A 55,676-nucleotide genomic window follows, 5' to 3' on the forward strand; every position below is an offset into this window, starting at 1 on the left:
CCTCCGCGGGGGGGGCGGTGGGCGGCGGGGGGGGGGGGGGGGTGGGGGGGGTGTGGGGGGGGGGGGGGGGGGGGGGGGGGGGGGGGGGGGGGGGGGGGTTGGCCCCCCCCCCCCCGCCGGGAGGTGCACGTCAGCGCAGACGGCCGGCGCCCGCCTGGTGGTCGACGATCCCCGGCAGTGCCTTCGGGTTGTCGATCCGGGTGCGCAGGGCCGGGGTCCAGTCCCCGCCCCGCTGGAGGATCTCGTCGGGGACCTGGGCGTTGTGCACGGCGACCAGGTCGGTGAGCCTGCCGTTGACGTAGTTGTGGGACTCGGTGACCGGCGAGTCCTTCCACTTTTTGAGGATCTGGCCCGCGCCGACCCCGGGCGCGAGTGTGAACGCGTTGTGCTCGGCGACGAGTTGGGACTCCATGCCGATGCCGAGGCTGTAGCCGTAGCCGGCGTTGGCCACGAAGTGGTTGTTGTAGGAGTCGACCTGTCCGAAGCGGACGCGCGGGGCCCGCTCGACGAGGTTGCTGAACAGGTTGTGGTGCAGGGTCACCTTCAGGTGGCCCCGGTCGATCGCGGCGGTGGACGCGCTGTCGCTGTTGCCGATGAGGATGGTCTTGTCGTGGTCCTCGAAGACGTTCCAGGAGACCGTCACGTAGTCGGCGCCCTTGACGATGTCCAGCTCGCCGTCGTGCTGCTCGAAGATCCGGCCGTAGTAGTACGGCAGGGTGCTGTTGGGGTGCTCGCCGTCGGTGAAGGTGTTGTGGTCCATCCAGACATGGGTGGAGCCGGTGATCACCGCGCTGTCGTACTCGGAGTTCCAGTTGCCGTCGGCGGTGTCGGTGGGGTCCCACTGCGGGAAGCAGTCCAGCGGGCTCTCCAGGGTGACGTTGCGGACGATGACGTTGTCCACGTTCTTGATCTGGAGGCTGGCGCCCTTGAAGCCCGCGTCCCTGCCAACGCCGACGATGGTGGTGTTGGCGGGGATGTTCGCCTTGATGTACTTGTCCTGGAGCGCGGCGGAGGCGCGGCGCAGGCCCTCGGGGCTGTCGTCGGGCTCGCCGTCCAGGTTCCGGTCGCGGCCCCACGTCTCAGGCGCGTAGGTCTCCAGGTAGGTGCCGAAGTCGTAGCCGGGCACCTCGAAGGCGGAGCAGCTCGGGCCGTCGGCGTCGATCATGCCCTTGACCTTGATGATCTTCGGCGCGCTGCCGCCGGCGGCGAGCGCGGCCTTGAAGCCGTCCCAGGTGGTGACGGTGTAGGTGTGGGCGGCGTCGGCCTTGGCGCCGCCGGTGGTGCCGGCACCGTGGGAGCCCCAGCCGTCCTTGGCCGCGAGCACCTGACGGGCGGTGTCGGGGGTGTGGGGCCCGGGAGCCGCGGCGGCGGTGCCGGTGATGGCGAGCACCAGGGCGGTGCAGCCCACGGCCGCGATGATGACACGCTCATGACATTTCTGTGTGCGCACTGTACGGATCCTCTTTCCACGGAGAGCGGGACAGGAAGGGGCGCGGGGAACCGCGCACCCAGCCACGGACGGCCCGCGGCCCGGAACCGGCCTCAAGCCCCCGGACCGTCCGCCTTGGTTTCGTCGGCCGGTGTCAGCCCTGGTTCTGCTTCCACTCGGCCTGCGCCTTGTTCAGCTGGTCGGCCAGCGTGTCCAGGAACTGCTTGGCGCTCAGCTTGCCGAGCAGCACCTTCTGGAAGTTCGCCTCGTTGTCGGCCTTGGAGATGGTGTTCCAGTCGGGCAGGTAGTACGGCAACTGGACGATCTTCGTGTCGGCCCCATTCAGCGCCTCGGCCGCCAGCTTCGTCGGCTCGGCCTGCTGGATCCAGGCGTCCGCGGCGGCGTCGACGTTGGTGGGCACCTGCCCGGCGGACTCGTTGAACTTGGAGTTCTCCGCGGCCGAGGCGGCGAACTCGATGAACTTCCAGGCGGCCGCCTTGTTCTTGCTCGCCTTGAACAGGCCGATGCCGTCGACCGGGTTGGACACCTGCACCCGGGTGCCGTCGCCCAGCGTGGGGTTCGGGATGCCGCGGAACGTGTCCTTGCCGAGGGCCTTCAGGTGGTCCTGGTACGAGCCCAGGTTGTGGCTCAGCATGCCGATGGTGCCGCTGTCCCACTGGGCGACCATCTTGGTGAAGTCGTTGTTGACGTCGGCGGACGGGGTGTCCTTCTTGTACAGCGCGACGTACTTGTCCAGCGCCGCCACGTTCTTCGGGTCGTTGACGGTCGTCTTGTCGCCGTCCCAGAAGGAGGTGATGCCGGTCTGTCCGTACACCGCGTCCAGGGCCGGCGCGATGGAACCCTCGCCGCCGCGGATGGTGAAGCCGAACTCGTTCTTGCCCTTGTTCGTGAGCTTGCCCGCGGCCTCGTAGAACTTGTCCCAGGTCGTCGGCGCGTCCAGGCCGGCCTTCTTGAACAGGTCGGTGCGGTACCACAGCGTGCCGTTGTTCACCGAGGTCGGCACGTGGTACAGGGTGTCGCCGCCGCCCGCCGCCTTGCTGACGCCGAGCACGTTCTCGCTGAGCTTGCCGTTCAGCTCGCTCTTCGCCAGCCTGCCGTCCAGCGGCTCCAGCGCCCCCTGGGCGGCGATCTCGGCGAGCATCGCGGTCCCCACGCCGCCGACGTCCGGCAGACCGCCGCCCTGGATGGCGGTGTCGTACTTGGACTGGGCGCTCGCGGCCGGGATTCCGACGTAGTTGACCTTGATGTCCGGGTACTTCTTCTCGAAGTCCGCGATGATCTGCTTCCAGACGTCGGTGCGCACACCGCCGTTGTTGTCCCAGAAGGTGATCTCGCCCTTGCCGGAGCCCTCGGAACCCTTGCTCTTCCCGGAGCCGCTGCCGTCGTCACCGCACGCGGTGGCGGTCAGCGCGAGCGCGGAACCCAGGACGACGGCCACGGCGGCGCGCCTGCTTCTACGGATGTTGATCTTCATTGATCGGCTCTCTTCTTCTGGATCCAACTCGGAGGTGGAGCTTGGGGCTTGGGGTCGGGGACTCGGGGACGCTTTCCGGTAAGCGCTTGCTGGAGGGGTGTGCGACGGCGGCTCCCGACCGAGGCGACGACGGAGCGGGTTACTGCACGGTGGGGGCGGGAGGGTTCCCGACGAGCGGTTTCCTCATGACAGGGCCGCCTCGCGGGCCAGCTCCCCGGCCTCGTCCCGGCCGAGCCGGCCGTCGGCGACGACGGTGACGATCCGGCGCACGACGGTCTCGCCCGGCTCGATGGCGAGCCGCCGCTCGGCCGCCAGCGACGAGCCCACGCCCGGGTACTCCGCGGCCCGCACGAACCAGGCGTCCCGGCGGGTGGCGTCGGTGGCCCCGGCGAACACCAGCGTCCAGGTGCCGCCGACGAGCGCCAGCCAGTCGGCGCGGGTGCCGTGGGCCTCCGCCTCGCCGTCCCGGTCGGCGGTGAGGACGAGCGGGGGCCGCTCCTCCTTGCGGGCCCGCCAGAAGAAGCCGCCGTACGCCGCGCCGGGGCGTCCGTTGGTGGCGGGGCTGCCGATCGACAGCGCCCGAGGGGTGACATTGGTGAGGGCGAAGGTGAAGTCCAGGGCCCAGGCCGTGGCGTTGAGTCCGGTGGCCGCGACGGTACGGCGCTCGCGCAGCAGTTCACTGCCCGCCGCCACCCAGCGCAGCTCCTCCTCGAACCGGTCGGCCTCGCGCAGGGGGAAGCCGGTGTGCCGCTGGGCGCCGTGGTTGTCCAGCTCGGTCGGGCCCCGGTCGCGTACGAAGGTGCGCCCGCCCCAGAAGTTGTGCCCCTCGACGTCGGGAACGGCGACACCGACGCCGAGGTGATGGAGGTGGTCGGCGGGGCCGAGTTCGGTGACCGCGGTGCCGGCCAGGGTGGTGACGGGGTGCAGATAGGGGCGCGGGGAGCGCCGGTCGGGCAGTTCGGGCCGGGTGACGTAGCGGGCGACCGGGCGGCCCGCCACGCGCAGGACCGGGGAGTCCGTCATCCGACGGTCACCTCCTTCGGCGACGCCCAGTCGACGTCCAGCTCGGAGTACAGGGAGAGGGTGTCGGCGACGGCCGCGACGAGCCCGTCGACACCGGGGACGATCCGGCGGTCCTCGTCGGCCAGGCGCCGCCAGAGGCCGGCCGGCAGCGCGCCGGGGTCGGGGGCCGTGCGGATCGCCTCGACGACCCGCATGAAGGCGCCCGTGGACGCGGGCGGAACCAGCAGTCCGGCCCCGCTGGTCAGATGGCCGACCAGGTTCTCCAGCAGGTCGGTGCGGCCGTACTCGAACTCCTCCGGGCCGTGGCCTGCCCGCTGGAGCAGCACCCGGTCCTGCTTGTACCAGAAGGTGATCCGGCCGCTGCTGCCGTGCACCATGACGTACGGGTCGCCGGGGCGCTCGGCGCACAGGGTCGCCGCGACGGCGGCCGGGCCGTGCGGGGTCGTGACGCGGACGCAGCTGGTGTCGTCGGCCTCGATGGCGTTGGCCCGCCACAGCTCGGTCTCGATGCCGGTGACGTCCTCGGCGCGGGTGGCGCCGAGCAGGGCGAGCGCGGTGGACACGGCGTGCGCGAGGGGGTTGGTGAGCACCCCGTCGACCACGTCGGCGCCGTTCAGACGGCGCCTGCCCGCCCAGGGCGCCCGTCGGTAGTAGGCCTCGTCGCGTGCCCAGGCGCCCGCCGCGCCGACCCCGGTGACCGTCCCGATCATGCCCTTCGCGACCAGCTCCCGGATCGCGGGCATCGCGTGCGAGCCCAGTGCCTGGAAGCCGATCTGGCAGGCGACACCGGCCTCGGCGACCCCGTCGGCCATCCGGCGGAACTCCGCGTACGAGGGGGCGGGCGGCTTCTCCAGCAGGAGGTGGACGCCCCGCGCGGCGGCGGTGAGCGCCAGGTCGGTGTGGGTCGGGATGGGCGTGCAGACCACCGCGATCCGCGCGCCGGTGGCGTCCAGCAGGGCGCCGAAGTCGGCGGACTGCGCCGGTGTGCCGAGACCGCCGGGGATCTCGTCCTCGGCCAGCGGGGTCAGCTCGCAGATGCCCACGAGCCGTACGAGGCCCTTGTCCTGGAGCCGGCGGATGTTGTCCAGGTGCCAGCGGCCGTGACCGCGGGCACCGGCGAGCACGACCGGCAGCGGCGTGGTGGCGTCCGTCGATGCGGAGGGCGCCGTCGATGCGGAGGGCGCCGTCGATGCGGAGGGCGCCGTCGATGCGGAGGTCGCCGTCGGTGGCGTGGTGGCCGTCATCCCTTCACCGCCCCCGCGCTGAAGCCGGTGATCAGCCACTTCTGGATGAAGGCGAACACGATCACCACGGGTACGGCGGCGACGATGCCGCCCGCGGCCAGCGCGCCCAGGTCCACGCTGTCCGCGCTCATCAGGGTGTTGAGGCCGACCGGGATGGTCTGCTTGCTCTGGTCGGAGAGGAACATCAGCGCGAACAGGAAGTGGTTCCAGGCGTGCACGAAGGCGAAGGAGCCGACGGCGATCAGCCCGGGCCGCAGCAGCGGCAGGACGACGATCCGGAAGGCGGAGAAGCGGTTGCAGCCGTCCACCCAGGCGGCCTCCTCCAGGGACGGGGGCACGTTCTTGATGAAGCCGCTGATCAGGATCATCGACAGCGGCAGCTGGAAGACGGTCTCGGCGACGACGACGCTGCCCAGCGAGTTGATCATCGACAGCTTGGCGAAGATCTGGAAGAGCGGGACCAGCAGCAGCGCGCCGGGCACGAACTGCGAGCAGAGCAGGGCGAGCATGAAACCGCGCTTGAGCCGGAAGTCGAACCGCGCGAGCGCGTAACCGCCGGCCAGGGCGACGACCGTGGTGAGGACCAGGGTCGCGACACCGACGAGCACGCTGTTCTGGAAGTAGAGGCCGAAGCTCCGCTCGGTCCACACCTTCTCGAAGTGCTCGAAGGTCATCGGCCAGGGCACGAGCGAGGTGGAGCCGGCCGGGCGCAGCGCGAACAGCAGGATCCAGTAGAAGGGGATCAGGGTGAAGAGCAGATACACGGACAGCGGCAGATAGATGTGCCAGCGCGGGACCTCGTCCCAGGCGCGGCGCCTGCCGCGGGGCCGGGCCGGCTCGGACACCGCGCGCTCGGGCGCGGGCGCGATCTCGGTGATCACTTCTCACCTCCGAACTTGCTCAGCCGCAGATAGACGATCGAGCAGAAGAGCAGGATGACGAACGCCACCGTGGTCAGGGCGGAGGCGTAGCCGAAGTTGTGGGCGTCGACGCTGGTGTTGGCGATGTAGAGCGGCAGGGTGGTCGTCTCGCCGGCCGGTCCGCCGCCCGTGAGGGTGTAGAGCAGGTCGACGTTGTTGAACTCCCACACCGCGCGCAGCAGCGTGGACAGGACGATGGCGTCCTTCAGATGGGGCAGGGTGATGTGCCAGAACTGCTTGAGCCGGCTCGCCCCGTCGACCTCGGCGGCCTCGTACAGGTCGTGCGAGACGGACTGGAGGTCGGCGAGGATGAGGATGGCGAAGAAGGGCACCCCGCGCCACAGGTCGGCGACCACCGCCGCCGGGAACACGGTGGAGGTGTCCGACAGCCAGCTGGTGCCGTAGGAGCCGATGCCCATGTCGGCGAGGTAACGGGTGATGCCGGTCTGGGAGTTGTAGAGCAGCACCCAGATCGCGGAGGTGAGCACGCCGGAGACGGCCCACGGGGAGAACACCAGGGCCCGGCCGAGCGCACGGCCCACGAAGGTCTGGTTGACGATCAGGGCGAGGGCGAGTCCGAAGAGCAGTTGCAGCCCGACCTCGACGACCACCCACTTGGCGCTGAAGATCAGCGTGTCCCAGAACTGAGGGTCCTGGGTGAAGGCGTGGACGAAGTTGTCGAAGCCCGCGTATCCGTTCCGCCACGGCTTGGTGGGGTTGTAGTTCTGCAGGCTGTAGTAGAAGACGCTGAGCACCGGGTAGGCGATGAAGCCCAGCATGAGCAGGGCGGCCGGGGCGATCAGCAGGTACGGAAGCCTGCGCGGCGTGGCGGAGGCACGGCGCCGCCGGGGTGGCGCGGGCGGTTTCGCCACGGCTGCGGCTTGGGCCATGACTGTTCTCCTCGCAGTGGGGCAGTGCGGCGGTCCATAGGAAGCGCTTGCTACGTACACGTGGGTGAAGCGCTTCGGCGGAGAGGGCGGGTGGGGTGGTTGGTTCCGGGGGGCCCGGTTCCGGTCGGGGCCGGCTATCCGGCGTACGGGTCCGGCACCTTCCCGGGCCGGGCCAGGAACTCGAAGTCGCAGCCGGTGTCGGCCTGGGTGATCTGTTCGGAGTACAGGGCGCCGTAGCCGCGCTCGTAACGCACGGGCGGCGGCGTCCACTCGGCCCTGCGGCGCTCCAACTCCTCGTCGTCCACGTGGAGTCGGAGAGTGCGATCCTCGACATCGAGGGTGATCGGGTCGCCCGTGCGCACCAGCGCCAGCGGTCCGCCGACATGGCTCTCGGGAGCGACGTGCAGCACGCAGGCGCCGTAACTCGTGCCGCTCATGCGGGCGTCGGAGATCCGGACCATGTCCCGCACGCCCTGCTTGAGCAGGTGATCGGGGATGGGCAGCATGCCGTACTCGGGCATTCCGGGTCCGCCCTTGGGGCCGGAGCCGCGCAGCACGAGCACGCTGTCGGCGGTGATGCCGAGCGAGGGATCGTTGATGGTGCGCTGCATGGTCCGGTAGTCGTCGAAGACGACGGCGGGCCCGGTGTGCTTGAGCAGGTGCGGCTCGGCGGCGATGTGCTTGATGACGGCGCCGTCCGGGCAGAGGTTGCCGCGCAGCACCGCGACTCCGCCCTCGTCCGCGACCGGGTTGCCGCGGGGCCGGATCACGTCGTCGTCGTGCACCTGCGCGTCGGCGATCTGCTCGCGCAGGGTGTCGTACGACACCGTCGGCCGGTCCAGGTGGAGCAGGTCCGGGATGCGGGAGAGGAAGCCGGGCAGGCCGCCGGCGAAGTGGAAGTCCTCCATGAGGTACTTCTGTCCGCCGGGGCGGACGTTGGCGAGGACCGGGACGGTGCGGGCGACGCGGTCGAAGTCGTCGAGGGTGAGCCGGACGCCCGCGCGGCCCGCCATGGCGATCAGATGGATCACGGCGTTGGTGGAGCCGCCGAGCCCGAGGACGGTGGTGACCGCGTCCTCGAACGCCTCGCGGGTCAGGATCTCGCTCACCTTGCGGTCCTTGCGGACCAGTTCGACGATGGCCATGCCCGCCCTGGCCGCCATCCGGTCGTGCCCGGAGTCCACCGCCGGGATGCTGGAGGCGCCGGGGACGGTCACGCCGAGGGCCTCGGCGGCCGCGGTCAGCGTGGAGGCCGTGCCCATGGTCATGCAGTGGCCGGGCGAGCGGGCCAGGCCGCTCTCCAGCTCGGCCATCTCGCAGTCGCCGATCAGGCCGGCCCGCTTGTCGTCCCAGTACTTCCACATGTCGGTGCCGGAGCCGAGGACCTCACCCCGCCAGTGACCGGGCAGCATGGGCCCGGCGGGCACGAAGACGGTGGGCAGGTCGACGCTCGCGGCGCCCATCAGGAGGGCGGGGGTGGACTTGTCGCAGCCGCCCATCAGGACGGCGCCGTCGACCGGGTAGGAGCGCAGCAGTTCCTCGGTCTCCATGGCGAGCATGTTGCGGTAGAGCATCGGGGTCGGCTTCTGGAAGGTCTCGCTGAGCGTGGAGACCGGGAACTCCAGCGGGAAGCCGCCCGCCTGCCACACCCCGCGCTTGACCGCCTGGGCGCGGTCCCGCAGGTGGACGTGGCAGGGGTTGATGTCGGACCAGGTGTTGAGGATCGCGACGACCGGCTTGCCCAGGTGCTCCTCGGGCAGGTAGCCGAGCTGGCGGGTGCGGGCGCGGTGGCTGAAGGAGCGCAGGCCGTCGGTGCCGTACCACTGGTGACTGCGCAGGTCCTCCGGGCGCCTGTCGCCCGGCCGGGCACTCATATCGACCACCCGGCGGCGATGGCGGCGACCTCGGCGCGTTCGCTCTCCGGCAGCGGCTTGCTCGGCGGGCGCACGTCCCGGCGGCACAGGCCGAGCGCGGCGAGGGCCTCCTTGACGACGGTGACGTTGTTCGCCGACCCGTTGGCCGCGCGCAGTTCCTCGAAGCGGCGGATCCGCTCCCAGACCTTCATCGCGGCCGGGTAGTCGCCGGCCCTGAGCGCCTGGAGCATGCTGACGGAGACGGCCGGGGCGACGTTGACCAGGCCGGACGTGAAGCCGGTGGCGCCGGCGGAGAAGTAGGAGGGGGCGTAGGGCTCGGCGAGGCCGGCGACCCACACGAACCTGTCCAGGCCCGCGTCCCGGGCGAAGGCGCCGAAGCGGGTGGCGTCCGGTACGGCGTACTTGACGCCGATGACGTTCGGGCAGGCGTCGGCGAGTTCGGCCAGGCGGGTGCCGGGCAGCTCGGCGTTGCGGATGTAGGGGACGACGCCCAGCTCGGGCACGGCCTCGGCGATCGCGCGGTGGTAGTCGACCCAGCCGCCCTGGGAGACGTAGGGGTGCACGGGCTGGTGGACCATGACCATCTGCGCGCCCAGCTCGTGGGCCTGCCGGGCGGAGGCGACCGCGGTGGGCACGTCGTGGCCGACGCCGACCAGGATGTTCGCCCGGCCCCCGGCCTCCTCGACGGTCATCTCGGTGACCTGCTGCCGCTCCTCGGGGGTGAGGGCGTAGAACTCCCCGGTGTTGCCGTTGGGCGTGAGGGTCGTGATGCCGCCGTCGAGCAGACGACGCAGCAGGGCCCGGTAGGTGGCGCTGTCGACGCCGCCGTCCTCGGTGAACGGGGTCACCGGGATCGCCACCACGTCGGCCAGGGCCGCCCGCTGGGTCTCGAACGCCGTTGTCATGCCTGACCGTCCTCTCCCTGGGCCTTCGACTCCGCGGAGGGGAAGGCCCGTTGCACGAACGACGCGATGTGGGCGTGGAGGGCGCGGGCCGCGCCGTCGGCGTCGCCCTCCAGGGCGAGCCGCAGGATCTCCCGGTGCTCGGTGGCCTCCCGGTCCCAGGAGGGATCGGCGGACCAGGCGACGGCGGAGACGAGGGCGGCCTGGTCGCGGACCTCGTCGAGCATCCGGCCGAGCAGCGGGTTGCCGCAGGGCAGGTAGAGGGCGCGGTGGAACTCGCGGTTGGCGAGGGAGCGTTCGGCGGTGTCGGCGGCCTCGGCGGCCTGCTTCAGCGCGTCGCGGGCGGCGTCCAGGGAGGCGCCGCGGCGCACCGAGCGCCTCAGCGCCTCCGGCTCAAGCAGCAGCCGCACGTCGTAGACCTCGCGTGCCATGTCCGCGTCCACTTCGCGCACCGTGACGCCCTTGTACTGGTTCATCACGACCAGTCCGGTGCCGGCCAGGGTCTTCAGCGCCTCACGCACCGGGGTCTTGGACACCCCGAACTGAGCGGCGAGTTCGGTCTCGACCAGGGCCTGACCAGGCGTCAGCCGCCCGGTGAGGATGCGGTGTTTGATCGCCTCCAGCACGACCTGCGTGCGGGAGGGGATCGGCGTGGGCACAGAGGTCATGCGCGCCTCTCGGATCTCGTCGATCACATCACGGCTCGGATCGCGAGTTCTGATCTCGCGTATCGCGTCTCATATATGACGTACGAAGTACGACGCGATGAAGGTAAGAGGGGCCCGGGGTTTCGTCAATGCCTCCGGCACAGGAATTTCGCGCCGGGGAACGACAGGTGCGGGGCGGGAGAATTCGGCGGCGGGTGGGGGGTGGTGAGGCACGCCGGGTGTTCGCCTTCGCGATGAGGTTCGGTGGGGGCGTCGACGGCCGGCGGTCGACCGCGGACCGCTGAGGACCGTGCGCGCAGTCCGTGGTCCTGCCTCCGCGCAGTGGGTGACGACGCACGTGACAGGGCTGTCTCGCGCGGCAATCGGGCGCCGGGCGGCATGAAGAAGCCCCGCGGCCGCTGGGTGCGGTCGCGGGGCGTGGGGGTCGGGATCACGGTGCCCGAAAGCGTATGCCGCCGCAACTCCGGGGAGGCCGACACGTGTTCGGGCCGGTTCCTGCCGACCCCCGGCCGCTCAGGGCTTCCAGCCGGGATCGCGGCCGCTCAGGCCCACGACCCGGTCGGGCAGCGGAGCGTCCTCGGGAACGGGGACGACGGGTCCGAACGGGCCGTTGCCCCGGTTCGGGTCGTCGGCCGCCGCGCGCAGGAAGCCGTACGACGCCCGCAGTGCGGCGGGGTCGGGCTCGTAGTCCTGGCCGGTGGCCCGGGCCAGGTCCCAGCCATGGATCACCAGCTCGTCGGCGGCCACCGCCCCGGCGACCTGGCCCGGCAGGTCCACGCCGCCCGCGCGGGTCATGCCGGTCCAGGCGGCCGGGTCGCGCCAGACCTCGGCCAGCTCGTCGAGGGCCTTGGGCAACTCCTCGCGCCAGTCGGGGCCGATGTCGGGTGCGGCGGCGTCCGGGCTGGTGTCGGTCGTGGCACCCAGCTCCTTGCGGCCGGCGTCCCGGAAGGCCACCGCCAGGCCGATCAGGTGCCCCAGCAGGTTGCGCACCGCGTAGTCCGGGCACGGTGTCACCGCGCCGAGCTGCTCCTCATGCACACCCTCGGCCAGCCGCGCCACGAGACGGGCCTGCGGACCGAGATCGAGGATCGTATCGGTCATCACTCCTCCACTCTTGCTCTCACGTACGGAACGTGGACCGCCGCGACCTCCAAAACTCATCGCTCACACGACACGGCACCCCGTCGGCCGGGGCCGACCCATCTCCCCCATCGGCGCGGACCGCCCGCCCCACAGCTCCCGACGGCCTCCGGCCCAGCCAGCACTCGACACCCACGCTCAGCCCCCGCCCCCGACCGACCCGAGCCGCCCGCCACGGACGAACTCCCCCGCCGGCCGGCCGTGCGCGACCACGCCTGAGCCGCATGACCGACGACTCCTGGCACAACCCGCCCGACCGGAGCTCAACACCCACGCAACACCGCACACCGGCGGCCGAGGCGCACGCTCGGACACCCCGCTTCCCCACCGACCCGGACCGCGCGCCGCGAACCGTCCCGGAACGGGACCGCCGGCACCCGGCCACGCCCCCGCAGCACGACCGCCGCGATCCCGCCCGACCCGAACTCGACACCCGCGCTCAGGCCCCGGCCCCCGCCCCCACCGACCCGGGCCACCCGCCACGGACGAACTCCCCCGCCGGCGGGCCTCCGGCACCCGCCCACGCCCCCGTGACATGACCGACGGCCACCGGCGGATTGCGGGCCGGGCAGGCTCGGGCTCTACGGCATCCGACGGATCCGTGGGGTGGGGCCTTAGGGCGACGATCGGGCGGTATGACGACTGAATGGACCCTGGTTCGGGTGCTGCGGGACCGTGCGGCGGGGGTGTGTCTGGCCGCTGTGGTGGTGTCCGGTTTCGGCACGTCGGCGCTGTGGCTGGCCTCGGGTGTGTGGGTGAAGGACCTCACCGGCTCGAACGGGCTGGCCGCGCTGTGCCTGCTGGCGATGTGGGTGCCGACCCTGGCCGGTCCGGCGCTCGGCACGCTCGCCGACCGCGTCCGCCGCGGCCCCCTGCTGATCGCCGCCAACCTGCTGCTGGCGGTGCTCCTGCTCGCCCTCCTCACCGTCGACTCCCCCGGCCGCGTCTGGGTGCTGTACGGGGTGCTGTTCGTCTACGGTGCCACGGGCGTCGTGGAGGACGCGGCGCAGTCGGCGCTCGTCGCCACCGCCATCGGCCCGAAGCTGCTCGGCGACTTCAACGGGCTGCGGATGACCGCCAACGAGGGCATGAAGCTGCTGGCCCCGCTGGCGGGCGCGGGCCTGTACGCGGCGTACGGCGGCCGCTGCGTGGCCCTGCTCGACGCGGTCACGTTCCTGCTCGCCGCCGGTCTGTACGCGATGCTGCGGGTCAGCGAGGACGAGCCCCGCCGGCCCGAGGGCTCCTGGCGTGCGCAGGCCGCCGAGGGCGCCCGCCATCTGTGGTCCCACCCGAGGCTGCGGCCCCTGGTGCTGGCCGGCGGCGCCACGATGCTGTTCACCGGCGTGACCGGCGCGCTGATCTACGCCGTCGTCGACCGCCTCGGCCACGCGCCCGCGTACGCCGGGGTGCTGTACGCCGTCCAGGGCGCCGGTTCGGTGGCGATCGGTCTCGCCTCGGGCACCGCCCTGCGCCGCCTGGGCAGCCGCCGCTTCGCGGCCTTCGGCATCGCCCTCACCGCGGTCGGCGTGGCCCTGCGCGCGATCCCGTCCGACCCCGTGGCCCTGGTCAGCATCGTGGTGAGCGGCGCCGGACTGCCGTGCGTACTGATCGCCGCGTTCACCGCCGTGCAGCGGGAGACCCCGGCGGGACTGCTCGGCCGGACGGCCGCCACCGCGAACACGCTGCTCTTCGCCCCCAACGTCGTCGGCCTGGCCGCGGGTGCCGCCCTGGTCGGCGCCGTCTCCCTCCCGGCGCTCCTGGCCTTCCTGGCCCTCGGACTGTCGGCCACGTCACTGATGCTGCTTCACAGGCCCCGCAACGCCGACCGCACCGCCGCCAGGTCGCCGTCCGAGGCCAACCCCGCGTGATACAGACGGATTTCGCTCGCCCCGAGGTCCCTCGCACGGCCCGCGTCCTCGGCGAGGGTGCCCGGGCTGCCGCCCATGCCGGAGACGATCGTGAAGTTGGCGGCCAGGACGGCGCCCGGACGGCCCTGTTCGGCGAACGGGGTCAGCAGGCCGGCACCGCCCGTGCAGGGCACCACCACGCCGTCCGCCACGGACAGGATGTGGGCGGGGTCGACACCGGCGTTGGCGCCGCAGTGGTGGGACACCGGATCGGCGTGCACAAGGACCTGGAAGCCGTCGGGGGCCGCCGCGCGGACCGCCGCGACCGCCGCATCCTGGAGGGTGCGCGCGGTCCGGTCGCGCCATGCGCGGGTGGCGCCCGCCCTGCTCTCGCCGAGCAGTTCCACCACACCGGCCCAGCCTCCCGCAGTCCCGCCTCCGCTCGACCGGGCGGCACCCCCACCGGAGGGCGCCCCCCGCCACACCGGTTCCAGGGCGGAGCGTACGGCGTGCGCCAACTCGTCGGGGTCCAGGCCCTGTTCGCCATACCCGGTGCGGCAGACGGGGCAGAAGCACAAGGACATCAGGTACTGCCCGGCCTCCCCGAGAGCCACCCCGGCGGTCTTGTCGTGGGCGTGCAGATGGGCGAGCCCGTACCAGCCGAGGGACTCCAGTTCGGTGCCGCGCGCCCCGGGGCGGACGGCCGCCTCGGCGGCCAGCTCGGTCAGGTACGCGCGCGTGGCGGGCTGGGCGATGCACGGCGCCCACGGGTAGCGGTCGCGGTAGGCGTTGACGACGGAGGTGTCCGGATGCTCGGCGCCCAGGCGGGAGTTGTGCGCGAGGACGACCCAGGTGTGCACCTCGAGACCGGTCTCGGCCAGGGCCGTCGCGGCCTCGCCGTACGCGTCGCCGGGTGCCCAGTCGCCGGCCGGGTACGGGCACAGCGTCCGGCCCGCCCAGCGGTCGTCCGCCGGGTACAGCACGGCGGCGTGCTCGGCGGTGACCACGCGGTGGCGCGGGTGGCGGGGGGTCAGCGCGCGCGTGGAGTGGTAGGCGGCGGCGAGCGTCACCTGCTCCACTCCGAGGGCGGCCAGGCGGCCGGGCGCCTCGGGGTCGCCGTTGACGTCCCAGGGGTAGACGAAGGCCGAGGTCTTCACGCTTCCTCCTCGTCGAGCAGCACGCTGCCGCGCTCGATCAGCCGGGCGAGTGCATGTTTCTGAGCAATGTCCACGTTCATGAACGCGATCACGTTAGGAGCCCCCATTCGGGCAGGTCAAGCGCGCAAACCGGCAACACAGGAGCGGATTTCGCGAGTTCACGACACACTTGACGGGGTACGGACACTGTTCATAGCGTGTCCATCCATGTGAATGGTATCCATACACAGGAACGACCCTTTCAAGGAGACCGAGGATGCCCGCTCCCCGCACCGTTCTGCTCACCGGCGCCGCCGGCGGGCTCGGCACCCTGATGCGGGGCCTGCTGCCCGAGTACGGCTACGCACTGCGCCTGCTGGACATGCGGCCGATCGAGGGCGAGCCGGACGCGATCGTCGCGGACCTCTCCGACCGGGACGCCCTGCGCGAGGCCGTCAGGGGCGTCGACGCGATCATCCATCTCGCGGGCATCTCCCTGGAAGCCCCCTTCGAGAAGGTCCTCAAGGCCAACATCGAGGGCACCTACCACCTGTACGAGGCGGCCCGCGAGGAGGGCGTGCGGCGGATCGTCTTCGCCTCGTCCAACCATGCGGTGGGCCACACCCCGCGACCCGGCCCCGGCGAGCCGCTCCTGCCGATCGAGACCCCGCACCGCCCGGACACCTTCTACGGCCTGTCCAAGGCCTTCGGCGAGGACCTCGCCCAGCTCTACTGGGACAAGCACGGCCTGGAGACCGTCTCGGTGCGCATCGGCTCCTGCTTCCCCGAGCCGACCAGCGTGCGGATGCTCTCCATGTGGATGAGCCCCGCCGACGGCGCCCGCCTCTTCCACGCGGCCCTGACCGCCGAGAACGTGGGTCACACCGTCGTCCACGGCGCCTCCGCCAACACCCGCCTGTGGCTGGATCTGACCAGCGCGCGGGCGCTCGGCTACGAACCGCGGGACGACTCGGAGCAGTACGCCGAGAAGCTGATCGCCGAGCAGGGCGAGCTCGACCCGGACAACAAGGCCCATGTGTACATCGGCGGCCCCTTCGTGACGGACCCGCCCATCTGGCCGTACTGACCCGGCGGAAAATCGACGCAGCCGAGGGCGGGCGGGCACCGAACGGGCCCGCCCGCCCTCGCATTCGGGCATCGATGCCGCCCGTTCCCACGCCCCGGAACACCCCCCTGCAGGTCCGAGGCGGGCACCACCCGAGCCGAACGGGCGTAAACGGACAGGAGCGAGCCCAAAACAAGCCTGGTCAGAACCGCGCACCCGCTGTAGAACATCCGGCAAGGGCCGCACCGGGCCCGAACGGGCATCGAAACCAGGAAGCGGGTGGTCGACCCATGAGCCACGGGACGGCCGAGGAACGCCAGCGCGAAATCGTGCGGTTGGCGCGCGCCACCGGATCGGTCGACGTCACCGCGCTCGCCGCCGACCTGGGCGTGGCCAAGGAGACCGTACGACGGGACCTGCGCTCCCTGGAGGACCACGGTCTGGTGCGCCGCACCCACGGAGGCGCCTACCCCGTGGAGAGCGCCGGCTTCGAGACCACCCTGGCCTTCCGCGCCACCAGCCACGTACCCGAGAAGCGCAGGGTGGCGACCGCCGCCGCCGAACTGCTCGGGGACGCCGAAACGGTCTTCGTCGACGAGGGCTTCACCCCGCAGCTCATCGCCGAGGCCCTGCCCCGGGACCGGCCGCTGACCGTGGTCACCGCCTCCCTGCCGGTCGCGGGCGCGCTCGCCGAGACCGGCACCATCTCCGTGCTGCTGCTCGGCGGCCGGGTCCGCTCCGGCACCCTCGCCACCGTGGACCACTGGACGACGAGGATGCTGTCCGGTTTCGTCATCGACCTGGCGTTCATCGGCGCCAACGGCATCTCCCGCGAGCACGGTCTGACCACGCCCGACCCGGCGGTCAGCGAGGTGAAGGCGCAGGCGGTCAGGGCCGCGCGCCGGGTGGTGCTCGCGGGCGTCCACACCAAGTTCGGGGCGGTCAGCTTCTGCCGGTTCGCCGAAGTCGGCGCGTTGGAGGCGATCGTGACGAGCACCCTGCTCCCGGCGACCGAGGCACACCGCTACTCCCTGCTCGGGCCGCAGGTCATCCGGGTCTGACCGCAGAGTCGCCCGGCACCCCGCTGAATCTCACCCTCCACCCGCCCCGCGAGGCGCTCTCGTCACCCTCAAGTCCCCATTAGTGCCAACATCTCCTGGAGTACCCATGCGAACCCAGAGCCGACGTTCGCCACGGACCCTCTTCGCCGTGGCGGCGGTAGGGACGCTGATCGCTCCGCTCGCCGCCTGCTCGGGCGCCGGCGGGTCCGGATCCGCCGGCGACAGCTCCGTCAACGTCCTGATGGTGAACAATCCGCAGATGGTGGAGCTGCAGAAGCTGACCGCCGCCCACTTCACCAAGGACACCGGCATCAAGGTGAACTTCACCGTCCTGCCGGAGAACGACGTCCGCGACAAGATCAGCCAGGACTTCGCCAACCAGGCCGGGCAGTACGACGTCGCCACCCTGAGCAACTACGAGATCCCGATCTACGCCAAGAACGGGTGGCTGCACCCCCTGGACGCCTACGTCGAGAAGGACACCGCCTTCGACCAGGCCGACATCCTCCCCCCGATGACCCGGGCGCTCACCGCCGAGGACGGCAAGCTGTACGGGGAGCCGTTCTACGGCGAGTCCTCCTTCCTGATGTACCGCAAGGACGTCCTGGAGAAGGCGGGCCTGACCATGCCGGACAAGCCCACCTGGAAGCAGGTCGCCGACCTGGCCGCCAAGATCGACGGCTCCGGCATGAAGGGCATCTGCCTGCGCGGACTGCCGGGCTGGGGCGAGGTCATGGCACCGCTGACCACGGTGGTGAACACCTTCGGCGGCACCTGGTTCGACAAGGACTGGACGGCACGCCTGGACTCCAAGGAGTTCAAGGAGGCCACCCAGTTCTACGTCGACCTGGTCCGCAAGCACGGCGAGGCCGGTGCCGCCCAGTCCGGCTACGCGGAGTGCCTGAACAACATGACCCAGGGCAAGACGGCCATGTGGTACGACGCCACCGCCGGAGCGGGCTCCCTGGAGGCCGACGGCTCTCCGGTCAAGGGCAAGATCGGCTACGCCCCGGCCCCGGTCGAGAAGACCGACGGGTCGGGCTGGCTCTACACCTGGGCGTGGGGCATCCAGAAGGCGTCCAAGAACTCGGAAAACGCCTGGAAGTTCATCTCCTGGGCCTCCAGCAAGGACTACGAGAAGCTCGCCGGCGAGAAGGCCGGCTGGTCCAACGTCCCGGCCGGCAAGCGTGCCTCGACCTACGACATCCCGCAGTACCGCAAGGAGGCCGCCGCGTTCGCGGACGTCACCCGGGACGCCATCGCGAACGCCAAGCCCGAGGACCCGGGCGTGCAGCCCCGGCCCGCGCCCGGCATCCAGTTCGTCGGCATCCCCGAGTTCACCGACCTGGGCACCAAGGTCTCCCAGGAGATCAGCTCCGCCATCGCCGGACGCCAGTCGGTGGACAGCGCCCTGAAGAAGGCCCAGAAGCTCGCCGAGGCCGTCGCCCAGAAGTACGAGGGGTCATGACCCTGACGTCACCGGCCCGCGCCGCCGCCGTCTCCGGACGGCCGGCGGCCCGGCGCTCGAACCGCATGCGCGCCTGGGCCACCCGGGCGCCCCTGCTGCCGGCGCTCGTGTTCATGATCGTCGTCACCCAGCTCCCCTTCGTGGCCACGCTGGTGATCTCGTTCCTCGACTGGAACGCGCTCTACCCCGACCGCCGCCGCTTCGCCGGATTCGCCAACTACGGCAAGGTGCTGAGCGACGCCGACCTGCGCAGTTCGGTGTGGACGACCATCCTGCTGACCGTCACCGTGGTGCTGGTCAGCCTGCTGCTCGGCCTGCTGCTCGCGCTGCTGCTCGACCGCCGCTTCCGCGGCCGGGCCGCGGTGCGCACCATGCTCATCGCGCCGTTCCTGCTGGTGCCGGTCGCCGCCGCGCTGATGTGGAAGCACCTGCTGTTCAACCCGGAGTACGGGCTGTTCAACGGCATCCTGCACGCCATCGGCGGGGACGGGGCGGTTCAGCCGGACTGGATCTCCGAGATGCCGCTGATGGCGGTGGAGGCCGCGCTGGTCTGGCAGTGGACCCCGTTCATGATGCTGATCCTGCTGGCCGGACTGCAGAGCCGCGACTCACAGCTGCTCGAGGCGGCCAGGATGGACGGGGCGAGCGACTGGCAGGTCTTCGTGCACATCACCCTGCCGCATCTGCGCCGCTACCTCGAACTCGGCGTCCTGCTCGGCTCGATCTACATCGTGCAGAACTTCGACGCGGTGTTCACCATCACCTCCGGCGGCCTGGGCACCGCGAACCTGCCGTACACGATCTACCAGACCTTCTACCAGGCGCACGAGAACGGCCTCGCCTCCGCGGCCGGCGTCATCGTCGTGATCGGCTCGATCATCCTGGCGACCTTCGCGCTGCGCGTGGTGTCGTCGCTGTTCCGTGAGGAGGTGTCCCGCTGATGGCCACCACCACCGCCCCGCGGTACGGCCAACCGCGCGGCCGGTTCCGGGGTGCGGCCCTGGGCGTCGTCGCCTGGCTGGCCGGACTCGTGTTCGTGCTGCCCCTGCTCTGGATGGTACTGACGTCCTTCCACTCCGAGGCGGACGCGGCGACCAACCCGCCGTCGGTGGCCGCCGCGCTGACGTTGGACGGCTACCGGCAGTTCTTCGGGCTGACCGGCGGGGCCAGTCCCTGGCCCGCGCTGATCAACTCCATGACCGCCTCGCTGGTCTCCACCCTGCTGACCCTCCTCCTCGCGCTGCCCGCCGCGTACGCGCTGTCCATCCGGCCGGTGAAGAAGTGGACCGACGTCCTGTTCTTCTTCCTGTCCACCAAGATGCTGCCCCTGGTGGCCGGTCTGCTGCCGATCTACCTGTTCGCGAAGAACACCGGCCTGCTCGACAACATCTGGGCGCTGGTCATCCTCTACACGGCCATGAACCTGCCGATCGCGGTCTGGATGATGCAGTCCTTCCTGTCCGAGGTCCCGGTCGCGATCATCGAGGCCGCCCAGATCGACGGCGCCCGGCTGCCGACCGTGCTGGGCCGCGTGGTCGCCCCGATCGCCCTGCCCGGCATCGCGGCGACCGCCCTGATCTGCTTCATCTTCAGCTGGAACGAGCTGATGTTCGCGCGGGTCCTCACGGGTGTGGTCGCCGAGACCGCCCCCGTGTTCCTCACCACCTTCATCACCAGCCAGGGCCTGTTCCTGGCCAAGGTGTGCGCCGCGTCGCTCGTCATCTCCCTGCCGGTGCTCGCCGCGGGGTTCGCCGCCCAGGACAAACTGGTCCAGGGCCTGTCGTTGGGAGCCGTGAAATGAAGGCCGCCGTCATCGAGTCCGTGGGCCGCGCCGTCGTCACCGAGGTCCCCGACCCGACGCCGGGGCCGCGCGAGGTCGTCGTCGAGGTGGCGGCCTGCGGGCTGTGCGGCACCGATCTGCACATCCTCCAGGGCGAGTTCGCGCCCAAGCTGCCGATCGTGCCCGGGCACGAGTTCGCCGGCGAAGTGGCCGCGGTCGGCACGCAGGTCACGGAGGTGTCGGTCGGCGACCGGGTGGCGGTCGACCCGTCGCTGTACTGCTATGAGTGCCGCTTCTGCCGCGACGGGCACAACAACCTGTGCGAGCGGTGGGCCGCGATCGGCGTGACCACCGCGGGCGGCGCCGCCCGGTACGCCGTGGCCCCGGTCGCCAACTGCGTCAAGCTGCCCGAGCACATCCGCACCGAGGACGCGGCCCTGATCGAGCCGCTGTCGTGCGCGGTCCGCGGCTACGACGTACTGCGCACGCGCCTGGGCTCGAACGTGCTGATCTACGGCTCCGGGACCATGGGCCTGATGATGCTGGAGCTGGCCAAGCGGACCGGCGCGGCCAGTGTGGACGTGGTCGACGTGAACCCGGCCCGCCTCGAGACGGCCCGGCAACTGGGGGTGTCGGCGTCCGCGGCGAACGCCGACGAGCTGGACCGGCCGCGGGGCTGGGACGTGGTGATCGACGCGACCGGCAACGCGGCGGCAATCCAGGACGGCCTGGACCGGGTGGCCAAGGCGGGCACCTTCCTCCAGTTCGGGGTGGCCGACTACGCGACCCGGGTGATGATCGACCCGTACCGGATCTACAACCAGGAGATCACCATCACCGGCTCCATGGCGGTGCTGCACAGCTTCGAACGGGCCGCGGAGCTGTTCGCGGCCGGGGTGCTGGACCCCGAGGTCTTCATCAGTGACCGGATCCCGCTGGAGCGGTACCCGGAGGCGCTGGAGCAGTTCGCGTCCGGGGTGGGGCGGAAGATCGTGGTGGTGCCGTAGCGAGGACCGGCCACGGCCACCGAGGACGCTTCACCGCTTCACCCGTCTGCCGGGTAAGGGAACGGTAAAGCGCCCTCGGTCGTTACCTCCCACATGACAGCTATGACCCCCGGCTCGAACATCCCCCTGGCCGCCGCGCGTGTGACGGTGGACGTCGCCGCTCCGGTGCGGCTGGACGTATCGGGCCTGCTGCTCACCGCCGACGGCAAGGTGCGCTCGGACGACGACTTCATCTTCTACAACCAGCCGTCCGGGCCGGGCGTGACCTACCGTTCGGGCGGCGGCGGCGCGCCCGACGCGATCATCGTGGACACCGCCGCGGTGCCGCCGGGCATCGAGAAGATCGTGGTCACCGCCAGCCCGGACGCCGCCGGGCAGTCCTTCCAGGGCATCGAGCCCACGGCCACCATCCGCGACGCGGACAACGGCTCGGCGCTGGCCACGTTCACCCCGCCGCGGCTCGGCACCGAGACGGCGCTGGTGGTCGTGGAGATCTACCTGCGGAACGGCCAGTGGAAGGCGCGGGCCGTCGGCCAGGGGTACGCCGACGGACTCGCGGGCATCGCCACCGACTTCGGCGTGACGGTGGAGGAACCGGCCCCCGCCCCGGTGGCCCCGCCGCAGCCGGTCGTCCCGCCCCAGCCGCTCACCCCGCCGGCCCCGGTGCCCGGCGCGCAGTACCCGGCCGCCCCTCCGGTTCCCCCGGCTCCCCCGGCGCCGCAGGCCTCCGTCCCCGCTCCCGGTGCCGGGAAGGTCAATCTGGACAAGGGCCGGGTCAGCCTCCAGAAGAACCAGACCGTGTCCCTGGTCAAGGGCGGCCGTCCGCTGCTCGCCCGGGTCAAGATGGGCCTCGGCTGGGAACCGGCGTACCGCGGCGCCGACATCGACCTGGACGCCTCGGTCATCGCCTTCGGCCCGCAGCGCAACCACGTCGACAGCTGCTACTTCGGCAAGCTCACCATCCTGAACGGCGCGGTGAAGCACTCCGGCGACAACCTCACCGGCGAGGGCGCGGGCGACGACGAGGTGATCGTGGTCGACCTCGGACGTCTGCCCCAGGAGGTGACCGGCCTGGTGTTCACCGTGAACTCCTTCTCGGGACAGAAGTTCACCGAGGTCGCCAAGGCCTACTGCCGCCTGGTGGACGCCACCACCGAGGAGGAGCTGGTCCGCTTCGACCTCACCCACGCCGAGCCGCAGACCGGGGTGATGATGGCCAAGCTCATCCGGCAGTTCACCGGCGAGTGGGAGATGACGGCCATGGGCGACTTCGTCAAGGCCCGCACCGTACGGAACATGGTGAAGCCTGCGGCCCAGGCGCTGTAGGACAGAATTCGCCTGTCGCAGTCATTTCACCGGAGGATGAACCACACATGATCACGCTGACGAAAGAAGACGGCCCGGCGGACCTGGACGGGGTGACCCACATGTCCATCGGCGTGTCCTGGGACCCCACCGGGGGCACCTCCGGCGGGGTGATGGGCGTGCTCCGCCGCAAGATGGGCACCGACCTCGACCTGATCGCCGTCGCCATGCAGGGTGCGGACCCGGTGCGCCTGGCGGGCCTGGACTCGCTGGACCCCATGGGCAACGGCTCGCTGCTGCACAGCGGTGACAACCAGACCGGCCGGGGCGACGGCGACGACGAGACGGTGACGGTCGAGTTCGCCCGGATACCGCAGAACATCACCTCGATCGTGTTCATCGCCTCGGCGTTCAAGAAGGGCAGTTCCTTCCAGAAGGCGCGCAACATCAGCTTCAAGGTGTACGACGCGACCGGGGGCACCTCCCAGCAGGTCGCCGACATCTGGCCGAGCCTGCTCACCCAGGACAACGGCTGCGCCGTGGCCAAGGCCATACGGGTCGGCGGCTCCTGGAAGCTCGAGGTGATCAACGAGACGGGGAAGATCAAGCAGGGCGACGAGCACGCCCTGATGCGCTTCGCCGTCAGCAAGTGACGCAACGCGGCACATGACCGGACGGCCGCGGCCCGCACGGTGGGCACGGGTCGCGGCCGGTCCATGACCGCGGAACCCGCACCGCGCGGGGGAGACGGTCGCCGCACCGGCCGGGTTCCGCGGCCGCGTGGGCGTACGCTCCGCCACGCGGACGGCCGCCGAACGCGCCGCGTTTCCCCGCCTCCGGCGCGCCCCGGGACACCGCGTGCCCGGATCCGCCGCTCAACTGCCGTGCGCGGACCGGGCCTTGAACGCCGCCTTGCGTGCTTCCTTGGCGGTCTTCTTGTCCGGATGCAGCCGTCCCATCGCCTCCAGCACGTCCGCCGTCTGCGGGTGGTCCACCCGCCAGGCCGCCGCGAAGAAGCCGCTGTGCTGTTCGGCGAGTCCCTCGACGAGAGCGTGCAGTTCCTCGGAGTCGCCCTCGGCCGCCAGTTGGGCGGCCACCGTGTCGATGGTCAGCCAGAAGATCATCTCCTGGGACGGCGCCGGCACGTCGGCCAGACCGCGCTCGGTCAGCCAGACCCGGGCCAGCCCGCCGAGTTCGGCATCGTCGAGCACCTCCCGCAGCGCCGGTTCGGCCTCGGCGCCGACCAGGGACAGCGCCTGCTGGCAGCGCAGCCGCCGCAGCGGCGCGCCCGCGTCCGTGCCGCGCGCTGCGGCGAGCAACTCCCTTGCGGCGGACAGCGGTTCACGGCTCGCCAGCCACTGCTCGGTCTCCGCGTGCGTGGCCGCCGGGGGAAACCCTGCGGTGCCGTCGAGCAGCGCGTCGGCGCCCTTGTCGGCGAGTTCGCCGATCACCGGCACCCGGCAGCCGGCCTCCAGCAGCCGGGTCCGCAGCCCGTGCAGTCCGAGCGGGGTCAACCGCACCATGCCGTAGCGGGCGACGTCCACCTCCTCGACCGGCGTCGACGGCTCGCTCTCGGCCTCCGCCATCAACTCCTCGTCCACCGGCCGGTACTCGACCAGGCCCGCCGGCTCCAGCAGCCGGAACTGGTCGTCCAGCCGCATCATCGCCTCGGAGACCTGCTCCAGTATGTCGTTGGTGGGCTCCCCCATGTCGCTGGGCACGATCATGGAGGCGGCGAGCACGGGCAGCGGCACCGGACCGCCGCCGGACCCGTCCGCGCCGGCCGTCAGCCGGTAGAGGTTGGCGAGCACGCCGTCGAGGAACTCCGCCTCCGTCTCGGGGTCCCAGTCCAGTCCGGAGAGGTCGACCGCGCCGCCCTGACCCACCGCTTCGACCAGCGCGTCCAGATCGGGCACGCTCGCGTCGGCCAGCACGCCCTCGAGGGCGTTCGTCCAGACCGTGAGCACGTCGTGCGGCGAGCCGCCGGTCAGCAGGTCCAGGTCCGGGCCGGGCGCGACGGCGGCCTCGTCCTCGTCCTCGTCGACGATCCGGACGAGCCCGGTGTCCAGGGCGACCCGCCAGGCCTCGCTCGCCCCGGCCGCCGCGCCGTCACCGCTGAGGCCGAGCACCGCGGCCGCGGCGGGCAGTTGCTCCTCGGCCAGCCCGCCGTCGGCGTCGACCCGTGTCCCGTCTCCGGCCCAGCGCGCGAGCCGCGCGGCGCGGGACAGCAGCGGTGTGGCGAGCGCGTCCCGGGCCAGCTCCGGCTCGGAGGCGAGCCGCACCGGCGGGAACGAGGACCTGTCTGACATCGGCTGGTTTCTCCTAGCGGACCGGGGGCCCGGAGGGTGGGAAGCCCACGGGCCGGTAAGTCTGACGACTCAACCGCTCAGCCTAGACGGATTTCGACCCATCCCATCCAGTTCATCTTTCCGCCATGCCCCGTACATGGCCGAAACCTTGACAGCCGCCCGGGCCACACAGGAGATTGACGCGCGTAGATATGTGGAGGCGGCCGTTCCCGTCACGCTCTACGCGCGTGGATTCGTGTGCCTCCGGTCGCGGCCCGCGTCATCGCGTCGCACTCCCCGTCGCCGCGCTCCGTCATGCCCCGAAAGGATCCGCCTTGCCCAGCAAGTCCTCCGCGCGTCTCGCCGCGCTGACCATCGCCGCAGTCTGCTCGGCCGCGTCCACCGTCGTCCTCACCTCTCCCGCGCACGCGGACACCGTGCGCATCCACGACATCCAGGGCACCACCCGAATATCCCCCTACGCGAACCAACAGGTCACGGCCGTCCCCGGCATCGTCACCGCCGTACGCGCCTACGGCTCCACCAGGGGCTTCTGGATGCAGGACGCCAATCCGGACGACAACCCCGCCACCAGCGAGGGCGTCTTCGTCTTCACCAGCTCCACCCCGACGGTCGCCGTCGGCGACTCCGTCACGGTGACCGGCACGGTCTCCGAGTACGTCCCGGGCGGCGCCACCTCCGGCAACCAGTCGGTCACCGAGATCACCAAGCCGACGGTCACCGTCGTGTCCAAGGGCAACCCGGTCCCGGCCCCGGTCGTGATCGACGCCAAGTCGGTGCCCGCCGCCTACGCCCCGGCCGGCGACCCCGCCGCGAAGGGCTCGGTCAACGGTCTGACCCTGGAGCCGACGAAGTACGCCCTGGACTACTACGAGTCCCTGGAGGGCATGAACGTCCAGATCGCCGACGCCCGCGTGGTCACCGCCACCAACCCCTACAGCGAGCTGTGGGTCACGGTGAAGCAGGACGAGAACCGCAGCACCCGCGGCGGCACGGTCTACGGCTCCTACGACTCCCAGAACACCGGCCGCCTCCAGATCGAGTCGCTGGGCTCCACCGCCGACTTCCCCGTGGCGAACGTCGGCGACACCCTCGCCGGTACCACCACCGGCCCGATGGACTTCAACTCCTACGGCGGCTACACGATCGTCGGCAACCAGCTCGGCACGCTCAAGAGCGGCGGCCTGAAGCGCGAGACGACCACCAAGCAGTCGCCGGGCGAGCTCTCGGTGGCCACCTACAACGTCGAGAACCTCGACCCGTCCGACGCCACCTTCGACGAGCACGCCGCCGCGATCGTGCACAACCTCCAGTCGCCCGACATCGTGTCCCTGGAGGAGATCCAGGACAACAACGGCGCCGTGGACGACGGCACGGTCGACGCGAGCGCGACCGTCGGCAAGCTGATCGACGCGATCGTCAAGGCCGGCGGCCCGAAGTACGACTGGCGCTCGATCGACCCGGTCAACGACCAGGACGGCGGCGAGCCCGGCGGCAACATCCGCCAGGTGTTCCTGTTCAACGCCAAGCGGGTCTCCTTCACCGACCGCCCCGGCGGCGACTCGACCACCGCGGTCGGCGTCACCAAGGTGAACGGCAACAAGGCGGCCCTGACGGTCTCCCCGGGCCGGATCAACCCCGCGAGCGACGCCTGGAAGAACAGCCGCAAGCCGCTGGCCGGCGAGTTCGTCTTCCGCGGCCGCACGGTCATGGTGATCGCCAACCACTTCGCCTCCAAGGGCGGCGACCAGGCCCTGACCGCGCAGTACCAGCCGCCGACGCGCAGCTCGGAGGTCCAGCGCCACCGCCAGGCGGCCGAGGTGAACTCCTTCGTCAAGGACATCCTGAAGGTCGAGAAGAACGCGGACGTCGTCGTGCTCGGCGACATGAACGACTTCGAGTTCTCCGACACCGCGAAGATCCTCGAGGGTGACGGCGAGCTGTGGTCGGCGATCAAGTCGCTGCCCAAGAACGAGCGTTACACCTACGACTACCAGGGCAACCTCCAAGTCCTGGACCAGATCCTGATCAGCCCGGCGATCAAGCGCGGCGGCAACTTCGACTACGACAGCGTGCACGTCAACGCGGAGTTCCACGACCAGACCAGCGACCACGACCCGCAGGTGCTCCGGTTCCACCCGTAACACCCGCGTGTCCTGAGGACGGGGTCGGCGGCCGTCAGGCGCAGACCCCGTCCAGCCATTCCCGCCAGGCCAGTTCGTTGGCCTTGGCGTCGGCGTCCGGCGCGAAGTCGTGGACGCTGACGCCGACCGGGGCGCCCCAGTGGTTGCGGCCGAAGAGGCGGATGAGGGCGTCGTCGGTGCGCAGCCCGATGAAGTACGGGCTGCGGTAGTCGAGCACGGCCTCGAACGTCCGGGGCCCCCGCACGGTCACGCGCGCACCCGTGGCCGTGTCGTCGGTGAGCCCGAGCGCCCGGCCCACGGCCGTGAAGGCGTCGGGGGCGGTGGACGCCTCCGGTCCGTCCAGGGTCGCGAAGGCCACCGGGCGCGGCGCGAAGTGCGTCAGGTACTCGCGCAGGGTGTGCAGGTAGAAGTCGGTGTGCTTGTTCGCGCCGTCGTACTGGTTGTCCCAGTCGTCGGTGAAGATGCCGCTGTGCACGTACCGCACCCAGGCGCGGCGGCCGTCGTCACGCGGTTCGATGGTGTGGTCGAGCTGGTTGAGCGACTGGACCGGGAACCCGACGTCCTCGCTGCGGTTGGTGTAGCGGTGCGGCGGGTCCCAGGCGGTGACCGTGGACCCGAACGGTCCGGCGCCGCCCACCCGGGGCTCCGGCGGCTCCATCGGCCACAGGTATCCACCGGTACCGGTCGTGATCGCCTCCCACACCTCCTGGGGCGTGGCGTCGACCTCGAACTCACGGACGATCTCGAATTCCTTGGACATGACGGGCTCCTGCTCGATGACGATCGGGGGGTACCGGGCTGTTACTGGGCTTCGGGTTCCACGGCGGGCGCGGCCTGCTCCTTCACCGTGGGGTGGAAGGCGACGACGATCCGGTGGCCGCGTCCCGCCTCGGCGTCCGGGGCGTCGTACTTGCGGATCAGGGCGGTGACGCCGGCCGTCAGCTCCTCGACGAACGCGGCCCGGTCGGCGGCCGAGGCGAAGCGGACCTCGCCGTCCAGCGCGTAGGTCGCCAGCCGCTTGCGGGCCTTGGCCGCGCCGGTGATCAGCGAGCCGACGTCGCGCACCAGCCGGGCGCCGAGGGCGAGCAGCCAGCGCGCGGAGAGCTGGTCGCGGAAGCGGTCCGGGTCGGGCTGCACGGAGGCCAGGGCCAGCGGGGAGATGACGTACGACGCGGCGGTGGCGCGCATCAGCCGCTCGGTGACGTTGCCCTTGCGGCGCTCGCCGGCCAGCTCGACCAGTCCGTGCCGCTCCAGCGCCTTGAGGTGGTAGTTCACCTTCTGCCGGGGCAGGCCGACCGTACCGGCCAGCATGGCGGCCGAAGCGGGGCCTGCCGCCAGCTCGGCGAGCAGTCTGGCCCTTATGGGGTCCAGGGAGACGGCTGCCGCCTCGGGGTCCTCGATCACGGTGACGTCCAGCATGGGACCCACCCTCCCACCGAAAACTTTTTTTGTCCAGACGGTTCTATTTTTCGGCGGGTCGGTGTGCGGCCGCCGGCACACGGGAAGGCCGCCCCCACCTCTCGGGTGGGGGCGGCCTTCAGGAAGCCGGTGGTCCCGGTGCGCGGTTCCGAAGCGGACGACCTCGACGACGGCGGCCGCACCGGATCAGCGGTCCGGCTGCCACCAGCGCCGCGCCTGCCGCGCGCGCCTGCCGCGCCGGATCAACAGTCCGGCCGCCACCAGGGCCGCCGCTGCCGCGAGCGAGATCATCAGCGGGCGCGGATTGCGGCGGTACACCTCGACCGCGTTGCTCACCGGGGTCCGCTCCTGGAGCGTGTGCCCGGCCCGGCTCGCCCTCTCCTGGGCCTGGTGGCCGGCGTGAGTCGCCCTCTCCTGGACGGCATGCCCGGCCTGCGCGGCGGAGCTGCGCAGCTGGACCGTCATGGCGCCGGCCTTGTCCTTCAGGTCGGCCGCGCGGGCCCTTGCACGGCCCTTCACATCCGCCTTGGCGGCCAATTCCTGAACTGTGTCGCCTAGTTGACTCCTGGTCTGTTCAATCTGATGCCTCAGCTCATCGGGGCCCTTCGCGCCGGCGGGCGGGGTGAAGCCGCCGCCGTCGCCCTGTGTCCTGTCCGTCATCGGTGGCGCGCCCTTTCCTTGATCACCTCAACGTCGGCTTTGACGCTGCCGAGCATCTCCTCCGGTACGGGCCGTGCGGCGCGGCGCAGCTGGGAGCGGCCGACCAGGGCCAGCACGCCCGCGATCGCGAACAGCACGCCCGTCACGATCAGCGCCGCGGCCCACACGGGCAGCACCAGCGAGAGGGCGGCGATGGCCGCGCCGGCGAGCGCGATCAGCCCGACATAGCCGATGGCGCCCGCCGCGCCGAGCAGTTCGCCGCCGCGCCCCATGCGGCGCCCCTTCTCCGTCAGCTCCAGCTTGGCCAGGGTCAATTCCTGCCGTACGAGCTGAGAAAGCTGTTCAGTGGCCCGGTGGACGAGTTCGCCCACCGAATGCTCACCCACCGAAGGTTCGACCTGTGAACGTTCTTCCACAGGAAGTTCGGCAGGCAACCGTTCAGCCACCGAAGGTTCGGCAGGTGAACGTTCGTCCACCATACGGTCGCCTGCCGAGCGGCCTCGCGCTGGGCGTCGCTGGTCGCGCGCAGGCCTCACATCGATCGTCCCGGTCACGGTGTCCGCCTCCTCTCGGTCCGGACCATCCGGGTACCCCGGGACGTCTGCGGCTACCCCTGGCCCGGGCCGCCGGGCCAGGGGTAGCCGATCCGGGCCGGCTGGGCCTGGAACCAGTCGAGGCCCGCCTGCAACAGGGCGGCCTCCGTGACGGGTTCGGGCACCCCGAGCCCTTCGGACCCGGCGAGCGACCCGGCCGGCGCGGACGCGGCCACCGCCGCGGCTACCCGTGCCGGCCCGCCGCCGCCCGCGACGACCCGCAGCCCGTCTCCGGCCGGCCGGGCGAAGCAGGCGCGCGTCACGGACGTACGGCCACGCAGGCAGCCCGCACAGACGGCCGTCGGCGCGCGCCGGCCGGGCCCAGCCGGGCCTGCCCCAGCCCGCGTCGGCCAGGGCGGAGGCGGGCGCCCCGCACGCGCACGGGCCGACCGCCGCCGTGCGCACCCGCTGACGGGCACAGCGGAAACCGTGCTGGTAGACGATGCAGGCGACCGAGGACGGAGACCTCCAGCAGTACGGCGCTCCGGTGCTCGGTCGTGCCCAGCAGGGCCTCGGCGGCGGCGCGTTCGTGCACGCAGTGGAACCCGCAGTCGCACAAACGGGCCGGTACCGGCGGCCGTGGACGCTGGACGCAGACCGCGTCCGCGTCCGCGACGACGCCGTACGGGAGCGCGCCGCCGAGCGACCCACCGGTGAGGCGGACCCGGGTGCCGTCGTGGGACAGCACCGGGTGGGCGATCTTGTATCCGGTCGGCGGCTCCGTGGGGCGTTCCGCGGGCAGCCGCAGCCTCATCGGGCGGCCGGAGCCTCTTCGGGCGGCCGGAGCCTCTTCGGGCGTGGCGGCGGCCCGCGGTTCCTGGAGCAGCTGGATCTCCTGGACCGCCTCGGGGAGTCCGGCCTCCTCCTCGCGGACCGGCGACCGCTCCTCCGCGACGCCGGTGGCCAGCGCCTTGCCGAGCTTCATGACTGCTCCCGTGCCTGCCCATCGGCGACTTCCTGCCCATGGTGACGCATCACGGCGGCTTCGGCGCAGGGCATCGTCACTCCAGCTCCACTTACAGATATCCGGTAGAAGAATTAAGTGGAGCTTCACGGTCGCCCCTGTCGACACTGCTTCCATGACGACGACCACAGCCACTCCCGCCCCTCCCTTCGGCCGCGCCCTGTGCGCCATGATCACGCCCTTCACCGACTCCGGCGCGCTCGACCTCGACGGCGCCCAGCGGCTCGCCGACCTGCTGGTGACCGAGGGCTGCGACGGTCTCGTGCTGAGCGGTACGACCGGCGAGTCGCCGACCACGACGGACGCCGAGAAGTCGGCGCTGGTCCGGGCCGTGCGCGAGGCGGTCGGGGAGCGTGCCTCGATCGTGGCGGGCGTGGGCACCGCCGACACCCGGCACACCGTCGAGCTGACGCTCGCGGCCGAGAAGGCGGGCGCGGACGGCGTGCTGGTGGTGACGCCGTACTACAGCAGGCCGCCGCAGGACGCCGTGGAGGAGCACTTCCGCACGGTGGCGGACGCCTCCGAGCTGCCGGTGGTGCTCTACGACATCCCCGGCCGCACCGGCACGCGCATCGAGCCGGACACCATGCTGCGGCTGGCCGCACACCCCCGGATCGTGGCGGTCAAGGACTGCTCCTACGACTTCCTCGGTACCCAGAAGGTGCTGTCCCGCACGGAGTTGGCGTACTACGCGGGCTGCGAGGAGCACATCCTCGCGCTGTACGCGGTGGGCGGCAGCGGATACATCAGCACGGTCGCGAACCTCGTTCCTCGCCAACTGCGCTCGATCCTTGACGCCTTCGACGCGGGCGACACCGCCCGCGCCGCCCGGCTCCAGCAACAGGCCACCGAACTGATCGAGTCGACGATGGCCGCCGGCCTGCCCGGTACGGTCACCGTCAAGGCACTGCTGAACGACCTGGGCCGGCCCGCGGGCCCGGTCCGCGCCCCCCTGCGCCCCGCCGGCCGCGAGACGGCCGACGGACTGCGGTCGGCGTACGAACGGCTGCGGGCGGCGTGATCCCCGCGCACGCGCACGCCATGACGTGACGTCAGTTGTGGCTGTTGAACGAGATGCGGGTCAGGGGGCCAACCGGCCCCGTGGGCCGTCTCGGGGCCCTCTCGGGGCTGTCCTCGGTACTGTCCGGGTTCCGGAACGGCCCGCATGATGGCGCTCGCCCGGGCTCGTGGCGACCTGGTCGAGGTACTGGACGCCGACCACATGCTCAGCCCCGGCGCGCCACCCCGAGGCATCGCCGTCCTGACCGAGCAGAGCGAGGCCGCCTGGACGACCTCACGCGTCCTCGGCCCACGGCCAGACGGTTCGACCGCCGGCTTCGAGGGCGACCCTCCGGCCGGACCGATCGCCCGGGGCGCAGTCCTGGAACGCTGGCGGACACACGACTACAGGGGGCAGGTGCGTCCGGCGACCCTGTGCGCACGGCGCGACCGTGTCACCGCGCCGGGAGGATGGATGGCGCTGCCAGCCCCTGAGGACACCGGCCTCCTGGCAGCCCTGAACGCCGTGGGCACCAATGCCGCCATGAACCCTGGGTCGTGTCGCCGGGGCCGTAGGGCCTCCGGACTCCCGCCGGAAGCGCCCCGTGCCTGGCGGGAGATACTTGTTTGCTGTCTTTTGACTCACCACGCCATCTCATTCCCATGCCGGGACGTATCACCTTCGAAAATGTCTCAGGCATATGCCGGAGGAATGCCATGGCAATCTTCAACGCTCTCTTCCCCGCCCTGGGTCGTGACCACGGGGACCACGGCCACGGGGGCCACGGGGACCGGGACCACGGCGACCGCGACCACGGGGACCGCCACCACGGCGACCGCGACCACGACCGCGACCACGGCGACCGGGACCACGGTGATCACGGTTACTGATTTCTACAACCACCAGTGACTCGAAAGAGCGGAGCGGACCGGAGCCCAAGGGAGCCGGCCCGCTCCGTGTGAGCACCGGGCGAAGTCGCCGGGCTGAGCCGGCCGACATGGGCGGGCCGCCGTACCGCCTCCGTCACCGTTGGTCCTGGCGTGGGGAGGCGAGCCAGCGGCCGTCCTGGAACTCGGCGGGGAGCTCGTCCTCCCATGGATCGATCCCGCGGCGCTCCAGCTCGTCGAACCACCGGTCCCGCTGCGACTCGGGGAGACGTCGTCCGCACCAGGGACAGAACTCGATCGTGATGCTCGACCTGCCGCCGTCATGAATGATCAGCCCGTACTCCTGGAACGCGGCGCTGAAGTCGATCAGCGCGTCCGGGCAGGCGAAGGGGTCGTCGTGCTCGTCGCAGCGCACGTCAACGCGGTCGGCCATCGCCTCGCAGCAGTGACGGGTGTGATCGGTCATGACGTCGGCTTCTCGTTGATCGGCACCATGCCCTGAAGTAGATCACGGTCTGTGATGATCACCAGGTGGCACGGTACGGGCCTGCGGATGTCACCCGACGCACGAGCGCCCTCCCGGGCCGTCCTCGGGCCGTGGAAGGGCGCTCAACGATGACCAACACCGACCGCTGCCGACAGCTCAGCAGCAGGTCAGGACATTGATCGATGAGGCGGCCGCAGGTCACGGCCGCCGTTGATCAGTTGTGGCTGTGCAGGATCTCGTTCAGGCCGCCCCAGACGGCGTTGTTCGGGCGGGCCTCGACGGCGCCGGTGACCGAGTTGCGGCGGAAGAGGATGTTGGAGGCGCCGGACAGCTCGCGCGCCTTGACGATCTGGCCGTCGGGCATCGTCACCCGGGTGCCGGCAGTGACGTACAGACCGGCCTCGACCACGCACTCGTCGCCGAGCGCGATGCCCACGCCCGCCTCGGCGCCGACCAGGCAGCGCTCGCCGATGGCGATGATCACGTTGCCGCCGCCGGAGAGCGTGCCCATGGTGGAGGCGCCGCCGCCGATGTCGGAGCCGTCGCCGACCACGACGCCCGCGGAGATGCGGCCCTCGACCATGGAGGTGCCGAGGGTGCCCGCGTTGAAGTTCACGAAGCCCTCGTGCATCACGGTGGTGCCCTCGGCGAGGTGCGCGCCGAGCCGTACCCGGTCGGCGTCGGCGATGCGAACGCCCTTCGGGGCGACGTAGTCGGTCATGCGCGGGAACTTGTCGATCGAGGTCACCTGGAGGTGCAGGCCCTCCGCGCGGGCGTTGAGCCGCACCTTCTCGATGTCGTCCACGGCGACCGGGCCGAGCGAGGTCCAGGCGACGTTCGCGAGGTGGCCGAAGATCCCGTCCAGGCTCTGGCCGTGCGGCTTGACCAGCCGGTGCGAGAGCAGGTGCAGACGCAGGTAGACGTCGTGCGCGTCGATCGGCTTCTCGTCGAGCGAGGCGATGACCGTACGGACCGCGACCACCTCGACGCCCCGGCGCGCGTCCGGCCCGATCGCCGCGGTGGCGCCGTCGCCGAGCAGCTCCGCGGCCCGCTCGGCGGACAGCCGCTCGCTGCCGGCCGGGCCGGGCTGGTCCGTCAGCTCGGGGGCGGGGAACCAGGTGTCGAGAACGGTGCCGTCGGCGGCGATCGTGGCGAGTCCGGCGGCCACGGCACCGGTGGTGCGGGGAGCAGTCGTGTCGGTCATAGAAGGAAACCTAACGTGAGGCGGCGCCCACCGGCGAACCGGTGCCATGGGCGTCTCATGTGCCGGTCAGGGGCGCGCCGGGTGGGGCGATGGGTGCGCCGCCGCCCGCTCAGGTGTCCGCGGACGGCGGGATCATCCGCCTCAGGATCTCGCGGGCGTAGTTCTCGTCGTACGGGGTTCCGGTCAGCAGCACCTGCAGGCAGATGCCGTCCATCAGGGCCACCAGGGCGCGGGCGGTGGTCGGGTCGGTGCGGCGGGAGAGCAGGGTCGCGACGTCCTCGGCCCACTCGGCGGCGACCGGACGGAGCGCGGGGCGGCGCAGGGCGGCGAGATACAGCTCGTACTCCAGCTCGACCCCGGTGCGATCGCCGGACAGCCACTCCCCCATCCAGCCCGCGAGCGCCTCCGCGAGGTCGGTGCGCGGGTCGTCCAGACCACCGCGCGCGGCGATCACCTTGGCGAAGCCGTCGCTTGCCTGCCCGAGGGCCGCGACCATCAGCTCGTCCAGCGTCCGGAAGTGGTACGTCGTGGAGCCCAGCGGTACGTCCGCCTCCGCGGCCACCGTGCGGTGGCTCAGCCCGGCGAGTCCCCTGGCGCCCACCACACGGAGCGCCGCGTCGATGATGCGCTGCCGCCGCTCGGGGTCGTGCCGCCGGGCCATCAGTGGGCCCCGCCCAGGCTGAGGACGACCACTCCACCGATGATCAGCACGATCCCGGCGACCTTGGCGAGGCTCATCCCCTCCCCGAACAGCACCAGGCCGAGCGCGGCGACGGCCGCGGTGCCGATGCCGGACCAGATCGCGTAGGCCGTGCCGATGGCCACGGTCCGCAGCGTCTGGGCGAGCAGCACGAAGGAGAGCACGTACCCGACGACGGTCACCAGCGAGGGCCCGAACCTGCTGAAGCCGTCGCTGTACTTCATGGCCGTCGTGGCCGCGACTTCCGCGGCGATGGCACCGAGGAGCATCACGTATCCCATGCGGGCGAGCGTATCCGCCGATGTGTACGGCCGTACATATCCAGGGTGGCGCGGTGTGGTCATGGGGGCTAACGGCGAACGGCGAGGTCCCGGTGGACCTCGCCGTTCGCCGTTCGCTCGTGGATCTCAGACGTTGAAGCCGAGCGCCCGCAGCTGCTCGCGGCCGTCGTCCGTGATCTTGTCGGGGCCCCACGGCGGCATCCAGACCCAGTTGATGCGCAGCTCGTTGACGAGGCCGTCCGTGGCGGACTTGGCCTGGTCCTCGATGACGTCGGTGAGCGGGCAGGCCGCGGACGTCAGGGTCATGTCGATGGTCGCGATGTTCGACTCGTCGACGTGGATGCCGTAGATCAGGCCGAGGTTGACGACGTCGATGCCCAGCTCGGGGTCGACGACGTCCATCAGGGCCTCTCGGAGCTCCTCCTCCGAGGCCGGCTTCATCTCCACGGTCTCGCTCATGCGCTCTTCCTTTCGGCGTCGGCGCCGCCCAGCGCCTGGGCCGTCGCGTCCTTCCAGGCCATCCAGCTCAACAGGGCGCACTTGACCCGGGCCGGGTACTTGGACACCCCGGCGAACGCCACCGCGTCCTCCAGGACGTCCTCCATCGCGTCGTCGGGCTCCAGCCGGCCCTTGGACTGCATCAGCTCCAGGAAGGTCTCCTGGATCTTCTGCGCCTCGGCCAGCTCCCTGCCGACGAGCAGTTCGTTCAGTACGGAGGCCGAGGCCTGGCTGATCGAGCAGCCCTGGCCCTCGTACGAGACGTCCTTGATCGTCGTGCCGTCGTACTTCACTCGGAGGGTGATCTCGTCGCCGCACGTCGGATTCACATGGTGCACCTCGGCGTCGCCATCCCTCAGACCACGCCCGTGCGGGTTCTTGTAGTGGTCCAGGATGACTTCCTGGTACATCGAGTCCAGCTTCATGCGATCGCTCGTCCCGTCAGCCGAAGAAGTTCCGTACGTGCTCCAGGCCGTCGACCAGAGCGTCGACCTCGGCCGGCGTGGAGTACAGATAGAACGACGCTCGCGTGGTCGCAGGAATTCCGTACCGCAGGCACACCGGCCGCGCGCAGTGGTGGCCCACGCGCACCGCGATGCCCTGCTCGTCGAGGACCTGGCCCACGTCGTGCGGGTGGATGTCACCGAGCGTGAAGGAGATCGCCGCGCCCCGGTCCTCGGCCGTGGTCGGGCCGATGATCCTCAGGTCGGGAACCTCCGCCAGCCGGCGCACCGCGTACTCGGTGAGCGCGTGCTCGTGGGCGAGGATCTTGTCCATCCCGATCGAGTTCAGGTAGTCGATCGCCGCGCCCAGACCGACCGCCTGCGCGATCGGCGGCGTGCCCGCCTCGAACTTGTGCGGGGCGGGGGCGTACGTCGACGAGTGCATCGACACCGTCTCGATCATCTCGCCGCCGCCGAGGAACGGGGGCAGGTCCTCCAGCAGCTCCTGGCGGCCCCAGAGCACGCCGATGCCGGTCGGGCCGCACATCTTGTGGCCGGTGAAGGCCACGAAGTCGGCCTGGAGGGCCTGTACGTCCAGCGGCATGTGCGGCGCGGCCTGCGAGGCGTCGATGCACACCAGCGCGCCGACCTCCTGCGCGCGGCGCACTATCGCCTCGACCGGGTTCACGGTGCCGAGGATGTTGGACACCAGCACGAAGGAGACGATCTTCGTCTTCTCGGTGATGACCTCGTCGATGTTGGACAGGTCGAGACGGCCGTCGTCGGTGAGGCCGAACCACTTCAGCTTCGCGCCCGTGCGCTGCGCCAGCAGCTGCCAGGGAACGATGTTGGAGTGGTGCTCCATCTCCGTGATGACGATCTCGGTCTCGTGGTCCACCCGGTAGGGCTCCTCGGCCCAGCCGAGCATGTTCGCCACGAGGTTGAGCGACTCCGAGGCGTTCTTCGTGAAGATCACCTCGTCGCGGCTCGGCGCGTTGACGAACGCGGCGACCTTGTCGCGCGCGCCCTCGTACAGCGCCGTGGCCTCCTCGGCGAGCACATGCACACCGCGGTGGACGTTGGCGTTGTAGCGCTCGTAGTACTCGCTCAGGGCGTCCAGCACCTGGCGCGGTTTCTGCGAGGTCGCCGCGTTGTCCAGGTACACGAGCTTCTTGCCGTCGTGGACCAGCCGGTCCAGCACGGGGAAGTCCTTGCGGATCGCCTCTGTGTCGAGGAGGCCCGGCAGCTGTGTCACGCGGATGCGCCACCCTTCACGTATGCCTCGTAGCCCTCGTTCTCCAGCTTGTCCGCGAGCGCGGCGCCGCCGGACTCGACGATCCGGCCGCCGGCGAACACGTGGACGTGGTCGGGCTTGATGTAGCGCAGGATGCGCGTGTAGTGGGTGATCAGCAGGGTGCCGACCTGGCCGCTCTCGCGGACCCTGTTCACGCCCTCCGACACGATGCGCAGGGCGTCGACGTCGAGGCCGGAGTCGGTCTCGTCGAGGATCGCGATCTTCGGCTTGAGCAGCTCCAGCTGGAGGATCTCGTGCCGCTTCTTCTCACCGCCGGAGAAGCCCTCGTTCACGTTGCGCTCGGCGAAGGCCGGGTCCATGGAGAGGCGCTCCATGGCCTCCTTGACCTCCTTCACCCAGGTGCGCAGCTTCGGCGCCTCGCCGCGGATGGCGGTGGCGGAGGAGCGGAGGAAGTTGGAGACCGAGACGCCGGGGACCTCGACCGGGTACTGCATCGCCAGGAACAGGCCCGCGCGGGCGCGCTCGTCGACGGACATCTCCAGGACGTCCTCGCCGTCGAGGGTGACGGAGCCGCCGGACACGGTGTACTTGGGGTGGCCCGCGAGGGCGTAGGCGAGGGTCGACTTGCCCGAGCCGTTGGGGCCCATGATGGCGTGCGTCTCGCCCTGCTTCACGGTGAGGTCGACGCCCTTGAGGATCTCCTTCGTGGCGTTGTCGGCCTCGACGGTGACGTGCAGGTCTCGGATTTCAAGCGTTGCCATGGGTGCCTCAGGACTCCTGGGTGAGGGAGACGAGCACGTCGTCCCCTTCGATCTTTACGGGGTATACGGGGACAGGGCGCGTCGCGGGAAGGCCGGACGGCTTGCCGGTGCGGAGGTCGAAGCTGGAGCCGTGCAGCCAGCACTCGATCTGGCAGTCCTCCACCTCGCCCTCGGAGAGCGAGACGTTCGCGTGCGAGCAGATGTCGTAGATGGCGAACACCTCCCCCTCGGTCTTCACGACCGAGACCGGCGTGCCGTCGAGTTCCACCCGCTTCGGGGTGTCCTCCTCCAGCTCGCTCAGCCCACAGACGCGTACGAATGCGCCGCTCATGCGACCGCCGCCTCGAGTTCCTCCTCGATCTTGGCGATGAGGCGCTCCTCGATGTCCGTGACACCGATCTGCTGGACCAGCTCGGCGAAGAAGCCGCGGACCACCAGACGGCGGGCCTCCTGCTCCGGGATGCCGCGGGCCATCAGGTAGAAGAGCTGCTCGTCGTCGAAGCGGCCGGTCGCGGAGGCGTGGCCGGCGCCGACGATCTCGCCGGTCTCGATCTCCAGGTTCGGCACGGAGTCGACACGGGCGCCGTCGGTCAGCACCAGGTTGCGGTTCATCTCGTAGGTGTCCGTGCCCTCGGCCTTGGCCTCGATCAGCACGTCGCCGATCCACACCGCGTGCGCGTCGTCGCCCTGGAGCGCGCCCTTGTAGGCGACGTTCGACTTGCAGTGCGGGGTGTTGTGGGTGACCAGCAGGCGGTGCTCCTGGTGCTGGCCGGCGTCGGTGAAGTACAGGCCGTACAGCTCGGCCTCGCCGCCGGGGCCGGCGTAGGTCACGCGCGGGTTCAGGCGGACCACGTCGCCGCCGAAGGTGACCACGACCGACTTGAAGGAGGCGTCCCGGCCGATCAGCGTGTTGTGCTGGGCGACGTGCACGGCCTTGTCGTCCCAGTCCTGGATCGAGACGACGGTCAGCTTGGCGCCGTCGCCGAGCAGGTAGTCGACGTTGCCGGCGAGTACCGCGTCACCGGTGTGGTCGATGACGACGACGGCCTCGGCGAAGGCCCCGAGCTCGATGACCTGGTGGCCGTAGGCGACCCCGCCCTCGCCGTGCACCGCGATGCGGATCGGCTCGGTCAGGACGGCCTCCTTGGGGACGGTCACGACCGAGGCCTTCTCGAAGGCGGAGTAGGCCTGGGCGGCGACGCGGTCCACCGGGGTGCCGGCCTTGCCGAGCCGGGCGTCGTCGCGGCCGACGGTCGCGACGGTGACGCCCTCGGGGGCCTGGATGTCCACCTTGACGCCCTCGCCGGTGGCGGTCGCGGTGCCGTCGTGCAGACCGCGCAGCCGCTCCAGCGGAGTGAAGCGCCACTCCTCCTCGCGGCCGTGCGGGACCGGGAAGTCCGCCACGTCGAAGGAGGGCGGCGCGCTCATGCGCGTGGCGACGGTCGACTCGGCGGCGACCGCGATCTGGCCGGCGGTCGTCGAACCGACGGGGATGTTCTGGGCCTCAGCCATGGCTGTCGTATTGCTCGCTTTCTTGCGTATGGGCTTGACGGCGGACTGCGGGCCGGCGGTTTCGCCGGCCCGGGTCGGTGCTTAACCGACCGCGCCCTCCATCTGCAGCTCGATCAGCCGGTTGAGCTCCAGCGCGTACTCCATGGGCAGCTCCTTGGCGATCGGCTCGACGAAGCCGCGCACGATCATCGCCATCGCCTCGAACTCGGAGAGGCCACGGCTCATCAGGTAGAAGAGCTGGTCCTCGGAGACCTTGGAGACGGTCGCCTCGTGGCCCATGGACACGTCGTCCTCCCGGACGTCCACGTAGGGGTACGTGTCCGAGCGGGAGATGGTGTCCACGAGCAGCGCGTCGCAGAGCACGTTGGACTTGGAGCCCGCGGCGCCCTCGCCGATCTCGACCAGGCCGCGGTACGAGGTACGGCCGCCGCCGCGGGCCACCGACTTGGAGACGATGTTGGACGAGGTGTTCGGCGCCATGTGGACCATCTTGGAACCGGCGTCCTGGTGCTGGCCCTCGCCCGCGAAGGCGATCGACAGGGTCTCGCCCTTGGCGTGCTCGCCCATCAGGTAGACGGCCGGGTACTTCATCGTCACCTTGGAGCCGATGTTGCCGTCGATCCACTCCATGGTCGCGCCCTCGTAGGCCACGGCGCGCTTGGTGACCAGGTTGTAGACGTTGTTCGACCAGTTCTGGATGGTCGTGTAACGGCAGCGGGCGTTCTTCTTGACGATGATCTCGACGACCGCGCTGTGCAGGGAGTCGCTCTTGTAGATCGGGGCGGTGCAGCCCTCGACGTAGTGCACGTAGGCACCCTCGTCGACGATGATCAGGGTCCGCTCGAACTGGCCCATGTTCTCCGTGTTGATGCGGAAGTAGGCCTGGAGCGGGATCTCCACGTGGACGCCCGGCGGGACGTAGATGAAGGAGCCGCCGGACCACACGGCGGTGTTCAGCGAGGCGAACTTGTTGTCGCCGACGGGGATGACGGTCCCGAAGTACTCCTTGAAGAGCTCCGGGTGCTCCTTCAGCGCGGTGTCCGTGTCGAGGAAGATGACGCCCTGCTCCTCCAGGTCCTCGCGGATCTGGTGGTAGACGACCTCCGACTCGTACTGGGCCGCGACGCCGGCGACGAGGCGCTGCTTCTCCGCCTCGGGGATGCCGAGCTTGTCGTACGTGTTCTTGATGTCCTCGGGCAGGTCCTCCCAGGACTCCGCCTGCTTCTCCGTGGAGCGCACGAAGTACTTGATGTTGTCGAAGTCGATCCCCGACAGGTCCGAGCCCCAGTTCGGCATGGGCTTCTTCTCGAAGAGCCGCAGACCCTTCAAGCGCAGCTTGGTCATCCACTCCGGCTCGGACTTCTTCGCCGAGATGTCGCGGACGACCTCCTCGTCCAGACCGCGCCTGGCAGAGGCGCCGGCCGTGTCGGAGTCGGCCCAGCCGTATTCGTACTTGCCCAGGCCCTCGAGTTCGGGGTGAGCAGTCTCCGTGGGGAGAGTCATGCGGGGTTCCTCCCGGCCGTGCTTGCGGATGCGTTGTGGCTTTGGTGATCGGTCTGGGAAATCTTGGGGATGAACGTCGTGCAGACGCCGTCGCCGTGCGCGATGGTCGCCAGTCGCTGGACGTGCGTACCCAGCAGCTCGGCGAAGATCTCCGTCTCCGCCTCGCACAGCTGCGGGAACTGCTCCGCGACGTGGGCGACCGGGCAATGGTGCTGGCAGAGCTGCTCACCCCGCTGCGGGAGGGGCGCGTTGCGCGCCGTAGCAGCGTACCCGTCCACGCTCAGGGCCTTGGCCAGCGCTTCGGTGCGCTGGTCGGGGGTGACGGCCTCGATCGCCTTGCGGTACGCGCCCGCCTGCGCGGCGATCCGGGCCCGGGCGAAGGCGGCGACCGCCTCCGGCCCGCCCTCCCGCTCGGCGATCCAGCGGAGCGCGTCCGCGGCGAGCTTGTCGTACGACTGGTCGAAGGCGTCCCGCCCGCAGTCGGTGAGCGCGAAGACCTTGGCGGGCCGGCCGCGCGTCCGCGCGCCGTACACCCGCTGCTCCCGCGCCTCCACCACGTCGTCGGCGACCAGGGCGTCCAGGTGGCGCCGTACGGCGGCCTGGGTGAGCCCCAGCCGGCCGGCCAGCTCGGCGACGGTCGACGGGCCGTGGTCCAGGATGGACCGCGCGACCCGGTTGCGCGTGGACCGATCCGAGCGCACCCCGGCCGCGAACTCCTCCTGCGGGACCCCCGTGAGGGTCTCCCGAGCCTCGCCGACGTTTTTCACAACGCCATTGTTGCGTAATTCCTCGCGGACTGACAAGCGGCCTTGATCCGGACGGGCGGTGCCCTGCGTCACTTAGGCAAACCTAATCCGACCTGCGGAAACGATCTCCGATCGATCAAACGAGTGGCACCGTCCGGGGCGATGCGTCAGACTCCCCGACCATGCCCACACCGCCGCCGACCGGCCCGCTCGTCACCCGGGACACGATCGCCGAAGGACTGCGCGACCTCGGCGTACGCCCCGGCGAGACCCTCCTCGTCCACTCCTCCCTCAGTTCGCTCGGCTGGGTCTGCGGCGGCCAGGTCGCGGTCGTCCAGGGACTGCTCGACGCGCTCGGTCCCGACGGCACGCTCGTGGTCCCCACCCACTGCGGCGACCTCTCCGACCCGGCGCGCTGGAGCAGACCCCCGGTGCCCGAGGAGTGGTGGGACACCATCCGGGCCACGCTGCCCGCCTACGACCCCCGCGTCAGCCCCTCCTTCGGGGTCGGAGTGATCCCGGAGACCGTGCGCACCTGGCCGGGCGCCCTGCGCAGCGCGCACCCGGACGCCTCGTTCGCGGCGATCGGCCCGCGCGCCGCAGCGATCGTCGACGGGCACGCCACCGACTGCCGGTTCGGCGAGCGCAGCCCGCTCGCCCGCCTGGAGGCGCTCGGGGCCCGGGTGCTGCTGCTGGGCGCCGGATACGGTTCCTGCACCTGCTTCCACCTGGCCGAGTACCGGATCCCCGGACCGCTCACCCGGGAGGGCCGGCCCGGGCCGCACGGCTGGGAGGTCGTCACCGACGTGTCCATCACCTCCGAGCGGTTCGACGAACTCGGGCACGACTTCGAGCGCGACCGGCCGGTGGTCCGCGGGACGGTGGGCGCCGCCCGGTCGCGGCTGTTCCCCGTGGCGGACGCGGTGGCGTACGCGGAGCGGTGGCTCACGGTGCACCGGCCCCGGGAGGATGACTTCCCTCACCCGGCCGCCTGAGCCGTTCGGCGCGTCCCTAGACTTTGGCCCCATGCGAAGTGAGCCCGTGGTCCAGGTCCAGGCCTTGGTGAAGCGGTACGGCACGAAGACCGCGGTGGACGGCCTCGACCTGGTGGCCCGGGCGGGCGTGACCGCCGTGCTCGGCCCCAACGGCGCGGGCAAGACGACGACGGTCGAGACCTGCGAGGGGTACCGGCGGCCGGATTCCGGCACGGTGCGCGTCCTCGGCCTCGACCCCGTGGGACAGTCCGCGCGGCTCAGACCCCGTATCGGCGTGATGCTCCAGTCGGGTGGCGTGTACTCCGGCGCCCGGGCCGACGAGATGCTGCGGCACGTCGCCAGGCTGCACGCCCACCCGCTGGACGTCGACGCCCTCATGGAACGCCTGGGGCTCGGCGGCTGCGGGCGGACCTCGTACCGCCGGCTGTCCGGCGGCCAGCAGCAGCGGCTCGCGCTCGCCATGGCCGTCGTCGGCCGGCCCGAGCTGGTCTTCCTCGACGAGCCGACCGCCGGACTCGACCCGCAGGCCCGCCGGGCCACCTGGGACCTGGTGCGCGAATTGCGCGCCGACGGCGTGTCGGTGATCCTCACCACGCACCACATGGACGAGGCCGAGCAGCTCGCCGACGACGTCGCGATCATCGACGCCGGCCGGGTCATCGCCCAGGGCTCCCCGGAGGAGCTGTGCCGCGGCGGTGCCGAGAACACCCTGCGCTTCACCGGCCGCCCGGGACTCGACGTCGCCTCCCTCCTCAAGGCACTGCCCACCGACTCCTCGGCCGCCGAGCTGACCTCGGGTTCCTACCGTGTCGTCGGCAAGGTCGACCCGCAGCTGCTCGCGACGGTGACGTCCTGGTGCGCGCAGCACGGCGTGATGCCGGACCGCATCTCCGTCGAGCGGCACACCCTGGAGGATGTCTTTTTGGAGCTGACCGGCAAGGAGCTGCGCTCGTGACCACCGCCACCGGTACGTACGCCCCGAAGCCCGGCGCGGCCCCGCTGACCCGCATGATCGCGGCGCAGGCGGCGCTGGAGACGAAGATGCTGCTGCGCAACGGTGAGCAGCTGCTGCTCACCGTCGTCATCCCCACGCTGCTGCTGGTGCTGTTCAGCTCGGTGGACATCGTCGACACCGGCGCGGGCAGGGCCGTGGACTTCCTCACCCCCGGCGTCCTCGCGCTCGCCGTGATGTCGACCGCGTTCACCGGGCAGGCCATCGCGACCGGCTTCGAGCGGCGCTACGGCGTGCTGAAGCGGCTGGCCGCCTCGCCGCTGCCGCGCTGGGGGCTGATGACCGCCAAGACGGTGTCGGTGCTGGTCACCGAGGTGCTCCAGGTCGTGCTGCTGACCGTGATCGCGTTCGCGCTCGGCTGGTCGCCGCACGGCAACCCGTTCGCCGTGCTTGTGCTGATGGTCCTCGGCACGGCCGCCTTCTCCGGGCTGGGCCTGCTGATGGCGGGAACGCTGAAGGCGGAGGCCACGCTGGCCGCCGCCAACCTGGTCTTCCTGCTGCTGCTGGTCGGCGGCGGGGTGATCGTCCCGCTGGACAAGTTCCCGCCCGTCGCCCAGGACGTGCTCGGCCTGCTGCCCATCTCGGCGCTCTCCGGCGGGCTGCGGGACGTGCTCCAGCACGGCGCCGGGATGCCCTGGGGCAACCTGGCGGTCCTCGCCGTCTGGGCGGTGGCGGGGCTCGCGGCCGCCGGGAAGTTCTTCCGCTGGGAGTAGGGCACGACGGACCCTCGTGAAACGGTGCACAAGCGGACGCCTACGATGGATCGCGTGCCAAACCTGACCCGCGCCGACACCGTGTCCGCCGTGCGCAACCCGCTCGCCTTCATCGCCGAACGCTGGACCCCGCATCCGAGGACCGTCCGGCGGGCGGCCCTCTCCGCGCTGGTGATGGCGGTGGTCATCGTCGTCACCGGCGGCGCCGTCCGCCTGACCGGCTCGGGCCTCGGCTGCCCGACCTGGCCCACCTGCACGGACGACTCGCTGACCACCACCCGCGAGATGGGTGTGCACGGCGTGATCGAGTTCGGCAACCGGATGCTGACGTACGTGCTGTGCGCCGCCGTGGGCTGGGCGATCGTCGCCGCGCGCGCCCAGAAGCCGTGGCGGCGCGGCCTCACCCGGCTGGGCTGGGCACAGTTCTGGGTGGTCATGGGCAACGCGGTGCTCGGCGGCATCGTCGTGCTCGTCGGCCTGAACCCGTACACCGTCGCGGCGCACTTCCTGCTCTCCTCGGCGCTGATCGCGGTCGCCACGGTGATGTGGCAGCGCACCCGCGAAGGTGACGCCGAGCCGCGCCCGCTGGTCGGCAAGCCGATCCGGCAGCTGGTGGGATTCCTGGTCCTCGCGAGCGTGCTGCTGATCGCGGTGGGCACGGTGGTCACGGGCGCCGGGCCGCACGCGGGCGACTCCCAGGAGGTCTCCCGCATCCCGATCGACTGGCAGACGGTCGCCAAGCTGCACGCCGTGCTGGCGTGGATCGTGGTCACGCTGACGTTCGCCCTGTGGTTCATCCTCAAGGCCGTCGACGCGCCGCGGGGCCCGCTGGCGCGGACCCGCGAACTGTTCCTGATCCTGCTGGGCCAGGGCGCCATCGGCTATGTCCAGTCCTTCACGCACCTGCCCGAGGTCCTGGTCGGACTGCACATGCTGGGGTCCTGCGTCATGTGGATCTGGGTGCTGCGCGTGCTGCTGTCGCTGCGCGAGCGGCCGGAGGCGGTGGCCGACCTGCCGGGTCCCGCCACCGAGGCGACGCTGGCGAAGGCCTGAGAACGGACCGCCGGGGGTCAGCCGGGCACGGAGCCGGACCGCCGGAGGCCGGCCAGGCCTGAAGCCGGGCCGTGCCGGGGATCAACCGGGGGTCAGCCGGGGTTCACCCCAGCCCGTACACCCGCATGGCGTTCTCCGCCGCGACCATCGTCGCCACGCGCTGAGCGTCGGCGGGGCACCAGGCGCCCTCGGCGACCCACCCCCCGAGCACCCGCTCCAGGGACTCCCTGAACAGGTGTGCGCCCAGCACATGCAGCTCGGGCAGCCCCTGTGCCCCGCTGGAGAAGAGGACCTTGCCGAACGGGGCCAGCTCCAGGATCTCCGCGAGGACCGTCGCGGCGCGGGCGCCGGTGCGGACCAGCGCGGCGCCCGAGTCGGCGTACACATGCGGGAAGAGTCCGGCGAGGCGGGCGGCGTGGCGGTGGTACGGATGGCCGCACAGCAGGACGAGATCGGTGCCCAGGCCCGCCGTCGCCCGGACGAAGTCCGTCAGCGGCAGCGGATCCGTACCGGCTGAGCCCGGCCCGCCGAGCCCCGCGTGCAGTTGGAGCGGCCTCCCGGAGGCCACCGCGATCCACAGCAGGTGCCGCAGCAGCACCGGGTCGCTCAGTTCCCCGCCGACCCGCCGCCCGGCCAGCCAGCGGCCCGCGGCGCCCCGCACCTCCCCCGGGCCGGGCGGCTCCGCCGCGAGCGCCGGCCCGTGCCGTACGCCGGCCACGGAGGTGAAGGCGACGGCGTGCGCGGCGGCACCGTGCACCGCCTCGGCGAGGTTGGTGAGGAACGAATCGACGGTGCCGGAGGTGTCGGCGACCTGCTCGGCCAGCGGTTCCAGGCGCACGATCTCGTGTGCGGCCGCGTCGCCCGCGGCCGCCATCTCACCGGGCCCGGTCAGGTCGCCCCGCAGCCCCGTGTCGACGAGGTAGGTGGTGATGCCGCTGCCGCGCAGCAGACGGCGGCCGGCCTCCAGCACCCCGAGTTCCCGGCGCCGGGCGAGATAGCGCGCGGGCGGGCAGTGCGGCTCCAGTCCGAGCAGCGGAGGGCACCAGCGGCGCAGGGCGAAACCGGTCTGGGTGTCGAAGAGCGTGGTGCCCGGCGCGGGCGGGCCCTCGGTACGGGCCAGCCGGGCCTCGAAGGTGCCGAGGCCCAGCTCCGTTCTCAGGACCCCGTGGCAGTGCTGATCCACGAGGGACGGCGTTTCGATCATCCGGTTCTCCCGACGCTGGGCCCGCTGCCTCCGTCAGGCCCTAACGGATGAACCCGCCGTCAGGTGTTGCTGACCCGGCTCGTCGGATGCGGTCAGCCGTTGGACGGGCCGCCCAGCTGGAGGCCCGCCATGCGGCTCCACTCGTACGGACCCGTCCGCACCTTGGCCGCGAACTCGCCGTCGAACGTCTCGTGGACGGTGATCCCGGCCTTCTCCACCGCCTGCTCGGCGATGGCGTACGTCGGGGCCACGAGGTCGCCCCAGGTGCCGTCCTCGCCCACCAGGACGATCCTGGCGCCGCGCTCCCCGAGGTAGGCGACCTGTCCCTCGGCGCCTCCGTGGGCCTTGGAGAAGGAGCCGATCCGCCGGGCGAGGCGGGCGGCCCTGCGCTCGGCCTTGGGGTCAACCTGCTGCGTGTCTGCCATGGCCAGATGCTACCCACGAGTAGACCGAACGGCGACGGGCGGGGTGCGTGGCCTTGACCACGCACCCCGCCCGGGGAAAACCGCTACGACCCGTACGGGGGGTCAGCGCAGGAACGGATCCACCGCCACCGCCACGAACAGCAGCGACACATAGGTGATGGACCAGTGGAACAGGCGCATCTCCTTCAGCTTCGCGCCGGTCGCCTCGGCCTTGGCCCGGTTCTGCAGCGCGTGCGCCTCCCACAGCCACCAGCCGCCCGCCGCCAGCGCCACCACCGTGTAGAACCAGCCGGTGTAGCCGAGCGGGGTCAGCAGCAGCGAGACCCCCACCATCACCCAGCTGTAGAGCACGATCTGGCGGGCGACCACCTTGTTGGAGGCGACGACCGGCAGCATCGGGACGCCCACGCGCGCGTAGTCGTCCTTCACCTTCATGGACAGCGGCCAGTAGTGCGGCGGCGTCCAGAAGAACATGACGAGGAAGAGGATGACGGGCGCCCAGGACATCGAGTTGGTGACCGAGGACCAGCCGATCAGCACCGGCATGCAGCCGGCGATGCCGCCCCACACGATGTTCTGCGACGTACGGCGCTTGAGGATCATCGTGTAGACGACGACGTAGAAGAGGAGCGCTCCGAGCGACAGCCACGCGGACAGCCAGTTGACGGTGAGGCCGAACAGCAGCGTGGAGACGACCGCCAGCGCGATGCCGAAGGCCAGGCACTCGCGCGGGCTGACCATGCCGGTGACCAGCGGGCGCTGGGAGGTGCGGTCCATGAGCGCGTCGATGTCGCGGTCGATGTACATGTTCAGCGCGTTGGCGCCGCCCGCGGACAGGTAGCCGCCGACACAGGTGAGCAGAACCAGCCCCAGGTCGGGCACGCCCCGCTGCGCCAGGAACATCACCGGAACGGTGGTGATCAGCAGCAGTTCGATGATCCGCGGCTTGGTCAGCGCCACAAACGCCTTGACACGGGCCCCGAACGGCCGGTGACTCGGGCTCTGGCTCGCACCGAGTACCCCCGCTGGACGGGATTCGACGGCCGTCACGCACACCCCTGACAGAGACTCCCAGCGAGCCGCCCGTGTGAACCGACGGTAAGGACTCGCGCGTACCACGCCACTGTAGACGTTGCCCAGACCCGGACATTCGCGGGGGTCGGGTCGTGTTGGCGGGGCCCTCCGGACGGGCACGATCCGGCTCGATTGAGCGATCGGATGAGCAGCCCCGTATTCATGTGCCGAATGCGATTCCGACCAGCGGGGAGGCGGATCCCGGAGAGTCCCGCCACTCTGGAACGACGCGGAAAAACGCACGTTCTGACGGGATAGGCTCGGCAACGTCCGGCCGACGCCGAGAACGCCGGCAACCGGTGCGCGGTCCCCCCGTACGCCGGCATCCGACATGTGGAGAGGAGCCCTGACCCAGGGTGAGCACCAAGCCGACCACCACAGACCTCGAGTGGACCGAGTTGGACCAGCGTGCCGTGGACACCGCGCGCGTCCTGGCCGCCGACGCCGTACAGAAGGTCGGCAACGGCCATCCCGGTACGGCGATGAGTCTGGCTCCCGCCGCCTACACCCTCTTCCAGAAGGTGATGCGGCACGACCCGGCCGATCCGCAGTGGGTGGGGCGCGACCGCTTCGTGCTGTCCGCCGGCCACTCCTCCCTGACCCTCTACACCCAGCTGTACCTGGCCGGTTTCGGGCTGGAGCTGGACGACCTGAAGTCCTTCCGCACCTGGGGCTCGAAGACGCCCGGCCACCCGGAGTACGGGCACACGGCGGGCGTGGAGACCACGACCGGCCCGCTCGGCCAGGGTGTCGCCAACGCGGTGGGCATGGCGATGGCCGCCCGCTACGAGCGCGGCCTGTTCGACCCGGAGGCCCCCACCGGCGCGTCCCCGTTCGACCACTTCGTCTTCTGCATCGCCGGTGACGGCTGCCTCCAGGAGGGCATCTCCGCCGAGGCGTCCTCGCTGGCCGGCCACCAGAAGCTCGGCAACCTGATCCTGCTGTGGGACGACAACCACATCTCGATCGAGGGCGACACCGAGACGGCCGTCTCCGAGGACACCGTCAAGCGGTACGAGGCCTACGGCTGGCACGTGCAGCGCGTGGAGGCCAAGGAGGACGGCGACCTCGACCCGCAGGCGATCCACGCGGCCGTCGAGGCGGCCAAGGCCGTCACCGACCGGCCGTCCTTCATCGCGATGCGCTCGATCATCGCCTGGCCGGCCCCGCACGCGCAGAACACCGAGGCCGCGCACGGCTCGGCCCTGGGCGAGGAGGAGGTCGCGGCCACCAAGCGCGTCCTCGGCTTCGACCCCGAGCAGCACTTCGAGGTCTCCGACGAGGTGCTGAACCACACCCGCGCCGCCGTCGAGCGGGGCCGCCGGGCCAAGGCCGAGTGGGAGAAGTCGCTCCAGGTCTGGCGCGAGGCCAACCCCGAGCGGGCCGCCGAGTTCGACCGGATCGCCGCGGGCGAGCTGCCCGCCGGCTGGGACGAGAAGATCCCGGTGTTCGAGGCGGGCAAGGGCCTGGCCACGCGTGCCGCGTCCGGCAAGGTGCTCCAGGCGCTCGGCGACGTGATCCCGGAGCTGTGGGGCGGCTCGGCGGACCTGGCCGGCTCGAACAACACCACCATCGACAAGACCTCGTCGTTCCTGCCCGAGGGCAACCCGCTGCCGGAGGCGAACCCGTACGGGCGCACCATCCACTTCGGCATCCGCGAGCACGCGATGGCCGCGGCGATGAACGGCATCACGCTGCACGGCAACACCCGCGTCTACGGCGGCACCTTCCTGGTCTTCTCCGACTACATGCGCAACGCGGTGCGCCTGTCGTCCCTGATGCACCTGCCGGTGACGTACGTCTGGACGCACGACTCCGTCGGTCTGGGCGAGGACGGCCCCACCCACCAGCCGGTCGAGCACCTGGCCTCGCTGCGCGCCATCCCGGGCCTGAGCATCGTCCGCCCGGCCGACGCCAACGAGACCGCGATCGCCTGGCGCGAGATCCTGCGCCGCTGGACCAAGGAGTTCGGCAAGGGCACCCCGCACGGTCTGGCGCTGACCCGCCAGGGCGTGCCGACGTACGAGCCCAACGACGACGCCGCGCGCGGCGGTTACGTGATGTTCGAGGCCGAGGGGCCCGAGGGGCAGAACACCGCGGCACAGGTCGTCCTGATCGCCACCGGTTCCGAGGTGCACGTGGCCGTGGAGGCCCGCGAGCGGCTCCAGGCCGAGGGCATCCCCACCCGGGTGGTGTCCATGCCGTCCGTGGAGTGGTTCGAGGAGCAGGACCAGGGGTACCGGGACAGCGTGCTGCCGCCGGCCGTGCGCGCACGCGTCGCGGTCGAGGCAGGTATCGGACTGACCTGGCACAAGTACGTGGGAGACGCCGGCCGCATCGTTTCCCTCGAGCACTTCGGTGCTTCGGCCGACGCCAAGGTGCTCTTCCGCGAGTTCGGCTTCACCGCGGAGAACGTGGCCGACAAGGCCCGGGAATCCATCGCCGCCGCCCAGCGCTGACGCTCATATACGACCCGTAGGAGATGTAATTTCCATGACAGACGCACTGAAGCGCCTTTCCGACGAAGGCGTCGCGATCTGGCTGGACGACCTGTCGCGCAAGCGGATCACGTCCGGCAACCTCGCCGAGCTGATCGACCAGCAGCACGTCGTGGGCGTCACCACCAACCCGACGATCTTCCAGAAGGCGATCTCGCAGGGGGACGGCTACGAACAGCAGGTCGCCGACCTGGCCGCCCGCCGGGTCACGGTGGAAGAGGCCATCCGCATGATCACCACGGCGGACGTCCGGGACGCCGCCGACATCATGCGCCCCGTCTTCGACGCCACCGGCGGCAAGGACGGCCGGGTGTCCATCGAGGTGGACCCCCGCCTGGCGCACAACACCAGGGCGACGGTCGCCGAGGCCCGCCAGCTGGCCTGGCTGGTCGACCGGCCCAACACGCTCATCAAGATCCCGGCCACCAGGGCGGGCCTGCCGGCGATCACCGAGACCATCGGCAACGGCATCAGCGTCAACGTCACCCTGATCTTCTCGCTGGAGCGCTACCGCGCGGTGATGGACGCGTACCTGAGCGGCCTGGAGAAGGCCCAGGGGCGCGGTCTGGACCTGTCGAAGATCCACTCGGTGGCGTCCTTCTTCGTGTCCCGCGTGGACACCGAGATCGACCGGCGGATCGACGAGCTCGGCACCGCCGAGGCCAAGGCGCTGCGCGGCAAGGCGGGCGTGGCCAACGCGCGTCTGGCCTACGAGGCGTACGAGGAGGTCTTCGCCTCCGACCGGTGGAGCGCGCTGGAGCGGCAGGGCGCCAACAAGCAGCGTCCGCTGTGGGCGTCCACCGGAGTGAAGGACAAGGCGTACAAGGACACCATGTACGTCGAGGAGCTGGTGGCGCCGAACACGGTGAACACCATGCCCGAGGCCACGCTGGAGGCCACCGAGGAGCACGGCGCGATCCGCGGCGACGCGGTCACCGGCACCTACGAGCAGGCCCGCGCGGACATCGACGCGCTGGAGCGGATCGGGATCTCGTACGACGACGTGGTCCAGGTCCTGGAGGACGAGGGCGTCGAGAAGTTCGAGTCGTCCTGGAACGACCTGCTCAAGTCCACCGAGGCGGAGTTGGAGCGCCTCGCTCCCGCGGAGGGCTGAGAACCTTGGCGCCCCTTTCCGTCACCGGAGCGAACCCGCTCCGTGACCCCGCCGACCGACGGCTCCCGCGTATCGCGGGGCCGTCGGGCCTGGTCATCTTCGGTGTCACCGGTGACCTGTCGCGCAAGAAGCTCATGCCCGCGGTGTACGACCTCGCCAACCGGGGTCTGCTGCCGCCGGGCTTCTCGCTCGTCGGCTTCGCCCGCCGCGACTGGGAGCACGAGGACTTCGCCCAGGTCGTGCACGACGCCGTCAAGGAGCACGCGCGCACGCCGTTCCGGGAGGAGGTCTGGCAGCAGCTCATCCAGGGGATGCGCTTCGTGCAGGGCACCTTCGACGACGACGACGCGTTCGAGCGGCTGCGCGGCACGATCGAGGAACTGGACAAGGCACAGGGCACGGGCGGCAACTTCGCCTTCTACCTGTCGGTGCCGCCGAAGTCCTTCCCGGTGGTCATCCAGCAGCTGAAGAAGCACCAGCTGGCCGACCAGAGCCACGGCTCGTGGCGGCGCGCGGTCATCGAGAAGCCCTTCGGCCACGACCTGAGGTCGGCCGAGGAGCTCAACGCGATCGTGCACGAGGTCTTCGCCCCGGACCAGGTCTTCCGCATCGACCACTACCTGGGCAAGGAGACCGTCCAGAACATCCTGGCCCTGCGCTTCGCCAACACGATGTTCGAGCCGATCTGGAACCGGTCCTTCGTGGACCATGTGCAGATCACCATGGCCGAGGACATCGGCATCGGCGGCCGGGCCGGCTACTACGACGGCATCGGCGCCGCCCGCGACGTCATCCAGAACCACCTGCTGCAACTCCTGGCCCTGACCGCGATGGAGGAGCCCGCCTCCTTCGACGCGGACGCGCTGGCCGCGGAGAAGACCAAGGTGCTCGGCGCGGTGAAGCTGCCCAGGGACCTGGGCAGGTCGACCGTGCGCGGGCAGTACGCGGCGGGCTGGCAGGGCGGCGAGAAGGTCATCGGCTACCTCGAGGAAGAGGGCATCGACAAGAAGTCGAAGACCGACACGTTCGCGGCCGTCAAGCTGGAGATCGACAACCGCCGCTGGGCGGGCGTCCCCTTCTATCTGCGCACCGGCAAGCGTCTGGGCCGTCGGGTCACCGAGATCGCGGTCGTCTTCCAGCGGGCGCCGCACTCCCCCTTCGACTCCTCGGCCACCGAGGAACTCGGGCAGAACGCCATCGTCATCCGCGTCCAGCCGGACGAGGGTGTCACGGTCCGCTTCGGCTCCAAGGTGCCCGGCACGTCGATGGAGATCCGGGACGTGTCGATGGACTTCGCCTACGGCGAGTCCTTCACGGAGTCCAGCCCGGAGGCGTACGAACGCCTGATCCTGGACGTGCTGCTCGGCGACTCCAACCTCTTCCCGCGCACCGAGGAGGTCGAGCTGTCCTGGCGGATCCTCGACCCGATCGAGACGTACTGGGACAAGCACGGCAGGCCCGCGCAGTACCCCTCCGGGACGTGGGGGCCCGCCGAGGCGGACGAGATGCTCGCACGAGACGGACGGAGCTGGCGCCGGCCATGAAGATAGACCTGACCGACACCACGGCCGGCAAGATCAACAAGGCGCTGGTGCGGGCCCGGCGGGCGATCGGCACCCCGGCCGTGGGCATGGTGCTCACGCTGGTCATCGTCACCGACGAGGAGAACGCCTACGACGCGCTGAAGGCCGCCGGAGACGCCTCGCGGGAGCATCCCTCGCGCCTGCTGGTGGTCATCAAGCGGCACGCCCGCACCCTGCGCGACCGCACGTCCTCGCGGCTGGACGCCGAGGTGCGGGTGGGCGCGGACGCCGGCACCGGCGAGACGGTGGTGCTGCGTCTGCACGGCGAGGTGGCCGACCACGCCCAGTCGGTGGTGCTGCCGCTGCTGCTCCCCGACGCGCCGGTCGTCGTCTGGTGGCCGGTGAACGCCCCGCTCGAACCGGCCAAGGACCCGCTGGGCGCCCTGGCGCAGCGCCGGGTCACCGACACGTACGCCGCCGAGCAGCCGGTGCGGGAGCTCTCCGCGCGGGCCGAGGCGTACACGCCCGGCGACACGGACCTGTCCTGGACCCGGATCACTCCGTGGCGCTCGATGCTGGCCGCCGCCCTCGACCAGGTCACCTGCGAGGTCAGGGCCGTGGAGGTGGAGGGCGAGGAGTTCAACCCGAGCTGCGAGCTGCTGGCGATGTGGCTCGCGGACCGGCTGGACGTCCCGGTCAAGCGCTCGCAGTCCGCGGGCCCCGGTCTGACCGCGGTCCGCATGGACACCAGCTGCGGCCCGATCGCCCTGGACCGGGCCGACGGCAGGCTGGCGACCCTGTCCATCCAGGGGCAGCCGGAGCGGGCGGTGGCACTGAAGCGGCGGGAGACCGCCGAGCTGATCGCGGAGGAACTGCGGCGGCTGGACCCGGACGACACGTACGCGTCCGCGCTGCGGTTCGGCGTGGACCGGCTGGACGGCGCCGGCGCGTCCGGCGGTTCGAAGGCGTCCGCGAAGGAGCCGGTCGCGGTGCCCGTCCCCCAGGAGGAGGCCGCCGAGTGAGCACTCCGCAACTGGTCGTCCACCACGACAAGGAGCTGATGGCGCAGGCCGCCGCGGCCCGGCTGATCACCCGGATCGTGGACGCGCAGGCCTCGACGGGCTCGGCGTCCGTGGTCCTCACCGGCGGCCGCAACGGCAACGGGGTGCTGGCCGCGCTGGCGGCCGCGCCCGCCCGCGACGCGATCGACTGGGGCCGGCTGGACCTGTGGTGGGGCGACGAGCGGTTCCTGCCGGAGGGCGACCCGGAACGCAATGTCACGCAGGCCCGCGAGGCCCTGCTGGACTCCGTGCCGCTGGACCCCAAACGCGTGCACGCCATGCCGGCGTCGGACGGTCCCTACGGCGCGGACGTCGAGGCGGCGGCGGAGGCCTACGCCGAGGAGCTGGCCCGCGCGGCCGGCCCCGAGAACCACGGCGCGGTCCCGTCGTTCGACGTCCTGATGCTGGGCGTCGGCCCGGACACCCATGTCGCGTCCCTCTTCCCGGAACACCCGGGGGTGCGCGAGACGGAGCGTACGGTGATCGGCGTGCACGGCTCCCCCAAGCCGCCGCCCATCCGCGTCTCCCTCACCCTGCCCGCCATCCGCTCGGCCCGCGAGGTGTGGCTGCTGGCGGCCGGCGAGGACAAGGCCAACGCGGTGGCGATGGCCCTCTCGGGCGCGGGTGAGATCCAGGCCCCGGCGGCCGGCGCCCAGGGCCGCGCCCGCACCCTGTGGCTCCTGGACACGGCGGCGGCCTCACAGCTGCCACGATCGCTGTATCCACCGGCCTCGGCGTGAACGGCAAGGTGCGGCGGCGGTGTTCCTCACCGCCGCCGCACCTTGCTTTTTCAGGCCGAACCGGGGATCGCCGTCACTTCACCGACCCCGCCATCACCCCCTGCACGAAGTGCCGCTGGAAGGCGAAGAACACGACCACCGGCACGACCAGCGACAGGAACGCCCCCGGCGCCAGCACATCGATGTTGCTGCCGAACTGCCGGATCTGCGACTGGAGTGCCACCGTCAGCGGCTGCGAGGAGGTGTCGGCGAACAGCAGCGCCACCAGCATGTCGTTCCACACCCACAGGAACTGGAAGATGGCGAGGCTCGCGATCGCGGGCCGCCCCACCGGCAGCACCAGCCGGGTGAAGATCCGCCACTCGTTGCCCCCGTCCATGCGGGCCGCCTCCAGCATCTCCTTCGGCATCTCGGCGAAGTAGTTCCGCAGCAGGAACACCGCGAACGGCAGTCCGTAGGCCACGTGGAACAGGACCACACCGGGGATCGTGCCGAACAGGCCGAGCTGGCCGAAGAGTTTGGCGACGGGCAGCAGTCCGATCTGCACCGGCACCACCAGCATCGCCACCACCAGCAGGAACAGCGGCTCACGGGCCGGGAAGTCCAGCCAGGCGAAGGCGTATCCGGCCAGCGCCGCGATGAC

Annotated in this window: 53 protein-coding genes and 1 pseudogene (1 of these 54 running past the window's edge); 21 read left to right on the forward strand and 33 right to left on the reverse strand. The window is 71.1% G+C overall.

Annotated features, from left to right (window positions below; all coding sequences use genetic code 11):
* Positions 1-130 precede the first annotated feature (130 nt).
* From ACIQMV_RS02010 to ACIQMV_RS02055, 10 genes are all read right to left on the reverse strand, one after another.
* Positions 131-1,450 (reverse strand): polysaccharide lyase family 1 protein, encoded by a 1,320-nt coding sequence (locus ACIQMV_RS02010; protein ID WP_402590408.1) that lies wholly within the window; start codon positions 1,448-1,450, stop codon positions 131-133.
* 133 nt (positions 1,451-1,583) lie between these two features.
* Positions 1,584-2,924, reverse strand: coding sequence for an ABC transporter substrate-binding protein (locus ACIQMV_RS02015; RefSeq protein ID WP_402590410.1), 1,341 nt, complete (start codon positions 2,922-2,924; stop codon positions 1,584-1,586).
* A gap of 183 nt (positions 2,925-3,107) precedes the next feature.
* Positions 3,108-3,947 (reverse strand): PmoA family protein, encoded by an 840-nt coding sequence (locus tag ACIQMV_RS02020; RefSeq protein ID WP_402590412.1) that lies wholly within the window; start codon positions 3,945-3,947, stop codon positions 3,108-3,110.
* Positions 3,944-5,191, reverse strand: coding sequence for a Gfo/Idh/MocA family protein (locus tag ACIQMV_RS02025; RefSeq protein ID WP_402590414.1), 1,248 nt, complete (start codon positions 5,189-5,191; stop codon positions 3,944-3,946). Before ACIQMV_RS02025 ends, ACIQMV_RS02020 begins: the two co-directional genes overlap by 4 nt.
* A complete protein-coding gene (locus tag ACIQMV_RS02030; protein WP_141362116.1) occupies positions 5,188-6,072 on the reverse strand; it encodes a carbohydrate ABC transporter permease in 885 nt (294 codons plus the stop codon). Before ACIQMV_RS02030 ends, ACIQMV_RS02025 begins: the two co-directional genes overlap by 4 nt.
* The gene (locus ACIQMV_RS02035) at positions 6,069-7,001 is read right to left on the reverse strand and encodes a carbohydrate ABC transporter permease (RefSeq protein WP_225074102.1); all 933 of its coding nucleotides are present in this window, start codon (positions 6,999-7,001) and stop codon (positions 6,069-6,071) included. Before ACIQMV_RS02035 ends, ACIQMV_RS02030 begins: the two co-directional genes overlap by 4 nt.
* Positions 7,002-7,135: 134 nt before the next feature.
* Positions 7,136-8,875 (reverse strand): L-arabinonate dehydratase, encoded by a 1,740-nt coding sequence (gene araD / locus ACIQMV_RS02040; protein WP_402590417.1) that lies wholly within the window; start codon positions 8,873-8,875, stop codon positions 7,136-7,138.
* Positions 8,872-9,780: a dihydrodipicolinate synthase family protein gene (locus tag ACIQMV_RS02045; RefSeq protein WP_402590419.1), complete on the reverse strand. Its 909-nt coding sequence runs from the start codon at positions 9,778-9,780 to the stop codon at positions 8,872-8,874. The genes araD and ACIQMV_RS02045 overlap by 4 nt, the downstream gene beginning before the upstream one ends.
* The gene (locus tag ACIQMV_RS02050) at positions 9,777-10,445 is read right to left on the reverse strand and encodes a GntR family transcriptional regulator (protein WP_384182881.1); all 669 of its coding nucleotides are present in this window, start codon (positions 10,443-10,445) and stop codon (positions 9,777-9,779) included. Before ACIQMV_RS02050 ends, ACIQMV_RS02045 begins: the two co-directional genes overlap by 4 nt.
* A gap of 513 nt (positions 10,446-10,958) precedes the next feature.
* Complete coding sequence (locus ACIQMV_RS02055) at positions 10,959-11,546, reverse strand: TIGR03086 family metal-binding protein (RefSeq protein WP_402590421.1); 588 nt, start codon at positions 11,544-11,546, stop codon at positions 10,959-10,961.
* A 674-nt stretch (positions 11,547-12,220) separates the two neighbouring features.
* Between ACIQMV_RS02055 and ACIQMV_RS02060 the strand changes: the two genes are divergently transcribed.
* Positions 12,221-13,453, forward strand: a complete 1,233-nt coding sequence (locus ACIQMV_RS02060) for an MFS transporter (protein WP_402590423.1) — start codon at positions 12,221-12,223, stop codon at positions 13,451-13,453.
* On the opposite strand, the gene ACIQMV_RS02065 is transcribed toward ACIQMV_RS02060, so the two are convergent.
* Positions 13,390-14,589, reverse strand: coding sequence for a hypothetical protein (locus tag ACIQMV_RS02065; protein ID WP_402590425.1), 1,200 nt, complete (start codon positions 14,587-14,589; stop codon positions 13,390-13,392). The genes ACIQMV_RS02060 and ACIQMV_RS02065 overlap by 64 nt on opposite strands.
* 256 nt (positions 14,590-14,845) lie before the next feature.
* Here ACIQMV_RS02065 and ACIQMV_RS02070 point away from each other — a divergent pair, with 256 nt between their 5' ends.
* The 8 genes from ACIQMV_RS02070 to ACIQMV_RS02105 all read left to right on the forward strand — a co-directional run bounded on the left by ACIQMV_RS02070 (position 14,846) and on the right by ACIQMV_RS02105 (position 22,908).
* Positions 14,846-15,655, forward strand: coding sequence for an NAD-dependent epimerase/dehydratase family protein (locus ACIQMV_RS02070; protein WP_402590427.1), 810 nt, complete (start codon positions 14,846-14,848; stop codon positions 15,653-15,655).
* Positions 15,656-15,924: 269 nt separating this feature from the next.
* Positions 15,925-16,695, forward strand: a complete 771-nt coding sequence (locus ACIQMV_RS02075) for a DeoR/GlpR family DNA-binding transcription regulator (protein ID WP_141362098.1) — start codon at positions 15,925-15,927, stop codon at positions 16,693-16,695.
* 106 nt (positions 16,696-16,801) lie between these two features.
* The gene (locus tag ACIQMV_RS02080) at positions 16,802-18,163 is read left to right on the forward strand and encodes an ABC transporter substrate-binding protein (protein ID WP_376501688.1); all 1,362 of its coding nucleotides are present in this window, start codon (positions 16,802-16,804) and stop codon (positions 18,161-18,163) included.
* Positions 18,160-19,104, forward strand: a complete 945-nt coding sequence (locus ACIQMV_RS02085) for a carbohydrate ABC transporter permease (RefSeq protein WP_402590430.1) — start codon at positions 18,160-18,162, stop codon at positions 19,102-19,104. Before ACIQMV_RS02080 ends, ACIQMV_RS02085 begins: the two co-directional genes overlap by 4 nt.
* Positions 19,104-19,964 (forward strand): carbohydrate ABC transporter permease, encoded by an 861-nt coding sequence (locus ACIQMV_RS02090; RefSeq protein WP_402590432.1) that lies wholly within the window; start codon positions 19,104-19,106, stop codon positions 19,962-19,964. The genes ACIQMV_RS02085 and ACIQMV_RS02090 overlap by 1 nt, the downstream gene beginning before the upstream one ends.
* The gene (locus ACIQMV_RS02095) at positions 19,961-20,950 is read left to right on the forward strand and encodes a zinc-dependent alcohol dehydrogenase family protein (RefSeq protein WP_402590433.1); all 990 of its coding nucleotides are present in this window, start codon (positions 19,961-19,963) and stop codon (positions 20,948-20,950) included. The genes ACIQMV_RS02090 and ACIQMV_RS02095 overlap by 4 nt, the downstream gene beginning before the upstream one ends.
* A 102-nt stretch (positions 20,951-21,052) precedes the next feature.
* Positions 21,053-22,276: a TerD family protein gene (locus tag ACIQMV_RS02100; RefSeq protein WP_402590968.1), complete on the forward strand. Its 1,224-nt coding sequence runs from the start codon at positions 21,053-21,055 to the stop codon at positions 22,274-22,276.
* A gap of 47 nt (positions 22,277-22,323) precedes the next feature.
* Positions 22,324-22,908 carry a TerD family protein gene (locus ACIQMV_RS02105; RefSeq protein WP_225074115.1) on the forward strand — a complete coding sequence of 195 codons (585 nt, stop codon included), beginning with the start codon at positions 22,324-22,326 and terminating at the stop codon, positions 22,906-22,908.
* Positions 22,909-23,130: 222 nt separating this feature from the next.
* On the opposite strand, the gene ACIQMV_RS02110 is transcribed toward ACIQMV_RS02105, so the two are convergent.
* Entirely contained in the window at positions 23,131-24,564 is a 1,434-nt protein-coding gene (locus ACIQMV_RS02110; protein ID WP_402590435.1) for a hypothetical protein, read from the reverse strand.
* 314 nt (positions 24,565-24,878) lie between these two features.
* Between ACIQMV_RS02110 and ACIQMV_RS02115 the strand changes: the two genes are divergently transcribed.
* Positions 24,879-26,708 (forward strand): endonuclease/exonuclease/phosphatase family protein, encoded by a 1,830-nt coding sequence (locus ACIQMV_RS02115; RefSeq protein WP_402590437.1) that lies wholly within the window; start codon positions 24,879-24,881, stop codon positions 26,706-26,708.
* A 34-nt stretch (positions 26,709-26,742) separates the two neighbouring features.
* Here the strand turns inward: ACIQMV_RS02115 and ACIQMV_RS02120 are convergent, their stop codons facing one another.
* The 5 genes and pseudogenes from ACIQMV_RS02120 to ACIQMV_RS02140 form a co-directional block, all read right to left on the reverse strand.
* Positions 26,743-27,468, reverse strand: a complete 726-nt coding sequence (locus ACIQMV_RS02120) for an SRPBCC domain-containing protein (protein WP_141362080.1) — start codon at positions 27,466-27,468, stop codon at positions 26,743-26,745.
* Between the two features lie 41 nt (positions 27,469-27,509).
* The gene (locus ACIQMV_RS02125) at positions 27,510-28,127 is read right to left on the reverse strand and encodes a helix-turn-helix domain-containing protein (RefSeq protein ID WP_141362078.1); all 618 of its coding nucleotides are present in this window, start codon (positions 28,125-28,127) and stop codon (positions 27,510-27,512) included.
* Between the two features lie 186 nt (positions 28,128-28,313).
* Positions 28,314-28,787, reverse strand: a complete 474-nt coding sequence (locus ACIQMV_RS02130) for a DUF3618 domain-containing protein (RefSeq protein ID WP_402590439.1) — start codon at positions 28,785-28,787, stop codon at positions 28,314-28,316.
* Entirely contained in the window at positions 28,784-29,266 is a 483-nt protein-coding gene (locus ACIQMV_RS02135) for a phage holin family protein (RefSeq protein WP_402590441.1), read from the reverse strand. Before ACIQMV_RS02135 ends, ACIQMV_RS02130 begins: the two co-directional genes overlap by 4 nt.
* Before the next feature lie 128 nt (positions 29,267-29,394).
* Positions 29,395-30,134 (reverse strand): annotated as a pseudogene (locus ACIQMV_RS02140) (hypothetical protein).
* 325 nt (positions 30,135-30,459) lie between these two features.
* Here ACIQMV_RS02140 and dapA point away from each other — a divergent pair.
* Complete coding sequence (dapA, locus tag ACIQMV_RS02145) at positions 30,460-31,365, forward strand: 4-hydroxy-tetrahydrodipicolinate synthase (protein WP_402590443.1); 906 nt, start codon at positions 30,460-30,462, stop codon at positions 31,363-31,365.
* A 695-nt stretch (positions 31,366-32,060) separates the two neighbouring features.
* Positions 32,061-32,234 carry a hypothetical protein gene (locus ACIQMV_RS02150; protein WP_402590445.1) on the forward strand — a complete coding sequence of 58 codons (174 nt, stop codon included), beginning with the start codon at positions 32,061-32,063 and terminating at the stop codon, positions 32,232-32,234.
* Positions 32,235-32,367: 133 nt separating this feature from the next.
* Here the strand turns inward: ACIQMV_RS02150 and ACIQMV_RS02155 are convergent, their stop codons facing one another.
* The 12 genes from ACIQMV_RS02155 to ACIQMV_RS02210 form a co-directional block, all read right to left on the reverse strand.
* Entirely contained in the window at positions 32,368-32,697 is a 330-nt protein-coding gene (locus ACIQMV_RS02155) for a DUF6980 family protein (RefSeq protein WP_402590447.1), read from the reverse strand.
* 235 nt (positions 32,698-32,932) lie between these two features.
* A complete protein-coding gene (gene dapD / locus ACIQMV_RS02160) occupies positions 32,933-33,922 on the reverse strand; it encodes a 2,3,4,5-tetrahydropyridine-2,6-dicarboxylate N-succinyltransferase (protein WP_382621310.1) in 990 nt (329 codons plus the stop codon).
* Between the two features lie 109 nt (positions 33,923-34,031).
* Positions 34,032-34,583: a TetR/AcrR family transcriptional regulator gene (locus tag ACIQMV_RS02165; RefSeq protein WP_402590449.1), complete on the reverse strand. Its 552-nt coding sequence runs from the start codon at positions 34,581-34,583 to the stop codon at positions 34,032-34,034.
* A complete protein-coding gene (locus tag ACIQMV_RS02170; protein WP_141362064.1) occupies positions 34,583-34,903 on the reverse strand; it encodes a multidrug efflux SMR transporter in 321 nt (106 codons plus the stop codon). The genes ACIQMV_RS02165 and ACIQMV_RS02170 overlap by 1 nt, the downstream gene beginning before the upstream one ends.
* A gap of 126 nt (positions 34,904-35,029) precedes the next feature.
* A complete protein-coding gene (locus ACIQMV_RS02175; protein WP_100569477.1) occupies positions 35,030-35,362 on the reverse strand; it encodes a metal-sulfur cluster assembly factor in 333 nt (110 codons plus the stop codon).
* Positions 35,359-35,826, reverse strand: coding sequence for a Fe-S cluster assembly sulfur transfer protein SufU (gene sufU / locus ACIQMV_RS02180; RefSeq protein ID WP_141362062.1), 468 nt, complete (start codon positions 35,824-35,826; stop codon positions 35,359-35,361). Before sufU ends, ACIQMV_RS02175 begins: the two co-directional genes overlap by 4 nt.
* A gap of 16 nt (positions 35,827-35,842) precedes the next feature.
* Positions 35,843-37,099, reverse strand: coding sequence for a cysteine desulfurase (locus ACIQMV_RS02185; RefSeq protein ID WP_402590452.1), 1,257 nt, complete (start codon positions 37,097-37,099; stop codon positions 35,843-35,845).
* Positions 37,096-37,860, reverse strand: coding sequence for a Fe-S cluster assembly ATPase SufC (gene sufC, locus ACIQMV_RS02190; RefSeq protein WP_141362058.1), 765 nt, complete (start codon positions 37,858-37,860; stop codon positions 37,096-37,098). Before sufC ends, ACIQMV_RS02185 begins: the two co-directional genes overlap by 4 nt.
* A 7-nt stretch (positions 37,861-37,867) precedes the next feature.
* Positions 37,868-38,191: a non-heme iron oxygenase ferredoxin subunit gene (locus tag ACIQMV_RS02195; RefSeq protein ID WP_141362056.1), complete on the reverse strand. Its 324-nt coding sequence runs from the start codon at positions 38,189-38,191 to the stop codon at positions 37,868-37,870.
* The gene (sufD, locus tag ACIQMV_RS02200) at positions 38,188-39,372 is read right to left on the reverse strand and encodes a Fe-S cluster assembly protein SufD (protein ID WP_402590454.1); all 1,185 of its coding nucleotides are present in this window, start codon (positions 39,370-39,372) and stop codon (positions 38,188-38,190) included. The genes ACIQMV_RS02195 and sufD overlap by 4 nt, the downstream gene beginning before the upstream one ends.
* Positions 39,373-39,453: 81 nt before the next feature.
* Positions 39,454-40,875, reverse strand: a complete 1,422-nt coding sequence (sufB, locus tag ACIQMV_RS02205; protein ID WP_141362051.1) for a Fe-S cluster assembly protein SufB — start codon at positions 40,873-40,875, stop codon at positions 39,454-39,456.
* The gene (locus ACIQMV_RS02210; protein ID WP_141362049.1) at positions 40,872-41,642 is read right to left on the reverse strand and encodes a metalloregulator ArsR/SmtB family transcription factor; all 771 of its coding nucleotides are present in this window, start codon (positions 41,640-41,642) and stop codon (positions 40,872-40,874) included. The genes sufB and ACIQMV_RS02210 overlap by 4 nt, the downstream gene beginning before the upstream one ends.
* Before the next feature lie 161 nt (positions 41,643-41,803).
* Here ACIQMV_RS02210 and ACIQMV_RS02215 point away from each other — a divergent pair, with 161 nt between their 5' ends.
* The 4 genes from ACIQMV_RS02215 to ACIQMV_RS02230 are packed head-to-tail and all read left to right on the forward strand — an operon-like array spanning position 41,804 to position 45,394.
* Positions 41,804-42,616 (forward strand): aminoglycoside N(3)-acetyltransferase, encoded by an 813-nt coding sequence (locus ACIQMV_RS02215; protein WP_402590456.1) that lies wholly within the window; start codon positions 41,804-41,806, stop codon positions 42,614-42,616.
* A gap of 31 nt (positions 42,617-42,647) precedes the next feature.
* Positions 42,648-43,571 carry an ABC transporter ATP-binding protein gene (locus tag ACIQMV_RS02220; RefSeq protein ID WP_402590458.1) on the forward strand — a complete coding sequence of 308 codons (924 nt, stop codon included), beginning with the start codon at positions 42,648-42,650 and terminating at the stop codon, positions 43,569-43,571.
* Positions 43,572-43,624: 53 nt separating this feature from the next.
* Complete coding sequence (locus tag ACIQMV_RS02225; RefSeq protein WP_402590969.1) at positions 43,625-44,341, forward strand: ABC transporter permease; 717 nt, start codon at positions 43,625-43,627, stop codon at positions 44,339-44,341.
* Between the two features lie 45 nt (positions 44,342-44,386).
* Positions 44,387-45,394 (forward strand): heme A synthase, encoded by a 1,008-nt coding sequence (locus tag ACIQMV_RS02230; protein WP_402590460.1) that lies wholly within the window; start codon positions 44,387-44,389, stop codon positions 45,392-45,394.
* Positions 45,395-45,497: 103 nt separating this feature from the next.
* On the opposite strand, the gene ACIQMV_RS02235 is transcribed toward ACIQMV_RS02230, so the two are convergent.
* The 3 genes from ACIQMV_RS02235 to ACIQMV_RS02245 form a co-directional block, all read right to left on the reverse strand.
* The gene (locus tag ACIQMV_RS02235) at positions 45,498-46,598 is read right to left on the reverse strand and encodes an amidohydrolase family protein (protein ID WP_402590462.1); all 1,101 of its coding nucleotides are present in this window, start codon (positions 46,596-46,598) and stop codon (positions 45,498-45,500) included.
* A gap of 92 nt (positions 46,599-46,690) precedes the next feature.
* Positions 46,691-47,023: a hypothetical protein gene (locus ACIQMV_RS02240; protein ID WP_402590464.1), complete on the reverse strand. Its 333-nt coding sequence runs from the start codon at positions 47,021-47,023 to the stop codon at positions 46,691-46,693.
* A 102-nt stretch (positions 47,024-47,125) separates the two neighbouring features.
* Positions 47,126-48,079, reverse strand: a complete 954-nt coding sequence (locus ACIQMV_RS02245; RefSeq protein ID WP_172633002.1) for a heme o synthase — start codon at positions 48,077-48,079, stop codon at positions 47,126-47,128.
* A 374-nt stretch (positions 48,080-48,453) separates the two neighbouring features.
* Here ACIQMV_RS02245 and tkt point away from each other — a divergent pair, with 374 nt between their 5' ends.
* Genes tkt through pgl form a run of 5 tightly spaced genes read left to right on the forward strand, consistent with a single transcriptional unit; the run spans position 48,454 to position 55,033 of the window.
* Positions 48,454-50,556, forward strand: a complete 2,103-nt coding sequence (gene tkt / locus ACIQMV_RS02250; RefSeq protein WP_402590466.1) for a transketolase — start codon at positions 48,454-48,456, stop codon at positions 50,554-50,556.
* Between the two features lie 34 nt (positions 50,557-50,590).
* On the forward strand, positions 50,591-51,709 hold the full coding sequence (gene tal, locus ACIQMV_RS02255; protein ID WP_141362034.1) for a transaldolase: 1,119 nt from the start codon (positions 50,591-50,593) through the stop codon (positions 51,707-51,709).
* Between the two features lie 5 nt (positions 51,710-51,714).
* A complete protein-coding gene (zwf, locus tag ACIQMV_RS02260; RefSeq protein WP_402590469.1) occupies positions 51,715-53,253 on the forward strand; it encodes a glucose-6-phosphate dehydrogenase in 1,539 nt (512 codons plus the stop codon).
* Positions 53,250-54,254 (forward strand): glucose-6-phosphate dehydrogenase assembly protein OpcA, encoded by a 1,005-nt coding sequence (gene opcA / locus ACIQMV_RS02265; RefSeq protein ID WP_141362030.1) that lies wholly within the window; start codon positions 53,250-53,252, stop codon positions 54,252-54,254. Before zwf ends, opcA begins: the two co-directional genes overlap by 4 nt.
* Positions 54,255-54,292: 38 nt before the next feature.
* A complete protein-coding gene (pgl, locus tag ACIQMV_RS02270; RefSeq protein WP_402590970.1) occupies positions 54,293-55,033 on the forward strand; it encodes a 6-phosphogluconolactonase in 741 nt (246 codons plus the stop codon).
* A gap of 73 nt (positions 55,034-55,106) precedes the next feature.
* Here the strand turns inward: pgl and ACIQMV_RS02275 are convergent, their stop codons facing one another.
* Positions 55,107-55,676 carry the 3' portion of a carbohydrate ABC transporter permease gene (locus tag ACIQMV_RS02275; protein WP_141362026.1) on the reverse strand. The gene runs 270 nt beyond the window's last position, so 570 of the gene's 840 nt are visible here — the last part of the coding sequence; its start codon lies off the right edge, out of view — the gene reads right to left on this strand; the stop codon is at positions 55,107-55,109.

This window comes from Streptomyces sp. NPDC091412 (genome assembly GCF_044756885.1).
Classification (GTDB): domain Bacteria; phylum Actinomycetota; class Actinomycetes; order Streptomycetales; family Streptomycetaceae; genus Streptomyces.

What these genes read in the sequence shown, in the direction of transcription:
- dapA (WP_402590443.1), top strand. Translation starts at nt 30,460, where the DNA reads ATGACGACGACCACAGCCACTCCCGCCCCTCCCTTCGGCCGCGCCCTG.
- ACIQMV_RS02025 (WP_402590414.1), bottom strand. Translation starts at nt 5,191, where the DNA reads ATGACGGCCACCACGCCACCGACGGCGACCTCCGCATCGACGGCGCCC.
- ACIQMV_RS02060 (WP_402590423.1), top strand. Translation starts at nt 12,221, where the DNA reads ATGACGACTGAATGGACCCTGGTTCGGGTGCTGCGGGACCGTGCGGCG.
- sufD (WP_402590454.1), bottom strand. Translation starts at nt 39,372, where the DNA reads ATGGCTGAGGCCCAGAACATCCCCGTCGGTTCGACGACCGCCGGCCAG.
- ACIQMV_RS02055 (WP_402590421.1), bottom strand. Translation starts at nt 11,546, where the DNA reads ATGACCGATACGATCCTCGATCTCGGTCCGCAGGCCCGTCTCGTGGCG.
- opcA (WP_141362030.1), top strand. Translation starts at nt 53,250, where the DNA reads ATGAAGATAGACCTGACCGACACCACGGCCGGCAAGATCAACAAGGCG.
- ACIQMV_RS02165 (WP_402590449.1), bottom strand. Translation starts at nt 34,583, where the DNA reads ATGGCCCGGCGGCACGACCCCGAGCGGCGGCAGCGCATCATCGACGCG.
- ACIQMV_RS02075 (WP_141362098.1), top strand. Translation starts at nt 15,925, where the DNA reads ATGAGCCACGGGACGGCCGAGGAACGCCAGCGCGAAATCGTGCGGTTG.
- ACIQMV_RS02125 (WP_141362078.1), bottom strand. Translation starts at nt 28,127, where the DNA reads ATGCTGGACGTCACCGTGATCGAGGACCCCGAGGCGGCAGCCGTCTCC.
- pgl (WP_402590970.1), top strand. Translation starts at nt 54,293, where the DNA reads ATGGCGCAGGCCGCCGCGGCCCGGCTGATCACCCGGATCGTGGACGCG.
- ACIQMV_RS02230 (WP_402590460.1), top strand. Translation starts at nt 44,387, where the DNA reads ATGGATCGCGTGCCAAACCTGACCCGCGCCGACACCGTGTCCGCCGTG.
- ACIQMV_RS02120 (WP_141362080.1), bottom strand. Translation starts at nt 27,468, where the DNA reads ATGTCCAAGGAATTCGAGATCGTCCGTGAGTTCGAGGTCGACGCCACG.
- ACIQMV_RS02150 (WP_402590445.1), top strand. Translation starts at nt 32,061, where the DNA reads ATGGCAATCTTCAACGCTCTCTTCCCCGCCCTGGGTCGTGACCACGGG.
- ACIQMV_RS02215 (WP_402590456.1), top strand. Translation starts at nt 41,804, where the DNA reads ATGCCCACACCGCCGCCGACCGGCCCGCTCGTCACCCGGGACACGATC.
- ACIQMV_RS02225 (WP_402590969.1), top strand. Translation starts at nt 43,625, where the DNA reads ATGATCGCGGCGCAGGCGGCGCTGGAGACGAAGATGCTGCTGCGCAAC.
- ACIQMV_RS02235 (WP_402590462.1), bottom strand. Translation starts at nt 46,598, where the DNA reads ATGATCGAAACGCCGTCCCTCGTGGATCAGCACTGCCACGGGGTCCTG.
- sufB (WP_141362051.1), bottom strand. Translation starts at nt 40,875, where the DNA reads ATGACTCTCCCCACGGAGACTGCTCACCCCGAACTCGAGGGCCTGGGC.
- ACIQMV_RS02155 (WP_402590447.1), bottom strand. Translation starts at nt 32,697, where the DNA reads ATGACCGATCACACCCGTCACTGCTGCGAGGCGATGGCCGACCGCGTT.
- ACIQMV_RS02135 (WP_402590441.1), bottom strand. Translation starts at nt 29,266, where the DNA reads ATGGTGGACGAACGTTCACCTGCCGAACCTTCGGTGGCTGAACGGTTG.
- ACIQMV_RS02085 (WP_402590430.1), top strand. Translation starts at nt 18,160, where the DNA reads ATGACCCTGACGTCACCGGCCCGCGCCGCCGCCGTCTCCGGACGGCCG.
- ACIQMV_RS02100 (WP_402590968.1), top strand. Translation starts at nt 21,053, where the DNA reads ATGACCCCCGGCTCGAACATCCCCCTGGCCGCCGCGCGTGTGACGGTG.
- ACIQMV_RS02110 (WP_402590435.1), bottom strand. Translation starts at nt 24,564, where the DNA reads ATGTCAGACAGGTCCTCGTTCCCGCCGGTGCGGCTCGCCTCCGAGCCG.
- sufU (WP_141362062.1), bottom strand. Translation starts at nt 35,826, where the DNA reads ATGAAGCTGGACTCGATGTACCAGGAAGTCATCCTGGACCACTACAAG.
- ACIQMV_RS02045 (WP_402590419.1), bottom strand. Translation starts at nt 9,780, where the DNA reads ATGACAACGGCGTTCGAGACCCAGCGGGCGGCCCTGGCCGACGTGGTG.
- ACIQMV_RS02195 (WP_141362056.1), bottom strand. Translation starts at nt 38,191, where the DNA reads ATGAGCGGCGCATTCGTACGCGTCTGTGGGCTGAGCGAGCTGGAGGAG.
- ACIQMV_RS02220 (WP_402590458.1), top strand. Translation starts at nt 42,648, where the DNA reads ATGCGAAGTGAGCCCGTGGTCCAGGTCCAGGCCTTGGTGAAGCGGTAC.
- sufC (WP_141362058.1), bottom strand. Translation starts at nt 37,860, where the DNA reads ATGGCAACGCTTGAAATCCGAGACCTGCACGTCACCGTCGAGGCCGAC.
- ACIQMV_RS02080 (WP_376501688.1), top strand. Translation starts at nt 16,802, where the DNA reads ATGCGAACCCAGAGCCGACGTTCGCCACGGACCCTCTTCGCCGTGGCG.
- ACIQMV_RS02015 (WP_402590410.1), bottom strand. Translation starts at nt 2,924, where the DNA reads ATGAAGATCAACATCCGTAGAAGCAGGCGCGCCGCCGTGGCCGTCGTC.
- ACIQMV_RS02175 (WP_100569477.1), bottom strand. Translation starts at nt 35,362, where the DNA reads ATGAGCGAGACCGTGGAGATGAAGCCGGCCTCGGAGGAGGAGCTCCGA.
- ACIQMV_RS02105 (WP_225074115.1), top strand. Translation starts at nt 22,324, where the DNA reads ATGATCACGCTGACGAAAGAAGACGGCCCGGCGGACCTGGACGGGGTG.
- ACIQMV_RS02050 (WP_384182881.1), bottom strand. Translation starts at nt 10,445, where the DNA reads ATGACCTCTGTGCCCACGCCGATCCCCTCCCGCACGCAGGTCGTGCTG.
- ACIQMV_RS02170 (WP_141362064.1), bottom strand. Translation starts at nt 34,903, where the DNA reads ATGGGATACGTGATGCTCCTCGGTGCCATCGCCGCGGAAGTCGCGGCC.
- ACIQMV_RS02035 (WP_225074102.1), bottom strand. Translation starts at nt 7,001, where the DNA reads ATGGCCCAAGCCGCAGCCGTGGCGAAACCGCCCGCGCCACCCCGGCGG.
- ACIQMV_RS02130 (WP_402590439.1), bottom strand. Translation starts at nt 28,787, where the DNA reads ATGACGGACAGGACACAGGGCGACGGCGGCGGCTTCACCCCGCCCGCC.
- ACIQMV_RS02240 (WP_402590464.1), bottom strand. Translation starts at nt 47,023, where the DNA reads ATGGCAGACACGCAGCAGGTTGACCCCAAGGCCGAGCGCAGGGCCGCC.
- ACIQMV_RS02095 (WP_402590433.1), top strand. Translation starts at nt 19,961, where the DNA reads ATGAAGGCCGCCGTCATCGAGTCCGTGGGCCGCGCCGTCGTCACCGAG.
- tal (WP_141362034.1), top strand. Translation starts at nt 50,591, where the DNA reads ATGACAGACGCACTGAAGCGCCTTTCCGACGAAGGCGTCGCGATCTGG.
- ACIQMV_RS02070 (WP_402590427.1), top strand. Translation starts at nt 14,846, where the DNA reads ATGCCCGCTCCCCGCACCGTTCTGCTCACCGGCGCCGCCGGCGGGCTC.
- ACIQMV_RS02090 (WP_402590432.1), top strand. Translation starts at nt 19,104, where the DNA reads ATGGCCACCACCACCGCCCCGCGGTACGGCCAACCGCGCGGCCGGTTC.
- araD (WP_402590417.1), bottom strand. Translation starts at nt 8,875, where the DNA reads ATGAGTGCCCGGCCGGGCGACAGGCGCCCGGAGGACCTGCGCAGTCAC.
- ACIQMV_RS02020 (WP_402590412.1), bottom strand. Translation starts at nt 3,947, where the DNA reads ATGACGGACTCCCCGGTCCTGCGCGTGGCGGGCCGCCCGGTCGCCCGC.
- dapD (WP_382621310.1), bottom strand. Translation starts at nt 33,922, where the DNA reads ATGACCGACACGACTGCTCCCCGCACCACCGGTGCCGTGGCCGCCGGA.